The sequence below is a fragment of the Methylobacterium longum genome, assembly GCF_022179385.1.
GTDB lineage: Bacteria > Pseudomonadota > Alphaproteobacteria > Rhizobiales > Beijerinckiaceae > Methylobacterium > Methylobacterium longum.
In genome coordinates, this window is the sequence record NZ_BPQS01000002.1 from 277,647 (window position 1) to 330,595 (window position 52,949).

The following is a 52,949-nucleotide window of genomic DNA, read 5'->3' on the forward strand; positions in this document are numbered from 1 at the left end:
GGGCGGGATTTTCATCGCCGAGCACGGATCCTGGAATCGCACCGAGCCGGTGGGCGCCCGGGTGATGTTCGCCAAGCTCGGGGCCGACGGGAAGATCGAGTCGGTGAAGCCGTTCGCGGAGGGCTGGCTCACCGGCGACGGCGAGTATCTCGGCCGTCCGGTGGACGTGGCGGTGATGCTCGACGGCTCGCTGCTGGTCTCCGACGATTCCGCCGGGGCGATCTACCGGATCTCTTACGAGAAGTAGTTTTTGTGACGGGGCGCCTCTCCAAAAGAGGGGCGCCCGGGTTGCGGACAGGCCCGACGCGCCTCCTCTCCCGTGCGGGAGGGGGAGCCCGCGTCCCCGACTCGGCCCGTCCGAATGCGCGTAACCTGGACCCCATCCCGAGCCCGCCCGATGATTCGCCCGCTCCTCCTCCTCGCCGCCATTCTCGTCCCGTTCTCGGCCCGGGCCGGCGACGCGGGCGCAGGCCGGAAGCGCGCGAGCGCCTGCCAGACCTGCCACGGGATGGACGGACTCTCGAAGCTGCCGGAGGCGCCGAACCTCGCCGGGCAGGTGGAGCCTTACCTCGTCAAGGCGCTCACCGAGTACCGCGACGGCAAGCGGCAGAACGAGATCATGAACGTGGTCGCGAAGGAGCTGTCGGACGCCGATATCGCCAATCTGGCGGCTTATTACTCAGGGATCCAGATCGACGTGCTGCCGCCCGGATAGCCCCCGCGCCTCTCCCGCCCCGAGGGGGGGGAGGGGCCGCGTCATGATCGGACTGCCGATCCCGGTCGCCTCGCCTCAATCGTCCATCTTCAGGGCGGCGATGAACGCCTCCTGGGGGATCTCGACGCGCCCGAACTGGCGCATCTTTTTCTTGCCTTCCTTCTGCTTGTCCAGAAGCTTGCGCTTGCGCGAGATGTCGCCGCCGTAGCACTTGGCGGTGACGTCCTTGGACAGGGCCTTGATCGTCTCGCGGGCGATGATCTTGCCGCCGATCGCCGCCTGGACCGGAATCTGGAACAGGTGGCGGGGGATCAGGTCCTTCAGCTTCTCGCACATGGCCCGGCCACGGGATTCGGCGCGGGTGCGGTGGACCAGCATCGACAGGGCGTCCACCGGCTCCGCATTGACCAGCAGCGACATCTTCACGAGGTCGCCCTCGCGGTAGTCGGAGACGTGGTAGTCGAACGAGGCGTAGCCCTTCGAGATCGACTTCAGCCGGTCGTAAAAGTCGAACACCACCTCGTTGAGCGGCAGGTCGTAGACCACCATGGCGCGCTTGCCGACGTAGTTGAGGTCGATCTGGACCCCGCGGCGGTCCTGGCAGAGCTTGAGCACGCCGCCGAGATACTCGTCCGGCGTCAGGATCGTGGCGCGGATCCAGGGCTCCTCGATCGTCTCGATCTTCATCACGTCCGGCATGTCGGCCGGGTTGTGCAGCTCCTTGACGGTGCCGTCGCGCATCTGCAGCCGGTAGACGACGGAGGGCGCCGTCGAGATCAGGTCGAGGTTGAATTCCCGCTCCAGCCGCTCCTGGATGATCTCCAGGTGCAGCAGACCGAGGAAGCCGCAGCGGAAGCCGAAGCCGAGCGCCGCCGAACTCTCCATCTCGTAGGAGAACGAGGCGTCGTTGAGCCGGAGACGGCCCATGGCCGAGCGCAGGTTCTCGAATTCGGCCGCGTCCACCGGGAACAGGCCGCAGAACACCACCGCCTGAACCTCCTTGAAGCCCGGCAGCATCTCGGTGGTCTGGCGCTTGTCCTCGGTGATGGTGTCGCCGACGCGGGTGTCGGCGACCTCCTTGATCGAGCCGGTGAAGAAGCCGACCTCGCCCGGGCCCAGCGCGTCGATATCGGCCATCTTCGGGCGGAACACGCCGATCCGGTCCACGCCGTAGACCGCGTCGGCGCCCATCATGCGGATGGTCATGCCCTTCTTGAGGGTGCCGTCGATGACGCGCACCAGCACGACGACGCCGAGATACGCGTCGTACCAGCTGTCCACCAGCAGGGCCTTGAGCGGCGCGTCGCGGTTGCCTTTCGGCGCCGGCAGGCGCGTGACGATCGCCTCCAGCACGGCCTCGATGTTGAGCCCGGTCTTGGCCGAGATCGGCACGGCCTGAGAGGCGTCGAGACCGATCACCTCCTCGATCTGCTCCTTCACCCGGTCGGGCTCGGCGGCCGGCAGGTCGACCTTGTTGAGGACCGGGACGATCTCGTGGTTGGCGTCGAGGGCCTGATAGACGTTGGCGAGCGTCTGCGCCTCGACCCCCTGGGAGGCGTCGACCACCAGCAGCGAGCCCTCGCAGGCGGCGAGCGAGCGGGACACCTCGTACGCGAAGTCGACGTGGCCGGGCGTGTCCATCAGGTTCAGGACGTAGTCGCGACCGTCCTGCGCCTTGTATTCCAGGCGCACGGTCTGCGCCTTGATGGTGATGCCGCGCTCCTTCTCGATATCCATCGAGTCGAGCATCTGCTCGCTCATGTCGCGCAGCGCGACGGTGCCGGTGGCCTGGATCAGCCGGTCCGCCAGGGTCGATTTGCCGTGGTCGATATGCGCGACGATCGAGAAGTTGCGGATGGATTCGATCGGGGCTGTCATCGGCATTCCGTTCGGGCACGCGCCGGCGCACGCCGTCTGACGTCGGGGCGTGTTCGGATGGATCGGCTTCCGCGCGAGATAGCAGTGCGGCGGCAAGGCGCCAAGCGCGGCCTAAGCGCCCGCGCGGCGGCGCCGCCGGGTCGAAGATCCCGCAGCGTCGGCCGGGGGCTGCGAATCAGGGCCTGGGATCCGGACCGCCGGGGGCGGTCACGACGACGGGGGCCGGACCATGCCGACCCCCGTGCCGGGGACGTGACGATCGCCGGATCCGGCCCGTCCGCTCAGCGACCGCGGTCGCGAATCAGGCGCTCGATCTCGGCTTCGCCGTGGGAGCGCGCCTTCGCCTCGGTCGGATGCTTCCGGTCCGAGCGCTGGTGCAGCTTCCCGTGCTTGCGGATGCTCCACTGGAACAGGGAGCCGCTTTCGCCAACCGGTTCCACGTCGAGGCTGAAGGGATAGGTGTCTGTCTGGGTATCGCTCATGCCGCCGATATGGGGCATTCAGCGACCTTTCGCCATGCCCCCGCGTGAAGTCCTTGCGCCCTCACGCCTCTGTGCCGGTCGCACGCGCCCGCGCGGCCATGGAAACGAGGCTCTTGCGCAGGCCCCCCATGTCGGCGACGCGCTCGGGATAGGTGACCCGCGCCGTTCGGTCGCCCGCCATCAGGTCCATGCCCTCCGGATCGAGGCCGGTGAGGCGCCACGGCAGGCCCGCTTCGGCGCCGGAGCCGGCGGCGTAGAGGGCGAGCGCGTCGGCGTGGTCGGCGTTCATGTGCTCGACGGCGCCGCGCTCGCCCGCCACCAGAGCCTCGGCGTCGGAGAGGTCGAGGAGCAGCTGGTCGCGCGTCAGCGTCGCGGCCTTCGCGAAGCCGCCATTGAGATGGCCGGCTTCGGGATCGAGGGCGAAGAACCCGAAATCCGGGAAGTCGGCGTAGAGCTTGGCCTTGGGATGGCGGGCCAGGAAGCGCTCCCGGGCCCGAATCTCCTGGGTCTGGACGGCGCGGCCGACCACGGTGAGCCGGGGATGGGCCAGGGGATCGCCCTTGCCGCCCTGCGAGAACAGCAACGAGCAGCGCGGACTGGCCAGCAGGTTGCGGGTATGGGCCGAGAGCCGCGACAGCAGCATCAGCGGCGTCCCATCCGAGTCGGTCGCCATCGTCACGAGGGAGGCGAAGGGGGTCCCGTCCGGGTCGAGGGTCGCCAACGCCCCGGAGCGGACGCCGCGCAGCAGGGCGCGCGCCAGCCCGATGGCGTCGAAGGGGGCCGCCTCGGCGGGCAGCGGTCGGGCCGGGCCGCGGGGTCCGTTCTCGCTCGTCTCGCCCATGCCGTCGCGCCCCTTCGGATCACCGCCGCCTTCCAGCCGCACGTTACCGGCGCGGCGGCCGGCGCGCGAGGCGTCCGGCCCGCGTCAGATCGGCCGCCGCGGCCCTGCGTTACGGCCAAGCTATGACCGCCGCTCGCTTTTTCCAATCGGCCGTACTAAAGCACCTGTCCCTTTGCGCGCGCCGGGCTGCGCCGAAACCGCCCGGTTCGCGCGTTCGTCTGCCCCTCGGGGGCCGGGATGCGGCGCGGCCTGTGCGTAGAGCCGGGACCGCGCCTGAACCCGTTCAGTCAGGGACCGCGCATGCCGACCATCGCCCTCGTCGACGACGACCGGAACATTCTCACCTCTGTGTCGATCGCGCTGGAGACCGAAGGCTACCGCATCCAGACCTACACGGACGGCGCCTCCGCCCTGGACGGTCTGCGCCACTCCCCGCCGGATCTCGCGATCTTCGACATCAAGATGCCGCGGATGGACGGGATGGAGCTTCTCCGACGCCTGCGGCAGAAATCCGACCTTCCCGTGATCTTTCTCACGTCGAAGGACGAGGAGATCGACGAGCTGTTCGGCCTCAAGATGGGCGCCGACGACTTCATCCATAAGCCGTTCTCGCAGCGCCTCCTGGTGGAGCGCGTGAAGGCGGTGCTGCGCCGATTCGCCAAGGAGGCGCCCGGCGCCACCCCGCGCGGGGCCGAGGAGATCGCGGCCCGGTCCCTGGAGCGCGGCGCGCTGATGATGGATCCCGAGCGTCACACCTGCACGTGGAAGGGCGAACCCGTGACCCTGACGGTCACCGAGTTCCTGATCCTTCAGGCCCTCGCCCAGCGCCCCGGTGTCGTGAAGAGCCGCAACGCCCTCATGGACGCCGCCTACGACGATCAGGTCTACGTCGATGACCGGACCATCGACAGCCACATCAAGCGCCTGCGCAAGAAGTTCAAGGTGACCGACCAGAGCTTCGACATGATCGAGACGCTCTACGGGGTCGGCTACCGGTTCAAGGAGGCGTGATTTTCGGTATCCGCCGCGTGACCGCGCGTACACCCGCCCAGGCCGACGATGCGCCGCCGCGCACCGCCCTGGGGCAGACCCTGTCGCGACCGCTGGAATGGCCCCGCAGCCTCTGGGAGGCGATCGGCCAGCGCGCCTCGTCGAGCTTGACGCGCCGCATCGTCGTCCTGAACCTCGTCGGGCTGATCGCGCTGCTGGTCGGGTTTCTGTACCTCAACCAGTTCCGCCAGGGCCTGATCCAGGCCCGGACGCAGAGCCTCGCGATCCAGGGCGAGATCATCGCCGGCGCGATCGCGGCCTCCGCGTCGGTGGACACCGACACGATCCGGATCGACCCCGACAAGCTGCTCCAGCAGCAGGCCGGCGAGGCGGCGGAGGAGGAATCGCAGCCGCTCGCCTTCTCGCTCAACCCCGAGAAGGTGGCGCCGCTGCTCTCGCGCCTCGTCACGCCCACCGGAAACCGCGCCCGCGTCTACGATCAGGAGGGCGGCCTCCTGTTCGACACGCGGACCCTGTTCAAACGCGGCGACGCCGGCCGGGCCGATCCGCTGGAGCCGCGGCCGCACAAGCCCGGGATGCTCGAATCCGCCTTCGAGACGGTGCAGACCAAGCTCGTCGGCCTGTTCCGCGCCCGGAGCGCGCAGACGGAGGAGACCGGGCCGGTGAACGGCCACTCCCTCCGCGAGGTCCAGGCGGCGCTCGGGGGCAACCGGGCGAGCCTCGTGCGCCGGAACAAGCTGGGCGAGACCACCGTCTCGGTGGCGGTGCCGATCCACCGGGCCGGCTCCGTCCGCGGCGCCCTGCTGATCTCCACGCAGGGCGATGCCATCGACCGGGTGATCGCCTCGGAGCGGTTCGGCCTGCTACAGGTCTTCCTCGTGGCCTCGGCCGTGATGGTGGTGCTGTCGTTCCTGCTGGCGGGCGCCATCGCGGGCCCGGTGCGCCGTCTGGCGGAGGCTGCCGAGAAGGTCCGGATGGGCATCAAGACCCGCGAGGAGATTCCCGACTTCACCGAGCGCACCGACGAGATCGGCCACCTCTCGGGGGCGCTCCGCGACATGACCCAGGCGCTCTACCGGCGCATCGACGCCATCGAGAGCTTCGCGGCCGACGTGAGCCACGAGCTGAAGAATCCGCTGACGTCCCTGCGCAGCGCCGTCGAGACGCTGCCCCTCGCCAAGAGCGACGATTCGCGCGGACGCCTGATGGCGATCATCCAGCACGACGTGAAGCGCCTCGACCGGCTGATCAGCGACATCGCCGACGCCTCGCGCCTCGACGCCGAGCTGGCGCGCGCCGAGGCACGGCGGGTCGACCTGCGGCGGCTGCTCACCACGGTGGTGTCGGTGGCCAACGAGCGGCGGCGCCCGAAGGATTGCCTGATCCACCTCGACGTCGAGACCACGGCATCGGAGCAGGACGCGCCGTTCACGATCATCGGTCACGACAGCCGCCTGGGGCAGGTGGTCAACAACCTCCTCGACAACGCCCGCTCGTTCTCGCCGTCCGACGCGAAGGTCCGGGTGGTCCTGCGCCGGGTCCGCGGCGAGGTCGAGTTGATCTGCGAGGACGAGGGGCCCGGTATCCCCGAGCACGCCGTGGAGCGGATCTTCGAGCGCTTCTACACGGACCGGCCCGAGCAGGGATTCGGTCAGAATTCCGGGCTCGGCCTGTCGATCTCCCGGCAGATCGTGCAGGCCCATCGCGGCACGATCCGCGCCGAGAACCGACCCGGCACCCCCGACGAGGACGGCGAGCCCACCGTGCGCGGTGCCCGCTTCATCGTCCGACTGCCGGCCGCCCCGCGCCAGCTCAACGCCTGATGATCACGGTCCACGCGGCCTGCTGCGTGGTGGGCGGCGCGGGCGTCCTGATCCGCGGGCCGTCCGGCGCCGGCAAGTCGAGCCTCGCCCTGTTCCTCGCCGCGGCGCAGGACGGCGCCTTCGTGGCGGACGACCGCGTGATCTGCGCGGTGGAGGCGGGGCGGCTCGTGGCCCGTCCCCACGCCGCGCTCGCCGGCCACGTCGAGGTGCGGGGACAGGGGATCCTGCCGGTCGCCAGCCTCGGCGTCGCGGTGCAGGACAGGGCGATCCTGCACCTCGCCGTCGACCTCGTCGACGCGGCACCGCGGATGCCGGACGCGCCGGGCGACGCGGACCTGCTCGGGATCGCCCTACCGCGCTTCGTCCTGGACGCCGGCGTGCGTGCCGCCGGCCTCGCGCCGCTCCTGATTCGTGCGGCGCTGCGGCAGAAGCGGCCGTGACTTCGCAGCCGCACACGAAGCCCAAGTCGCGCAACAATGGTATCACCCCATGGCGCGCAGGAAGCAGCCGTGGCATGATTGCAGGAATGTCCGGGCAAAATAGTCGCGTTCGCCTTGTGGGGGGCTGTGCGATGCACAACATGGCGACACACACACGACGTTGGAACACGTGTCCATGATTGGCATGGTGCTCGTCACCCACGGGCTGCTTGCGACCGAGTTCAAGGCCGCACTGGAGCACGTGGTCGGCCCGCAGGATCAGATCGAGACGATCACGATCGGGCCGGAGGACGATATGGAGCTGCGGCGGCGGGACATCATGTCCGCAGTCTGTCGCGTCAACACCGGTGAGGGCGTGGTGGTGCTGACCGACATGTTCGGTGGCACGCCCTCGAATCTTGCGCTCTCCTGCATGAACGGCGGGTCGGTGGAAGTGGTGGCCGGCATCAACCTGCCGATGCTGATCAAGCTCGCCAGCGTCCGGGACGAGGAGAAGCTCGGCGACGCCGTGCTCCACGCCCAGGAGGCGGGGCGCAAGTACATTAACGTCGCCTCGCGGGTCCTGGCCGGCAAGTAGCAGCCGTCAGGCTTCCAAGGGCACCGGCCCCGCCCGCCGCGAGCCCACAGTGATCCCCACGGATGCCGTGATCACGAGGCCGATGGCGAGCCATTGGACAGCGCTGATTCGCTCACCCAGCAATAGCAGGCCGGCGCAGGCCGCCACCGCCGGTTCCACGCTCATCAATACGCCGAAACTCTTCCGGTCCAGCCGGCGGAGCGCGACCATCTCGAGCGAGTAGGGCAGGGCGCTGGACATCAGCGCCACCGCGAGGCCTGAGACCAGGATGCCGGGCGCCAGCAGCGCCGGTCCGGCCTCCGCCACGCCGAAGGGTGCCACCACCACGGCGGCGGTGAGCATGCCGAGGGAGACCGCCTGACCCCCATCCATCCGGCCGGCGCGCTGGCCGAACAGGATGTAGAGCGCCCAGGCCAGGGCTGCGCCGAGATCGAGCAGGATCCCGATCGGATCGAGCCCTTCCGTGGTTGCAATCGGCAGGAGCAGCGTCAGTCCCGCCACGGCCACGCCGATCCACATGAAATCGGATCGGCGCCGCGACGCGATCAGTGCGACCGCGAGCGGCCCGACGAACTCGATCGCCACCGCGGGGCCGAGGGGCAGCCGCGCCAGGGCGAGGTAGAAGAGCAGGTTCATCAGCCCGAGGGCCGTGCCGTACAGGGCGATCCAGCCCGCCTCGCGGGCCGGCAGGCTGCGCCGCCACGGCCGCCAGACCACGATGAGGATCAGCGCCGAGAAGCCGACGCGCAGCGCGGAGGTCCCGGCGGCGCCGGCCGCCGGGAACAGGCTCTTGGCGAAGGTCGCGCCGCATTGCAGCGACACCATGCCGGTGACGAGGGCCGCCACCGAGAGGACGGTATCGCCGAGGCCGAACCTGTTGCCTGCCACGCCGCGGTACTTTCAGGAATGCGGTCCGATGGGATGGCGTTGGGGGGCCGGCGCCCCGCACGTCCCCCGGTCAAATGGGAACCCTGTCGCGGAGCCGAGAATCCCTGACCGCCGACGTGCGTAGGGCCCTTCGGGGGCAGTCATGGCATCCCGGCTCACCGGCGGCGCCCGGTAAACGCGGCCTCGACGACGGGGCTCCCCGCCGGGCGGCGCGCCGCCCCATCGTCAGAGGATGAACCGGCTCAGATCCGCGTTGGCCGCGAGATCCTCGACCCGCTCCCGCACGTAGGCCGCGTCGATCGGCACGGTCTCGCCGGAACGGTCGGTGGCCGTGAAGGAGATCTCGTCGATCACCCGCTCCAGCACCGTCTGGAGCCGGCGGGCGCCGATGTTCTCCACCGAGGAGTTCACCTCCACGGCGACGCGGGCGAGGGCATCCACGGCGTCGTCGGTGAAGGTCAGGGTCACGCCCTCCGTCTCCATCAACGCCACGGTCTGCTTGATCAGGCTGGCCTCGGTGGCGGTGAGGATCTGCTTGAAGTCGTCGACCGTCAGCGGTTGCAGCTCCACGCGAATCGGCAGCCGTCCCTGCAACTCCGGCAGGAGGTCGGCCGGCTTCGAGACGTGGAAGGCGCCCGACGCGATGAACAGGATATGGTCGGTCTTCACCGGCCCGTGCTTGGTGGCGACGGTGGTGCCCTCGATCAAGGGCAGCAGGTCACGCTGGACGCCCTCGCGGGACACGTCGCCGGAAGAGCGACCCTCGCGGGCGCAGATCTTGTCGATCTCGTCGAGGAACACGATGCCGTTGTTCTCGACCTCGCGGATCGCTTCGCGCATCAGTGCCTCGTCATCCACGAGCTTGTCGGATTCCTCGGCCATCAGGGGCTTGTAGGCGTCCCGCACAAGGACCCGGCGCGGCTTGCCGCGCTGGCCACCCAGCGCCTTGCCGAGCATGTCGCCGATATTGATCGCGCCCATGGAGGCGCCGGGCATCCCGGGGATCTCGAACATGGGAAGGCCTGAAGGGGCGCTGGAGGTCAGCTCCAACTCGACCTCCTTGTCGTCGAGTTCGCTGTTGCGGAGCTTGCGCCGGAAGCTGTCGCGGGTCGCCTGACTCGCGGTCGGCCCGACCAGGGCGTCGAGGATCCGGTTCTCGGCCGCCGCCTCGGCCTTGGCCTTCACGCCCTCGCGCTTCTGCTGCCGGGTCAGGCCGATGGCCACCTCGACGAGGTCGCGGACGATCTGCTCCACGTCGCGGCCGACGTAGCCGACCTCGGTGAACTTGGTGGCCTCGATCTTCAGGAACGGCGCGTTGGCGAGGCGCGCGAGGCGCCGGGCGATCTCGGTCTTGCCGCACCCGGTCGGCCCGATCATCAGGATGTTCTTGGGCGCCACCTCCTCGCGCAGCGGCCCGGTGAGCTGCTGGCGGCGCCAGCGGTTGCGGAGCGCGATCGCCACGGCGCGCTTGGCGTCATGCTGCCCGACGATGAAGCGATCGAGTTCGGACACGATCTCGCGCGGAGAGAATGTCGTCACCGCTGTGCCATCCCTGTTCCCCGGCCCGGAGCAAGGGCCTGGGCCGGGAATGGGGTCACGCGCCGCGCCGCGCAAGGGGCGCGGGCGTATCGCCGCCCTCAGGATGATCCGCAGCGACGGAGGCGGCCCGGCATCCAAACTCGCCACTCACCCTGAGACGCCACGCCGGATCGTCCCGGACTGGCGGCCGTCAATGGGGCGACGGAAGGGCCGCGGCGGCGTCCTTGTCGTGCCGGCCGAAGCGCTCGACCAGCGTCGTGCTCGCCGCGTTCAGCCCCACGACCTCGACATCGCGACCGCGGGACCGCGCCTTCATCACCACCCGGTCGAGGGCCGCGACGGCCGAGATGTCCCAGAAATGCGCCGCATGGACGTCGATCACGAGGCGCTCCACCGGCTCCAGCAGGTCGATCGCCTCCGAGAAGGTGCCGGCCGAGGCGAAGAACACCTGCCCGACGACGCGGTACGTGCGGGTTCTGCCGTCGGGCGACAGATCGGACGTGATCCGGTTCAGCCGCGAGACCTTCCCGGCGAAGAAGACGCCGGAGAGCAGCACGCCCACCAGCACGCCGATGGCGAGGTCCTTCGTGGCCACCACCACCAGCACGGTCGCCAGCATCACCGCCGAGGAGGGCAGCGGGTTGGTCCGCAGGCGCAGCAGAGAGCGCCAGGAGAACGTGTTCACCGAGACCATGATCATGACGGCGGTGAGCGCCGCCACCGGCACCACGGCGAGCAGATCCTGGAGTGCCACGAGCAGCAGCAGCAGGAAGGCCCCGGCCACCAGGGTCGAGAGCCGGCCGCGGGCGCCGGACGACACGTTGATCACCGACTGGCCGATCATCGCGCAGCCGCCCATGCCGCCGAACACCGCCGAGGCCATGTTGGCGACGCCCTGGCCCATGCACTCGCGGTTCTTGTCGCTTCCGGTGTCGGTCAAGTCGTCGACGATCTGCGCGGTGAGCAGGCTCTCCAGCAGGCCGACCGCCGCCAGCGTCGCCGCGTAGGGCAGCAGGATCCGCAGGGTGTCGAGGGTCAGGGGCACGTCCGGCAGGGCGAAGCTCGGCAGCGCCGACGGTAGGGCGCCGAGATGCGCCACCGTGCGCACGTCGAGGTGGAACACGGCGGTGACCGTGGTGAGCACCGCGATCGCCACCAGCGGCGAGGGTACCGCGCGGGTGATCCGCGGGAACCCGTAGATGATCGCGAGCCCGAGGGCGATCAGCCCGTAGGTGGCGGGCGTGACCCCGGTGAGTTCGGGCATCTGCGCCAGGAAGATCAGGATCGCCAGCGCGTTGACGAAGCCGGTCATCACCGATTGCGAGACGAACCGCATCAGCCGGCCGAGCCGGAGGAGACCGGCCAGGATCTGGATGATGCCCATCAGGATCGTGGCGGCGAAGAGGTACTGCACGCCGTGGGCGCGCACGAGGTCGACCATCACCACCGCGGTGGCGGCCGTGGCGGCCGAGATCATGGCCGGCCGCCCGCCCGCGAACGCGATGGTGCAGGCGATCACCACGGAGGCGTAGAGGCCGACCTTGGGATCGACCCCGGCGATCACCGAGAAGCCGATGGCCTCGGGGATCAGCGCGAGGGCGACGACGATCCCCGACAGGGTGTCGCCGCGGATGTTGGACGTCCACGAGCTGAGGAGCCCGGCGGGTCCGGAGAGTTTGCGTTGCATGGAAAATCCGCACGAGAGGCGGGTCCGCGCGGGGCGGACCGGAAGGCGTCTCGGATGCGTGGTCCGGCGGATCGGCGGCCGGAAGAGCCACCCGGGCTTTCACCGGGTCCTTGCGAATGCGCCGACCCTAGGGTCAGCCGCGCCGCATTGCAACATCGCCGCCGGGCGTCAGACGAGCCTCGACCCGTTGACCCGGCCGGCGCGCGATGCGGTTCTCGTCGACCCGAGGGCCGCGCAGTCCGGTTGCCCGAACCGCGAGGCCCTGAGACCGGGCGCTCAGGCGGCGCGCACCCGGGCCACGAAGCCCGAGACCTCGCCGCCCAGCCCGTTCGAGCGGCGCGCGATGTCGGCGGCGGCGTTCAGGACCTCGGCGGCGCTGGCGCCGGTCTCCCGGGCAGCGCCGAGGACCGCCGCCATCGTGTCGGTCACGGCCCGGGTGCCGCTCGCCGCCTCGGAGACGCTGCGGGCGATCTCCTGCGTGGCGAGCTGCTGCTCCTCCACGGCGGCGGCAACCCCCAGGGCGATGCCGTGGACCTGCTCGATCGTGCCGCCGATCTCCTCGATGGCGGCGACCGCCTCGTGAGTCGCGGCGCGCATGGCGGCGATCTGGCCGCCGATCTCCTCGGTGGCCTTCGCGGTCTGCGTGGCGAGGTCCTTCACCTCGGTGGCGACGACCGCGAAGCCCCGGCCGGCCTCGCCGGCCCGGGCGGCCTCGATCGTGGCGTTGAGCGCCAGGAGATTGGTCTGGCCCGCGATGGTGGAGATCAGCGAGACGACCTGCCCGATCCCGTCCGCGGTGCGCGCCAGGGTCTGCACGCTGCTGCGGGTGCGCCGGGCCGCCTCGACGGCGCTCTGGGCGGCCGTGGAGGTCTGCGTGACCTGCACGCCGATCTCGCTGGCGGTGGCGGCCAGCTCCTCGGTGGCGGCCGCCACGGCCTCGACGTTGTGCGACGTGGTCTCGGCGGCACGGGTGACGGCCTGCGACTGGGCGCCGGTATGCTCGGCGTTGCCGGCCATCGCGGCGGCGGCCCGCTCCAGCCCGGCGGCGGCGCCGGCGAGGTGATCGACGAGGCTGCCGATGCTGCCCTGGAACTGGTCGGCGAGCCCGCTCATCTCGACCCGCTTCAAGGACCGGGCCTCGGCATCCGTGCGCTGATGCTCGGCGCGCTCGCTCTCGGCGCCCCGCATGGTCTCGCCGAGGACCGCCATGCTGGCCCAGATGGCCCCGATCTCGTCGCGGCCGGGCTTGACGGCGGACGGCGTGTGATCGCCCCGCGCCAGGCGCTGGATCGCGTCCGCGACCGCCCGCAGGGGCCGGGCGATCTGGCGCTGCCCCACGAGGAGACCGAGGGCGGTGCAGATCAGCGTGCCGGCCAGGGCGAGGCCGAGGAGAAGCAGCGTGCGGGTCTCGACCAGCGCCCGCGACTCGGACTGCACCGTGGCCATCTCCGTCCTGCCCGCGTTCACCAGCGCATCGATGCTGCTCTGGAAGACCTTGCGGTTGCTGCGGTTGGCGTCGTTGAAGCCGAGATCCGCCGCCGCGCGCGGCCCGACCGTCTCACCGGCATCGGCCAGCGCGCTGCGCAGGGTCCGGAACGCGTCGGCATTGTGCGCCATCGCGTCGAACAGGGGGCGCTCGGCGGCGGTCACGGTGGGCGACCAGGCGGCGCGCAGGGCGTCCATCTCGGCCAGGCTCTTCCGGATCCCGGCGGCGTATTTCGCCGCCTCGGCGCGGTCGGCCGAGGCGTAGACGCCGCGCGAATCCATCGTGACCTCGACCGCGAGGCGGTTGAAGTTCGCGGCGTTGAGCGCCCGGGCCGAGGCGTCCCCGACCGTGGCCAGGGCGTGGTCGAAGCTCTTCAGCGTCGCCACGCTGAGGCCGGCCACCACGAGCGTCGTCAGGCTGCAGGCGCCGACGAAGCCCAGCACTTTTCCGCCGATATTCATGAGAATTTTACCGTCCAGGCATGACCGAATGCAAAATGACGGTAAATCTTCAATAGGCACTTAACCGAAGTCGGTGGCCCGAATAGTGGTGGCTGCCAACGAATCCGGTGCCCGGTCGCGTGGCGCGTGGCGCGACGGGCCCCGGCGAGGGCCCCGTCGACGCAGCGGCGCCGCGGGCAGGGCCGGGAATCCGGACCGGCCGGCGGGTCGCCCCCTGCGCCGAAGCCGGCTCAATGTCCGGCCGCCCGCGGCCGGCGAGCCCTCAGCTGGCGTCGAGCGATTCCATCACGAGGTTGCCGTTCGTGTAGACGCAGATCTCGGCCGCGATCGTCATGGCACGGCGGACGATCGCCTCCGCGTCGAGGTCGCCGTCCTCCAGGGCCCGCGCGGCCGCCAGGGCGTAGTTCCCGCCGGAGCCGATCGCCATGACGCCGCTCTCGGGCTCGAGCACGTCCCCCGATCCCGACAGGAGCAGGCTCACGTCGCGGTCGGCGACCAGCATCATGGCCTCCAGGCGGCGGAGGTAGCGGTCGGTCCGCCAGTCCTTGGTAAGTTCCACGCACGCCCGGGTCAGCTGGCCGGGATACTGCTCCAGCTTCGCTTCCAGCCGCTCGAACAGGGTGAAGGCGTCGGCCGTGGCGCCCGCGAAGCCGCCGATCACAGCGCCCTTGGCGAGGCGGCGGACCTTGCGGGCGTTGCCCTTCACGATCGTCTGGCCGAGGCTGACCTGACCGTCGCCGCCCAGCACGACCCGGCCGCCCTTGCGGACCATCAGGATCGTGGTCGCGTGCATCTGGGGCACCGCGCCCCGGTCGTCGTACCTGAATGCGTCCTGGCTCAAGTGTCGGCTCCGCTCTCGATGGCGCCGAGATGGGGAGTTTCACCGCCGGAATCCACCTCCGCTGTGCATCGGGGGGTGGGCGGAGCGGGCCGCGTTACTCCGCGACGGCCTCGGCGGTCTGCACCGGGCCGGCATCCTGCAGGATCGACTGCGCCGCGGCCTCGGCCAGGAGCGCGTAGCCCCGGTCGGCCATGTGCAGGCCGTCGGCGGCGAAGAGCTGCTTCGTGGTCAGCTTCCCCTCGCGCACCCAACCGTGCATCAGGTCGGCGCGGCGGATGACCGGAACGTCGAGCTCGTCACCGATGCTGCGCACCGCTTCGAGGAAGCGCGACGCGCCCGGCGTGGCCTCGAGCTTCGGGCACCATTGCGGCTCCATCAGCACCACGTCGATGCCGGCCTCGCGAATCCGCCGGATCGCCGCGACGGTGGCGTCGCGAAAATGGTCGATCGACACGCCGCGCAGGGGATCGTTGCTCCCGGTCTGCCAGATGACGAGCTGCGGCTCGGCCGCGATGACGTCGCGGTCCAGGCGCACCAGCATGTCGTCGACGTGCTCGCCGCCGATGCCGCGGTTGATGACCGCCACGTCCATCCCGCGCAGCTTCTTGCGCAGGTCGGACTGGAGGCGGGCCGGGTAGGCGTTCGCCGGGCTCGACGCGCCGACACCCTCCGTGGAGGACGACCCGAAAGCCACGATCTTCAGGGGCGCACCGATGGCGATCTGGCGCGCGACGTGCGGAAGATCCGGACTCTCGCGGAAGTCGATGCCGATCAGGTCCAGGGAATCGGGCAGGAGGTCCGCGTAGGCGAGGACCGCCGTGGGCAGTACCAGCAGGCCGCAGATCACACCGAGACGATGCAGCGCCCTGCGGATGGGATGGGCGGTGCTCACAGAGTTCGTCGACTGGGACACGCGACCGTTGGCTCCGGCTCTCGTAGGAGACGGATACAATTTGACACACGTCGTGGGAAGGAGCGGTTCCGCTCGTCGCTTTAAAGCTAACTGAATTCGTAACACAAAATTAACAGGCCGGAATTCGGTCCCGTCGGTCCGTTCCCGGATCGGCACGATCAATGCGTCCATCGTCGGGCGGATCTCCGATGGGCGGCGGGGAGCGCGGTCCGGCGTCGCGGGTGTCACCCGCGCGTGCCGCGGGCCTCGGCGAGCCGACCCGGGATCGACAGCTTGCGTATCGCGATCCTCACGCACGCGACCGGGCCCCGCGGCGGCGGCGTCCATGCCTTGAGCCTCGGGGAAGCCCTCTGCGCCCTGGGCCATGAGGCCGTCGTCCATGCGCCCGATCCGACCGGCTCTGGCTTCTTCCGCAACGCGGCCTGTCCGGTGGTCTCGGTGGCGGCCAAGCCGGTCGCCGGACCAGCGTCCGCGCGGGCCGGCGCGCGGATCGCGGACTACCTCGCTCATTTCGCGACACCGGCCGCCTGCGACTTCGATGTCTTCCACGCCCAGTGCAGTATCAGCGGCAACGCCCTGGCCACGCTCGCGCGGCGCCGGCTGATCCCAGGGTTCGTCCGCACCGTCCACAGTGTCACGACGGTCGCGGATCCGACGCTGGCGCGGTGGCAGGACCGGGCCATCATCGACGCCGCACGCCTGCTGACCTTGAGCCAGATCGGAGCCCTCCACCTCGCGGCCGAGTACGGCGTGGCGGCGGAGGTGGTCGGCAACGGCGTCGACGGTGCCGCCTTCAACCCCGAACCCGACTCAGGCGAGGCCGCGCTGTCTCGGCGCCTCGGGCTGAGCTCGGGCCCTATCTTCCTCAGCGTCGGCGGTTTCGAGCCGCGCAAGAACACCCTCGCGATCATCGAGGCCTTCGCGATCCTCCGACGGGACATGCCGCACGCGCAGCTCGTGTTGGCCGGCGCGGACGCATCGGGCGACCAAGCGGGCGGACAAGCGGGCTACCATGCCGGGTACCACGCGCGCTGCTGCGCCGCGCTTGAACGCGAGGGGCTCGAGGTCGGACCCGGCCGGCCGGTGATCCGCACGGGGTCAATCGCGCAGGCGGACATGCCGGGCCTCTACAGGCTGGCGGACACGCTCGTCTCGCCGTCCCTTGCGGAGAGCTTCGGCCTCTGCGTGCTGGAATCCGTGGCGTGCGGGACACCGGTCGTCGTCCCGGCCCGAGCGCCATTCAGCGAATACCTTCCGCCCGACGCGGCCCTCTGGGTGGATCCCGGAGACACCGGCGCCATCGCGGCGGCGATGCGGGCGAGCCTCGAACCCGCGCGCCGGGCGCGTTTGCGCAATCGCGCCCCGGACCTCCTCAGGGCTCACGGGTGGTCGGCCTGTGCGGCGCGCCACCTCCCGGTCTACGCGGCGCTCGCGCCGGAGCCGTCCCCTGCCGTCCCCTTCGCCACGGGGGCCGCGGCCTGGAACGTCCTGTGGGTGCCACCCGACGCCTGAGCGCAGCGAAACCCCGTCCGCATCCTCATCGCGGTCGGAGGCGAGGTGTCCGGCTTCGTTCGTCTCGATGGGCCGACCCATCCGCCGCCGCTTCCGAGGGGCGGCTGCCGCCGGCGCATCGTGACGTGTCCGGCCGCGGTCGGGTCGGACACCGGGCGGAGCGTCGTGGTGGCGGGCGCCATCGCGGAACTGAAGGCGGCGTTGGGCGGGTTATCGGCCTGTCTCACGAGGTGAACAGGCGGACCCGATGGTGAGCCGGATCGTTGCAGCGCTCCTCCTGACGGCCGCGCCCGCCGCGGCGCAGACCCGGCCGTCGAGCACGACCATGACCTGCCAGCAGACGGTGCGCCTGATCCAGGCCAGCGGCGCGATCGTGCTGGGCACCGGCGGCATGACCTACGATCGGTTCGTCCGAGACCGATCGTTCTGCGAACCCACGGAGGTGGCCAAGCGCGCCTTCCGGCCGACCCGGGACAACCCGCGCTGCCTGATCGGCTACACCTGCTACGAGCCCGGCTTCGACGACTGGCCGGGTCAGGGTTTCTGAGCCGCGCCCGGCTCCAGTTCGACGATCACCCGGCGGTCTCCCGCCCGGCGGGTGAAGCCGGTGGCGTCGAGGTGCTCCAGAAGTGGAATCGAGAACTTACGGGAGATGCCCAGCGTCGCGCCGGCCTCGCGGGCGAGGAAGCCCGCCTCCGGCGTCCCGGCGTTGGGAAACGCCTCGGTCAGGCGCGTGCGGGCGCTCGCCACCGCCTCGCGGTGGAACAGCACCGCGCGGCGCTGCACCCGGTCGATGGCGCGGATCACCGTTCCGGCACCCACGAGGTAGGTGAGCGCCTCGCGTCGGCGCACGTCCCTCCCCACCGCCTCGGACTCATCGGGGGGGTTCAGGCCGGCCCGGCGGAACATCTGCTCCAGCCGGCGGGCGGCCTCGCTCTCGTTGCGGGCCGGATCGAAATCGGCGCGCCGCCACAGGTTTCCGGCCTGTGCCACCGTCCCGGACGCCACCAGGTCGCGCAGGACCGTGGCGACGAGCGTCTCCGAGAGCGCCAGGGCGCGGGTCAAGCGCTCGACCGCGATCCCGTGCTCCATCGGATGGTCGCGGTGGTGCTGCGCGAGGGCCGACAGCGCGGCGGTGCGCAAAGCCTCGAAGGCCGCCGCCCCGACGAAGCGGTCGCCGATCTCCCGCGCGCCCGATTCGGCAAGCAGCCGCCGCACGCGGTCCGGCGCCGTGCCGGCGAGGCGGGTGAGATTCTGCAGTGTCGCGCCGACCGCGCCAACCTCCCCGAGGCGGACGGCGAGCGCAACGGCCGGTCCCCCCGCCGCCAGGGCGGCGAGGTCGGCCGTGACGCGCGGATCCCGCCGCCGGCGCCGTCTGCTCGCCGGATCGAGGATCCGCCCGCCCGCCACCGTGACGGAGGGCGAATCGAGCCGCAGGACGAACGGCTCCCGGGCGGGAACCGCCACGGCTTCGGCGAGGTGCAGCTGCGCCTGGGTCTCGGCCCCGGGTTCCAGCGCGTCGCGGTCGAGCAGCCGCAGCCGCGCCGCGACCTCGGTGGTGCCGAACAGGAGGCGGCAGGCCGTGCCGCCGGCCAGGGGTTCCTCGGCGCTGGCCGCCGCCGCGAGGGCGACGTCGACCCACTGGCTCGGCGCGAGAAGACCCGGCATCGACAGCGCCTGACCGCGTCCGATCTCGTCGAGGCCGACACCCCGCAGGGCGACGGCGGTGCGGCGACCCGGCTCGGCGCGCTCCACCGGGCGGCCGTGGATCTGCAGGCCGCGCACCACGGCGGTCCGGCCGCCGGGGACGATCTCCACCGGGTCGCCGACGGCCAGTGCCCCGCGCCGCAGCGTGCCGGTTACCACGGTGCCGAAGCCCGCGCGGGAGAAGACGCGATCGACCGGCAGGTAGGGGAAGCCGTCGTCGGTCCCGGCCTCCGCGTCGTCGAGCAGCCCGGCGAGGGCTGCGCCCAGCACGGGCAGGCCGGCGCCCGTCACCGTCGAGGTGGCGATCACCGGACCCGCCTGAATCCCGGCCCTCGACGCCGCGGCGGCGATCTCGGCGGCCCGCGCGGCGATGACCTCGGGCGTGGCCAAGTCGGCCTTGGTCAGGACCAGGACGCCGCGGCGCACCCCGATGAGCCGCGCGATCTCGAGATGCTCGACGGTCTGGGGCTTGATGCCTTCGTGCGCGTCGACCGCCAGCATCACGGCCCGCATGCCGGTGGCCCCGGAAATCATGGCGCGGACGAACCGCTCGTGCCCCGGAAGATCGACGAGGTCGATCTCGCCCTCACCGGCGGCCAGCAGTGCGAAACCCGGAACGATGGAGACCCCGCGGGCGCGCTCCTCCTTCAGCCTGTCCGTCTCGACGCCGGTCAGCGCGCGGACCAGCGCGGTCTTGCCATGATCGACATGCCCGATCACGCCGACGAGAAGTGTCTTCAAGGCAGTCACCGACCGGACCATCTCCGAAGCCGCCCTCCACACCGGGCGCACCACTTTAAGATAGGAGGAATCGGCCACGTCGGCTCGGCGTCGAGCCGGGCGCTGCCGGCCGGTCGCGGCTGGGACGGACGCGGCAGATCAATTGTGGACAATTATTCTTGCCACGCCCGACCGATTTGGGAAAGCGTGATTTTCACGCAGTGCAACATGCGCCGGAATCGCATCGTCACGCACCAGATGCAGGCTCGGATGCAGCCGCGGCCCGCTTGACGGCGGGGAAAGGTCCGATGTCTCTCGACATCGAAGGTCGAACGCTCCGGGCGGATCGCTGCCGCAGGATGGTTCGATGCAACCGGACGTACCTCCCCCCGTCGTTGGACGAGGCGGGACACGACGAGGAGAACATGAGCGACATCGATAGTCACGCCGGCTCGGAGCCCCGCGAGATCGAGCTGAAGCTCGATTGCTCGGGTCCGGACCTGACGGTGCTCGCGTCCCATCCGCGGCTGCAGGGCAGCGCTTTTCCCGAGCCGGACCTTCTCGTAACCACCTACTACGACACGCCCGGCCGCGACCTGAGAGCTGCGGGCCTGACGCTGCGGGTCCGCGCGAAGGCCGGCCGCCACATCCAGACCGTGAAGGCCGGTGTCGGGGATGTGGGGCTGTTCGACCGGGCCGAGTGGGAGACCGAGATTGGCGGCGAGACGCCTGAAGCGTCCGCCTGGGCCGGCACGGCGGCGGAGCCTGTCCTGCGCGACGCCGAGGCGGCGCCGGAGCGCCTGTTCTCCACGATCGTGATGCGCCGGGAGGTTCCGCTGGAGCAGGGCGCATCGCGCATCCTGGTCACCCTGGACGAGGGCCGCGTCGAGAGCCCAGTGGGCGATGCGCCGCTCTGCGGAATCGAGCTGGAGCTGCAGACGGGCGACCCGGCCGACCTGTTCCTGGTGGCGCAATCGCTGGCCGAGACCGTCCCCCTGCGCCTGAGCGTCAACGCCAAGAGTGCCGTCGGCTTCGCGCTGGTCGACGGCTCCGGCCCGGCTGTGGTGAAGGCCGAGCCCTTGGACCTGCCCGAGGAGGCCAGCGCCGGCGAGGTCTTTCGCCGGGTGGCGCTGGCCTGCCTCCGCCACATGCGCCTGAACGAAACGGCGTTCCTCGACGGCGGGCGGCCGCCGGAGGCCCTGCACCAGATCCGGGTGGCGCTGCGCCGGCTGCGTTCCGCGCTCTCGCTGTTCGCACCGATGCTTGAGGGCGATCAACGCGCCGATGGCTTCAACGACGAGATCAAGCGCGTCACGGAACCCTTCGGTCACGCTCGGAACCTCGACGTGTTCCTGGGCCAGACCCTGCCGTCCTTGGCCAAGGAGCGCCCGGATGAGCCCGGTCTCGACGGCCTGCGGGAGCGGGCCGAGGCGGAGCGCGAGCGCGCCTACGACGCGGTCTTGGCGACGCTGGAAAGCCCGCAGTGGCGCGGCCTGATCATCGACTTCGCCGGCTGGATCGAGGTCGGTGCCTGGAGAGCACAACCGGCCGCCGCCGAGGACGGGCGCGCCTTCGCGGCCCGCGTGCTTGACCGGGCACGGCTGCGGCTGAAGAAGCGCGGCCGCGGCCTCAAGCGCCTCGACGCCCATACCCGACACCGGGCCCGGATCGCCGCTAAGAAGCTTCGCTACGGCGCGGAGTTCTTCTCGGGCCTGTACCGGAAGAAGAAGGCGCGGCGGCGTCAGGACAAATTCGGCGCTGCCCTGTCGGATCTGCAGGACCATCTCGGCAGCCTCAACGACCTTGAGACGGCCCGGGCGATGACCGAGAGCCTCTCGGGTCCGCCGATGCCCGGCGTCGAAGATCCCGGCGTACAGGACCTGCTGACGGCCGCCGCCGAGGCCCGGGCCGAGCTTCTCGACGTCAAGCCATTCTGGCGCTGACGCTTTTTGCGCCACCGCCCCTTCGGAACCCGACTGGGGCGGCGGCGTTCGCCGGGAGATCCGCGTGATCGGTCGGACAGGGAGCGCGGATGGCCCACGCCTACAGGTTCGGGATCGAGGAGGAGTTCTTCCTCGCCGACGCCCGGTCCCGGGGGACGCCCCGCGCCCGGCTCCGCGCCTTCCACGCGGCCGTGAAGGCCCGCGTTGACGAGGCCGAACGGGAGCAGCTGCAATGCCAGGTTGAGATAGCCTCGCCGCCGACCGACGACGTCGCTGCCGCACGGGCGCATCTCGCGCATCTGCGCTGCATCCTGGCCGAAATCGGGGCCGAACGCGGAATCCTGATCTTCGCATCCGGCACGCATCCGACCGCCCGGTGGCGCGATCAGCGCCCCACCGACAAGGCGCGCTACCACGGCATCATGGCCGACCTCCGGATGCTCGGCCGACGCAACCTCGTCTGCGGCCTCCACGTGCACGTGGAAGTGCCCGATTCCGAAGCCCGGATCGGACTGATGGGCCGGCTGCTGCCGTTCCTGCCGATCCTGCTCGCCCTGTCGACCTCCTCGCCCTTCTGGCAGGGCCAGCAGACCGGGATGGCCGGGTACCGGATGCGCGCCTACGCCGAACTGCCCCGGACCGGCGTTCCGGAGCTGTTCGCCGACGCGGCCGACTACGCCCGCTACGTCGACGTGATGACCAAAGCGGGTGCCATCACGGATGCCAGCTATCTTTGGTGGCATCTGCGCGCCTCCGTGAAATATCCGACCCTCGAATTGCGGGTTGCCGACAGCTGCACGCGCCTCGACGACGCGGTCTGCATCGCCGCCTTGTTCCGATGCCTCGTGCGCCGGGTCGTCCGGGATCGCGGGCTCAACAGCGGGATGACGGCGGCGTCCCGAGGCTTCGTGATGGAGAACCTGTGGCGGGCCGAGCGCGACGGCATCAGGGCGACGCTCATCGATGAGGCGCGCGCCTGCGCGGTGCCGATGGCCGAAGGTCTTGAGGATCTGCTCGCCACCATCGCGGAGGATGCCGAGGCGCTGAACTGTGCCGAGACGTGCGCGCACGCGCGACGCAACGTCGCCGATGGAACGAGCGCCGACCGGCAGATGGCAGCCTTCGCGGCCGCGCGCAGGTCCGGTGCCGGCGAGCGGGCCGCGCTGTCGACGGTGGTGGACCACTTGGCTGCGGAAACCGCCGCCGGTCCGAAGCTCGAGCCTGGGGGGCGCCCGAACGTCGGTCCGACGGCGTAGCGACGGAAACGGATCCGGCCGAGGGGGGAAAGCAGAGCCCGCATTCCGTCGGCCGTGCTGAGTGGCACGGTCGTCGGAAGCGTTCGCACGGCCACGTTTCCGAAGAATGTCTGATTGCAGCACCCGTATTCGTGATGTTGTTCGACCGGTTGCGGATCGATCAGTGATCGCGGGGGCCGCGCGCCGGATCGCCCCCCGCTTGCGCCCGCCCCGTATGCGCCCGCCCCGCTTCCCTCGACGCGCCCGTCTGCTATCCCTCACGCATCCCACCGCCAGTCTCGATCCCTCGGCATGAGCCTCCTGCGCGATCTCTTCGGCCATGTCGGCCGCACCGTGACGGCCTACGCGGGCGACAAGGCGCTCATGCTGGCGGCCGTCTCGGCCGCGTCCAACGTGATCGTGGCCGACGGCGAGGTCGCCGGCCAGGAATTCGACGTGGCCCTGCAGGGGCTGCGCGCCGATCCGGTGCTGATGAAGGGCTACGATGCCCTGATGCTGGAGACGGAGCTGTACGCGGGCATCGCCCGCGCGCGCACCCGCCTGGGCCGGGCCGAGAACCTGCGCCACGTTGCGGCGGTCGCGACGCGGCCGGCGCATCAGCGCGAGAACGTCTTCCTGATCGCCGCGGATGTCGCGGACCAGGACGGGATCAGCAACATCGAGGCCAGCGCGCTCGGCGCGATCGCCGCGGCGCTGGGGGTGGATGGCGTCGGGCTGCTGCGCGCCAATCCGATCCGGCGCCTCCTGGAGTGACGAACCGGGGACGGACCGGCGTCGCGAGCCCGTCGGCATCAACGTTGCTATCGGCGGTCTTACTGCCGACGGTGTTCTTCAACCCGCGGTATCCAGCGACCGCCCAACCGTCCCACGGCGTCGCGCCGTCAAAGGAACCGGCATGGCCGAGATGAACCTGAGCAAGACCCACAACCTGCGCTCCGACGGCTCGCGGCTGTGGTCCACCATCGTGGAGACCGCCGCCTTCGGTGGCACGCCCGCCGGTGGCATCAACCGGCTGACGCTCTCGCCCGAAGATGGGCACGTGCGCGACTGGTTCCGGGACGCCTGCGCGGCGGCGGGGCTCACGGTGACGGTCGACGCGCTCGGCACCCAATACGCCCTGCGGCCCGGCCGTGACATGAGCCGCAAGCCGATCGCGTTCGGCTCGCACCTCGACACGCAGCCGACCGGGGGCAAGTTCGACGGTGTCCTCGGCGTGCTGGCCGGGCTGGAGGTGATCCGCAGCCTGAACGACGCGGGCATCGAGACCGAAGCGCCACTTCTGGTCGTCAACTGGACCAACGAGGAAGGCTCGCGCTTCGCCCCCGCCATGATGGCGTCGGCCGCCTATGCCGGGGACTTCACCACCGACGATATTCTGGCCAAGCGCGATGCCGCCGGCATCACCGTGGCGGACGCCCTCGACGCGATCGGCTACCGCGGCAGCGAGCCCGTGGGCGCGCAGGCTATCGGGGCCTTCGTCGAACTGCACATCGAGCAGGGACCGGTCTTGGAAGCCGAGGGCAAGACGATCGGCGTGGTCGAGGGCGGCCAGGGCATCATGTGGTTCGACGGCGTCATAACGGGCTTCGAGAGCCATGCCGGCACGACACCCATGCCGCGCCGCCGCGACGCGCTGCTGGCCCTGTCGGAATTCGCCCTGGCCGCCGAGACGATCGCCCTCGCGCACGCGCCCTCCGCGGTCGCCACGATCGGCGAAGCCGCGATCCTCGCGCCGTCACGCAACGTCGTGCCGGGGCGGGTCGCCTTCACCCTCGACGTGCGCGACCCGCGAGCCACCACCCTCGACGCTATGGAGTCGGCTCTCCGGGACGCCGCCGCCGACATTTCCGGCCGGCGCCGCCTGGAGATCGCGCTCACGCGGATCTGGCGCAAGGAACCGGTGCCGTTCGATCCCGCCATCGTGGCGGCGATCGATGCGGCGGCCGAGAGCCTCGGGCACAGCCGGCGTCGGATCATCTCGGGTGCCGGCCACGATGCCTGCAATCTTGCCGCGAAGGTGCCGGCAGCCATGATCTTCGTGCCCTGCAAGGACGGCATCAGCCACAACGAGTCGGAATCGGCCACGCAGGCCGACTGCGCAGCCGGCGCCGACGTGCTGCTGCAGACGGTCCTGCGCCTCGCCAACGCGCCCGCGCCGACCGAAGCGTAGCCGTCGCGGACGCGTCGGACTCGCGAGCCGGCTGAGGGAGGGACCGCAAGCCGTCTCCGTCGAGCGGAGCCGTATCTTTGGCGATGCGGCGCGCGCTTCGAGCCGCGCCGCCGTTACGGATGGTCTTCGGCAAGCCTCGAATCCGGCTCCGCTTTCCGGGCCGGGGCCTGGCGGTGCGGAACGGATCAGGTCACGGAACTTGCGCGACGCCCCCCCCCGCACGGAACGGATACGAATGCTGCCTCGTCGTGACGCCGGATCGCTTGCGGAACGCGTGGTCCGCGCATGGCCCCGGAGGTGTACGGCGCTACAAAATCCCTTATGGACCGCTCCATGAGCGCGCGATCCTATCGCGATGCCAAAGGCCGGCCCCTCGTGGTGGTGACCGGCCTCGGCATCGTTTCCTCCCTCGGGCAGGGACAGGCCGAGACCTGGGCGGCTATGATCGCGGGCCGCTCCGGCATCCACGTCATCGATCGGTTCTCCACGGACGGACTGCGCACGCGCATTGCCGGGACGGTGGATTTCCTCGACACCGAGCCGACGATCGCGCCGCTCCTGTCGGAGCGCTTTGCCACCGTGGCCGCCGAGGAGGCCGTCGCGCAGGCCAGGATCGGCGCCGTCGGGGATTTCCCGGGCGCGCTGTTCATCGCGGTCCCCCCCGTCGAGATGGAATGGCCGCAGCGGCAGGCCCTGGCCGAGGCCGCGGGCGGCGACGGGCCGGTCGATTATGCCGGACTGCTCCGGGCGGCGGGGACGCGCCGGTTCGATTCGTGGCACGACCTCTTCATCTTCGGCACCGTCGCGGATCGGATCGCCGATCGCTTCGGCACCAAGGGCTCTCCGATCTCGCTCTCGACGGCCTGCTCGTCCGGGGCCACCGCGATCCAGCTGGGTGTCGAGGCGATCCGACGCGGAGAGACCGCGGCGGCGTTGTGCATCGGCACCGACGGATCGGTGAATCCGGAATCGCTGATCCGCTTCTCGCTGCTCTCGGCGCTCTCAACCCGCAACGACGACCCGGCGGCGGCGTCGAAGCCGTTCTCGAAGGACCGGGACGGCTTCGTCATGGGCGAGGGGGCAGCTGCCCTGGTCCTGGAAGATGCCGGCGCCGCCGCCGCCCGAGGGGCGACGATCCTCGGATACGTCCTCGGATGCGGCGAGAAGGGTGACGGCTTCCACCGCACCCGATCCAGCCCGGACGGGGCGCCGATCATCGCGGCGATCCGGTCGAGCCTGGAGGATGCGGGCCTCCAAGCCGGCGCCATCGATAGCGTCAACGCCCATGGCACCTCGACGCCGGAGAACGACAAGATGGAGGCCCTCGGCCTGGCCGCCGTGTTCGGCGACCGCACGACCGCCCTGCCGGTGACGTCCAACAAGTCCATGATCGGCCATACCCTGACAGCCGCCGGCGCCATCGAGGCGGCGGTGTCGCTGCTGACCATCCGTCACGGCCGCATCCCCCCGACCATCAACCATCGGGTGCCGGACCCGACGATCGCCCTCGACGTGGTGGAGACCGCCCGCGACCTTCCGGTGCGGACGGTCCTGTCGAACTCCTTCGGCTTCGGCGGCCAGAACACCTGCCTGGTCCTCGGCGCGGAGCCCGCGTGAGCGCCGGTTCGTCGCCCCGCCGCATCCTCGTCACGGGGGGCGCCACCGGAATCGGTGCGGCGATCGTCCGCACCCTCGTGGCCGCCGGATACGATGTCGACTTCACCTACCGGGCGTCGGCCGAGGCCGCGCAGTCACTGCTGGTGGACCTGCGCGCGGCGCATCCGGAGCGCACCCTCGCGGCCCATCCGATCGACCTCGCCGACAAGGTAGCCCTGGACGGGTTCTGCGAGGTCGCGGAGGCGGCTGGCTATTACGGCCTCATCCATAACGCGGGACAACCCTGCGACGCCCTGGCGGCCATGCTCGACCAAGAGCGGGCCGAGGCGGCCATGCAGGTCAACTTCTTCTCGCTGACCCGTCTCGCCAAGGCGCTGGTGCGCGAGATGGTCCGGACGCGCACCGGCCGGATCGTGGCGATCGGGTCGGTCGCGGCCCTGCGGGGCAATGCCGGCAATGCCGCCTACGCGGCGACGAAGGGCGCGCTGATCGCCTATTGCCGGACGCTCGCGGTGGAATCGGCCAAGCGCGGCGTGACCGTCAACGTGATCGCGCCCGGCTTCGTCGACACCGCCATGATGGCGCGTTACGCCGGTCACCGGGACGGCATGGAGCGGCAGATTCCCGCCGGCCGGTTTGCCCGCCCCGAGGACGTCGCCGCGCTCACCGCCTTCCTGATGGGCGAGGGGGCCTCCTACATTACCGGAACCGTACTGCCCGTGGACGGCGGCCTGACCGCCATGATGGGCGTGCACCGGACCTGACGGCGATGCCCTCGAACCGGACGATCCCGCCGATGCGCGCCAGCCTCGCCCTTTCCGCCGTCTGCCTCGCGGCGCTCCTCGTCCCGGAGCAGGTCCGGGCCGAGCCGGAGCGCTACCGGATCTCGGGCCTGCCGCCCGGCGAGCCTTTGAGCATCCGCGCGGAACCTGACCCCGCGGCCGAGCAGATCGGTGAGATCCGCTCCCGGGCCCTGGTGTTCGGATGCACCAACGACACGCCGAGCCGCACGACCTGGTGCCGGGTCAAGGCCGGCCGGGTCCTGGGCTGGGCGCGGCGACGGTACCTCGCACCGGATTGAGTGGAGCATCGATGCAAGCCCTCCAGCTGTTCGGCGACCGCGACCTGCGCCTCACGGAGATCGAGCCTCCGCCCGCACCCGGCCCCGGCGAGATCCGGATCCGCATCCGCGCCGTCGGCCTCAATTTCATCGACGTCTGGGGCTTCCGCGGCATGGCCTTCGCCAAGCGGAAGTTGCCCCTCATCGTGGGGGCGGAAGCCGCAGGCGTCGTCGAAACCTTGGGGGAAGGCGTTGCCGGCCTCGCCGTCGGTGATCCGGTCGTGCCTTACGGGGCGATGACCTGCGGTCGGTGCCGGGCCTGCCGCGAGGGTCGCGACAACCTCTGCGAGGACGTCTCGGGCGTAATGGGCTTTCACCTCGACGGCTTCGCCCGCGAACTCGTGACGCTGCCGGCGCGCCTCGTCGTCAGGGTGCCGGAGGGGGTCCACGCCACCGATGCGGCCTGCGCGGGCATCGCCTTCGGGACCGTCCAGCACATGCTGTTCGACAATGCCCGCCTGGAGCCCGGCGAGAGCGTGCTGGTCCATGCCGGCGGCTCCGGGATCGGCACCGCGGCGATCCGCATGGCCAAGGCGATCGGCTGCACCGTCTACGCCACCGTCGGCGACGACGAGAAAGGCCGCAAGGCCGCCGAACTCGGCGCCGACCACGTCATCAACTACCGCACCGAACGGTTCGAGGGCGAGGTGCGGCGGCTGACGAAGCGCAAGGGTGTCGACGTGGTCTTCGAGCATGTCGGCGCCGACACCTGGAACGGCTCCCTGCTGTGCCTCAAGCGCGGCGGTCGCCTCGTCACCTGCGGATCGACCTCCGGCGTCTCGGCGACCATGAACCTGATGCAGCTGTTCCAGCAGCAATACCGCATCACCGGCTCCTTCGGTTGCTCCCTCGCCAATATCGGCCAATCCCTCGACAAGATGGCCGCCGGCATTCGGCCCGTGGTCGATACCGTCTACCCGCTGGCCGATTTCGCAGAGGGACTGGAGCGCCTCGAGTCGCGCCGCGTCTTCGGCAAGATCCTGGTCAGCCTGTAGGCGGCCGGCGCTTCGGACGGGACCCGTTTTGCGGCGCACATTTCGCGCCGCGGGAAACATGGCTTAAGCTTCGCCTTGCGGGTGCATCGGGGGGGCCGCCCGTACTGACCCGGGAAACGATTGTGCTGCGTCTCGCCCTCCTCCTGAAACGGTCGTACCCACGCCTTGCGGGGTTCGCCATGATCCCGCTGATCCGGGCGCTGGTCTGGCTCGCGCGTGCCCTGGGTCCGGCGCGGTCCACGGCACTCGGCGCCGCGATCCTGCGCGCGATCGGGCCGCTCCTGCCCGCGCACCGCACCGCGCTGGCAAATCTGCGGGCCGCCTTCCCCGACATGCCGGAGGCGGAGCGGCGGAAGATCGCCCTCGAAGCCTGGGACAATCTCGGGCGGACGGGCGCCGAATACGCCCATCTCGACAGCCTGTTCGACTACGATCCCGAAGCCACCGGGCCGTTGCGGACGGACATTTCCGGCATCGAGCACTTCGTCGCCCTGCGCGACGACGGCCAGCCGGGGCTGATCTTCTCGGCCCATCTGGCGAACTGGGAGCTTCCGGCGATCTGCGCGGCCCGCTTCGGGTTGGACGCGACGGCCGTGTTCCGGCCGCCGAACAACCCGGCGGCCGCACGCCTCCTGCAGGAGGTCCGCCGACGGTCCATGGGCGGCCTCGCGGCGTCGAAGCCGGGCGCCGTCTTCGCCATGCGCGACGTGGTGGAGAACGGCGGCCACCTCGGCCAGTTGATCGACCAGCACTTCACCCGCGGCGTCGTGGTGGAGTTCCTCGGTCGCCCCTGCTTGGCCAACCCGCTCCTCGCCAAGCTCGCCCGGCACTACGAATGTCCCGTTCACGGGGTCCGCGTCGTGCGCCTGCCGGAAGGCCGTTTCCGGCTCGACCTGACGCCGCCGCTCGATCTGCCGCGGACCGCCGATGGGACCATCGACGTGACCGGCGCCATGCAGGCCATGACGACCGTCGTCGAGGGCTGGGTGCGCGAGAACCCGGGCCAGTGGCTCTGGATGCATCGCCGGTGGCGCCCGGACATGCTGCCCAAGCCCCGGTCGCCGTCCGCGGGATCTCAACCCGTGGTGGAAAGCTCTCAAGCCAACGTGATTTCACAGACGGCGTCCCAGACGCTCTGATGGCGCGATGACGCCCCGGCACCACGCCCGATTCCGGGAACGCCGCGCGCTCTGCGCAGCCTTGCTGCTCTGGAGCTTCCTGACCGGTTCGGCGGCACGGGCCGAACCGGTTCGCGCCGTCGTGGAATTGTTCACCAGCCAGGGATGCGGCGCCTGCCGCACCGCCGAGCCGGTGCTGCGGGAGCTCGCCCGGCAGCCCGGAGTGATCGCCCTGACCCTGCCGGTGACCTACTGGGATTATCTCGGCTGGAAGGACACCCTGGCGTCGCGCCCGCTCACCGACCGTCAGCGCGCCTACGCGCGCGGCCGCGGTGCCCGCCAGGTCTTCACCCCGCAGATCGTGGTCGACGGCAGCGGCTTCGCGGTGGGGTCGGACAAGTCCGCCCTCGATCGCCTCCTCCGAGAGGCTGCGCAGCACGGCGGCCTGCCGGTTCCCGTGCGCAGCGAACGGCGGGGCGACCGGATCCTGGTCGAGATCGGGGCGATGCCGGAGGCCCGGGGCGATCTGCGCGGCGACGTCTGGCTGATCCCGATCCTGCGCAGCCGGTCGATCGCGATCCAGGCCGGTGAGAATGGCGGACGGACGGCGACCTACGTCAACGTGGTGCGCGGCATGCAGCGCCTGGGGACCTGGACCGGACAGGCCCTGCGCTTCGACGTGCCCGGGATCCAGACGGAGACCGGCGATGCGGATAGCTGGGTCGTGCTGCTCCAGGGCACGGCTGACGGCCGGCCCGGGCGCATCTTCGGAGCGGCCAAGGGACCGGGACTCTAGCGTCCGGTTTCCCGGCCATTCGGGCTACGTGAGGGTGATCGGGTCGATCGGCCGGCGGCCCTCCGTCTCGCGGCGCGCGTTCGATTCGCGGGCCAGCTCCGCCAGCCGCGCGTCCAGGCGCTCGGACGCACGGCCGACGAGCGCGATGGCCGCGTCGATCGCGCCGCTGACCAACGCGGCGCCGCCAACGACGCCTGTGACGACGGCACGCTCGACGGCACGTCCGACTCGATGAACAATCCGCATGGGTTGGGGCTCGTGAAGAAGCGGCGCTCGCTGCGCCATCGGCCGGGCAGTTAGGGCCGCTCCGCCGCGGCTGGATGGGGCTGAAAGCGGCACCGTCCTGAGCGCCTCGCGTGGAACCTTCCGAAATCCAGGGGCGCGAGGCCGATCGGCCGGATGCACGCGCCGCCTGCGGGCCGAACTTCAGGGAGCGCCGGCTCGTTGCATCCTCGGCCGTCCCGCGTCCCGCGGGGACGAACCTCAGCGAGGGCCGGTCATGCGGCGGCGCCATCTCCTGTCCGGGCTCGTCTCCGGGATGCTCGCCGCCCTGTCGCCGACCGGCCGGCGTGCGCGGGCCGCCGATCCGACCGTCGACGTCCTGCTGGTTCTCGCGGCCGACGTGTCCCTGAGCATCACCGAGGCCCGCTTCGATCTCGAACGCCGGGGCTACGCCGAGGCGTTCAGCGATCCGCGCGTCCTGCGTGCCATCGCGGAAGGTCCGCAGGGGCGCATCGGCGTCGCGCTGTTCGATTGGGCCAGTCCCGGGGAGCAGCGGATCGCGGTCGACTGGATGGTCATCGCCAACGGGGTGGACGCGGGCGTGTTCGCGGCCAGACTGGCCGCCGCACCGCGTCCGTTCTACGGCCGCACGGCCATCGGTTCGGCCATCGGCTTCGCCACGGCCCTGCTGGCGCGGGCGCCGTTCCAGGGGGATCGCCGGGTCATCGACATCTCCGGTGACGGCACCGGCAACGCGGGCGGTCCGATCGCTGCGGCCCGCGAGGCCGCGGTGGCGGCGGGCGCCACGATCAACGGCATCGTCATCCTCACCGATCCCGAGGGTATGCCGGGCTTCCTGAGAGACCACACCAACCCGGCAGGGGGACTGGCAGCGTACTACCGGACCGTGGTGATCGGCGGGGCGGGTGCCTTCGTGATGAGTGCGGCGAGCTTCGAGGCCTTCGGACGTGCCCTGATCGCCAAGCTGGTGCGCGAGATCTCCTGATTGCCCGTTCGAGAATCCAGAGGAGGGTTCCGCCGATGCGCCTTGCCGTGCTCCAGTTCACGCACGAGACCGTGACGTTCCTGCCCAACGACACGACCCGCGAGGACTTCACCTATCCGGGCTCGCCGGCCTCCGGGCCGGATCTCCTCGCGACCGACCCGAAGGGCTATATGGGCGGATTCGTGCAGGTGGCGGGCGAGCATCGGGGCGTCGAGCTCGTGGGCATTGCGTCTCCGCTCTGGCCGCGCACCGGCACCGCCTCGGGCTGGATCACCGCGGACGCCTACGCACACTTCGTCCACGCCATGCTGGCGGAGTTGCGGGAGCAGGGGCCCGTCGACGGCGTCTACATGGCGCTTCACGGCGCGATGGCCGTGCGCGGCGTGCCCCGCCCGGAGGCCGACCTCGCCCGGCAGGTCCGCGAAGCCGTCGGCCAGCAGGCGGTGATCGCCGCGACCTTCGACCTCCACGGCAACGAGGATGCCGCCTTCCTCGATCACGCCGACATGTCCTTCGCGGTGAAGTACTTCCCTCACTACGACGGCCATCTTCAGGGACAGCGAGCCGCCCGCATGCTGATCCGGGCCGTGCGCGGCGACTACCGGCCGGCGCATCGGACTCTCAAGGTCCCGATCCTCTCACCCACCGTCGCGCAATGGACCGGCGCACCGCCGTGGTCCGACCTCGTTCAGCGGGCGCTCGTGTGGGAGGCCCGCGAGCCGGACCTGTTCGTCAACGTCTTCTTCGGTTTCCCATGGGGTGACGCACCGGACGGCGGCATGACCGTCCAGACGACGACGAATGGCGATCCGGGCCTCGCCGCCCGGGCGGCGCAGGACATCGCCGCCTTCGCGTGGCGCAACCGCAAGGCCTTGGTGGCCGCGGCCGAGATCCACACCATCGCGGACGGGGTGCGGCTGGCCCGGGAGGCGGTCGCCGATGGCGCGACCCCGATCGTCCTGGCCGATCACAGCGACCGGTCCGGGCAGGCCACGTGGCTGCTGCGCGAAATCCTGGCGCAAGGGCTCGGTCGCTGCCTCGTGGCGACCATCGCGTCGGCGGAGACGATCGCGGCCCTCGTCGCCCGCGGCGCCGGACCCGACGACCCCTTCGACGCGGCGGTCGGGGGCGGCGCCGACCCGTCCGCCGGGGACGCCATCCGGGTCACCGGCACCGTGCTGCGCGTGGTCGCGGCGCCGGCCCCCGGCGTGGCGGGAAGCGGCGGCAGCGGTGGCCACTGGGTCAGCGTCCGGCTGGCGGCGGGTAACGTTCTGGTGCTCAGCCCGCAGCTCGCCCAGGTGGTCGAGCCCGCCGAGTTGTGGGGTCTCGGCCTCGACCCGGCCGATTACGACGTGGTGGCGATCAAGTCGCGGGTGCATTTCCGCCGCGGCTTCGACGACAGCGGCTACGCGCGCACCATCCTGCTGGTCGAACCGCCGGAGCCGTTCCTGGGCACCACGCGGCTCGATCGATTGCCGTACGCCCATATGCGGGCCGCCGACTTCTACCCCTACGGGAACCCGCCGGCTCCGGACGGATCCGTCGCGTGATCGCCGGACCGGCCCAGAGACGACAGCTTCCGCCGGGCGTCACCCCCGGTCCTCGCGCACCGACGCCCGGGGCGCTAGGCTTGGGTCGCACGCGCCCGGCGAGGCGCGGCCCAGGGAGGATGCGGAATGCGGATCTCAGCCGACCGGCTGTCCGACTATGTGCGGGATATCTTCATGCGGGAGGGGTGCGACGAGGCGGAGGCCGAGCGGATCGGCCGTTTCCTCGTGGCCGCCAACCTCACCGGTCACGATAGTCACGGGGTCGTCCGGGTCACCCGCTACGTGGAGTGGCTGCGTACCGGCGAGGTCGAGGCGGGACGCACGCCCGAAATCGTCACCGATGCGCCGTCCTTCGCGCTCCTCGACGCGCAGTACGGCTTCGGACAGACCGCCGGCCCCTTCGCGACGGATCTCGGCATCGCCAAGGCGAAAGAGAACGGCGTGGCCGTCGTGGCGCTCCGGCATGCCGGGCATCTCGGCCGCATCGGCGAATGGGCCGAACGTGCGGCGGCAGCCGGCCTCGTTTCGGTTCACTTCGTCAACGTGGCGGGCAGTCTGCTCGTGGCACCGTTCGGCTCCGTCGAGCGCCGCTTCTCCACCGCGCCGTTCGCCGCCGGTTTCCCGGTGCCCGGCGCGGAGCCGATCATCCTCGACTTCGCGACCTCGGCGGTGGCCGAGGGCAAGGTGCTGGTGGCGTCCCGGGGCGGCAAGCCCCTGCCGGAGGGTGCGTTGATCGAGCCCGATGGCCGGCTCAGCGCGGATCCGGCGACCCTGTTCGGCCCGCTCGAGGGCGTGGAACGCGACAATCAGCGCGGTACGGGCGCGATCCGGGCCTTCGGCGAGCACAAGGGCTCGGGTCTCGCGCTGATGTGCGAGCTTCTGGCCGGTGCACTCACCGGCTCCGGCACGGCCGGCCCCGGCCAGCGGCGAATCTGCAACGGCATGCTGTCGGTCTACGTGCGGCCGGAGGCCCTCGGCACCGAGGACGTCCTGGCGGCGGAGGCGCGGACCTACCTCGAGTTCTTCAAGGGTGCCCGGCCGATGCCGGGCGCCGAGGTTCTGCTGCCCGGCGAGCCGGAGCGCCGCATGCGGGCGGAGCGCCTCGCCGAGGGCGTACCGCTGCCCGAGCCCGTGTGGGAGACGCTGCTGGCAGCGGGCCGGCCGCACGGGCTCGATGGCGACAGCTACCGCACCTGAGCGGAGGCCGCCCGGTTCCAAGCCCCGGCGCCGTCATCGTTCGGATCGCGAGCGGCACCGCGCTCACGGATCGCAAGGAGAACTCGATGTCTAGCTACCCCGTCATCGCCCTGCGGCCCGAAGACGGCGTCGTCGTGGCCCGCGGCGCCATCGAGCCCGGCACGCCGGTGAGGGCCGGCGTGATGGCGGCCGAGCGGATCCCGGCCGGCCACAAGGTCGCGGTGCGTCCGCACCGCAGCGGCGAGCCGGTGACCAAGTACGGCCAGATCATCGGCTTCGCCAAGCACGATATCGGCGCCGGGCAGCACGTCCACGTCCACAATCTCGCCATGGGCGAATTCGCGCGCGACTACGCCTTCGGGATCGACGCGCGGCCGACCCGACTCGTCACGCCGGCAGCGACGTTTCAGGGCATTCGCCGTCCCGACGGGCGGGTCGCGACGCGCAACTACGTCGGCATCCTCACATCGGTGAATTGCAGCGCGCACGTCGCCGACCTGATCGCCGACGCGTTCCGGCGCCATCCGATTCTTGGTCTCGACCCGCTCGCCGCCTATCCGAACGTCGACGGCGTGGTGGCGCTGACCCACAAGACGGGTTGCGGCATGGCCATGGGTGAGCCCCTCCGGCTGCTGCGCCGGACGCTCGCGGGCTACGCCCGACACGTGAACTTCTCGCACATCGTCATGATCGGGCTCGGCTGCGAGGTGAACCAGATCGGCGCCTTCCTGCAGGAGCAGGGGCTGGCGGACCGGATCCGGAGCATGAACATCCAGAGCCTCGGCGGGACGCGCAAGACCGTGGAGGCCGGGATCGAGTTCGTGAAGGGCATCCTGGACGAGGCCAATGTCGTCCATCGGGAACCGGTGCCCGCGAGCGAGCTGATCGTCGCCCTGCAGTGCGGCGGCTCCGACGGCTACTCGGGCGTTTCGGCCAACCCGGCGCTGGGGATCGCCAGCGACCTCGTCGTGCAGAACGGCGGTACCGTCATCCTGTCGGAGACCACCGAGACCTACGGCGCCGAGCACCTGTTCACCCGCCGGGCCGTGAGTCCGGCTGTCGGCCAGAAGCTCGTCGACCTGATGCACTGGTGGGAGGAGTACACCCGGAAGGAAGGCTCCGAGATCGACGCCAACCCGTCGCCGGGCAACAAGGCCGGCGGCCTGACCACGATCCTGGAGAAGTCGCTCGGCGCCATGGCAAAGGCCGGCAGCACCAACCTCGTGGACGTGCTGCGCTACGCCGATCCCGTCACCGCCAAGGGCTTCGTCTTCATGGACACGCCCGGCTACGATCCGGTCTCGGCGACCGGGCAGGTGGCCGGCGGCGCGAACCTCGTCTGCTTCACCACGGGCCGCGGCAGCGTGTTCGGCTGCAAGCCGACCCCGTCGATCAAGATCGCCACCAACTCGGCGATGTATCGACGGCTTGATGAGGACATGGATATCAATTGCGGCACGATCCTCGACGGCGAGGAGACTGTCGAGGAGGCCGGACGGCGGATCTTCGCGCGGATTCTGCAGGTCGCGGGCGGGGAGCGGACGAAGAGCGAGCAGTTCGATTTCGGCTCCTCGGAATTCGCCCCCTGGCAGATCGGCGCCACCGTGTGATCGGCCCGCGGCGCCCTTCCCCGCGCGTGCTCCGTCTCCGGGGCGCGGGCGGCGGGCTCGAATGCCAGCCTCGGCCGCGCGGCGCCGGGATTACGACAGCGGACGCACCCCTCACAGATCCGTCCGCGCCACGTGCGGGAAGCCCAGGATGAAGTCCGGGCCGAAGGCGGTGACCGGAGTGTGGAAGCCCGGGACCACGTCCCCCGCGGCGACGCGCCGGGCGGTCTCGAGGGCCGTCCAGACCGTCAGCGTGTAACCCTCGGCAGTCACCATGCGGCTCGCCACCCGGCGGCCGGCGCCGTCCCAGGCTTCCGCCAGGAAGGTGCTGCGCGCCCTCTCTCGCGCGGCCGCGGACGGGCCGGCGGGCAGCCGGTCGATGCCCCGGTTGATCAGGCGCTGGGCGGTTCCGCCGGCGATGATCCTTCGGAGGCCGGCCGGCAGGCCTGCGGCGGCCGCCATGGCGGGGAAGGCCTCGAAGTAGACCTCGATGTTGGGGACGCGCGTCGAGTACCACGCGCTCGACACGTCCCCCCAGCCGAGGCCCACGGTGCGTCGCGGGCCGGTGCCGAAATCGGCGGTCGCGCGGGGCGGACTCGGCAATTCGACGATGCGTCCGTCCCGGCGCACCCGCGTGCCCCAGGCGATGCCCTCCACCATGGTGCGCGCCGTACCGCGGCTGAATCCGCCGAATCCCCCGATGGAGATGCGCAGGTGCGTCGCGCCGGGCAGCCGCCCGGCGACGTGGGCGGCGAGGCAGTCGCTCGGCACCACGTCGAAGCCGGCCGCGGGCAGGAGGACGATGCCGGCCGCCTTCGCCGCCGCATCCTGCCTCGCCAGGGCCTCCAGCACGGAGATCTCGCCGGTGATGTCGACGTAATGCACGCCCGCGGCCAGGCAGGCGTCCGCCATCGGCCGCGCCGTCTTCGAGAAGGGGCCGGCCGCGTGGATCACCACCGCCACCCCGGTGAACGCGGCGCGCAGGCCTGCGCCATCGTCGAGCCGCGCGACCCGCATCTCCAGGCCGAGCCGGGCCGCGAGGGGCCGCAGCGTGTCCGGATCGCGCCCGGCCAGGATTGGGGTCAGGCCCTGTCCGACGGCATGAGCGGCCAGAAGCTGCCCGGTATAGCCGGTGGCGCCGTAGATCAGGATCGCGGTCATCCGGGGGTTCTGGCACCGGTGGCGCGGGTGTCAACGCGTGCCGCGCGAGGCTTCGGCCGCCCGGGTATCGGGCGTGGACGCGTCGAAGCCCTATCGGGCGCCGGCCGTCCGGGCTCGCGCCGATCCGGCGGTGATCCCGGCGGCCAGACCGCGCCGGGTGGAAACGCGCGCCGCTGCGAGGGTGGTTCCGGAACGGCTGCGGCAGCCGGCCGAATCGCCGTCACCGACAGCGTATCCTGCAGCCGAGACGGCGGGCTGAACGTTGTCCCGTTTTGGGGGAGCGATCCATGCATGCATCCCGCGCCCGCGACGATGCGACCGATCCGTTCGCTGCCTTCTCGGCCGCGCTGACCGACCTGCCGCCCCTGCGTGCCGCCGTCGTCGCGGCCTGCCGCCGCGCCGAGCCGGACTGCGTCGCTGCGCTCCTCGACCTCGCGCGGCTGACCACCGCGGGCGCGGAGCGCGTCGCCGGCCACGCGCGGCAACTCATCGAGACTCTGCGGCGACGCCGGCCGCGCGGCGGCGTCGAGGGCGTGATCCACGAATACACCCTCTCAAGCCAGGAGGGCGTGGCGCTGATGTGCCTCGCCGAGGCGCTGCTGCGCATCCCCGACGCCGCGACGCGGGACGCGCTGATCCGCGACAAGATCGCGGGTGGCGATTGGCGCGCCCATCTCGGTCACAGCCCGTCCCCCTTCGTCAACGCGGCGACCTGGGGCCTGGTCGTCACCGGCAGGCTGACGGCGACCCGGGACGAGGCTGGATTGTCGGCCGCGCTCACCCGGCTGATCGCCCGCGGCGGCGAGCCGGTGATCCGCGGCGGCGTCGATCTCGCCATGCGGATGATGGGCGAGCAGTTCGTGGCGGGGCGGACGATCGCGGAGGCCCTGCGACACGCCGCACGGCTGGAGGCCAAGGGCTTCACCTACTCGTACGACATGCTCGGCGAGGCGGCGGTGACCGCGGCGGATGCCGAGCGCTACCGGCGCGCCTACGCGGATGCGATCCGGGCGATCGGGGTGGCTTCGGCCGGGCGCGGCGCACTCCGCGGACCCGGAATCTCGATCAAGCTGTCGGCGCTCCATCCCCGCTACGCCCGGTCGCAACGCGCCCGCATCCTGGCGGAACTTCCTCCTCGGGTGCGGGACCTCGCCGCCCCGGCGAGGCGCTCCGGCATCGGCCTCAACATCGACGCCGAGGAAGCCGATCGGCTCGACCTGTCGCTCGACATCCTGGAGATGCTCGCGTTCGACCCGGACTTGGCCGGCTGGGACGGCCTCGGCTTCGTCGTGCAGGCGTACGGAAAGCGTTGCCCCTTCGTGATCGACGTGCTGATCGACCTCGCCCGGCGCAGCCGTCGCCGGCTGATGGTGCGCTTGGTCAAGGGTGCCTACTGGGACAGCGAGATCAAGCGCGCGCAGGTGGATGGGCTGGCGGATTTCCCGGTCTTCACCCGCAAGGTGCACACCGACCTGTCGTACCTCGCCTGCGCCCGCAAGCTCCTCGCGGCCCCCGACGCCGTGTTCCCGCAATTCGCCACGCACAACGCCCAGACGCTCGCCAGCATCGTGGAGATGGCAGGCCCCGATTTCCGGCCCGGCCAGTACGAGTTCCAATGCCTCCACGGGATGGGCGAGCCGCTCTACGAGGCCGTGGTCTCCGGTGAGACGATGGGGCGGCCGTGCCGCATCTACGCGCCGGTGGGCACGCACGAGACCCTCCTCGCCTACCTCGTTCGGCGGTTGCTGGAGAACGGGGCCAACAGCTCCTTCGTGAACCGCGTCGCCGACGAGGCCGTCGCGGTCGAGGCGCTGATCGCCGATCCCGTCGCCCGCGTGGAGGCGTCCGAGCATCCGGGTGCCCCGCACGAGCGGATCGCACCGCCGCGCGCGCTGTACGGGACTGCGCGCGCCAACGCGGCCGGCCTCGACCTCGCCGACGAGGCGGCACTCGCCCGCTTGGCGGAGGGGCTGGCGGTGAGCGGGCGGACCGTGTGGCGGTCCGTGCCGTCCGGGTGCGACGCGGGCTCTGCCGGCACCCCTGTCCGCAACCCGGCCGATCATCGGGATCTGGTGGGGCTCTGGCGATCGTCGGCGTCGGCCGAGATTGAGCGGGCCCTGGCGCTGGCCGCCGGCATGACCCCGGCCTGGGCTGCAACTCCGCCGGTCCGGCGGGCCTCCGGCCTGCGCCGCGCCGCCGACGCCTTCGAGGCGCGGATGCCGGTGCTGATCGGGCTGATCGTCCGCGAGGCCGGGAAGTCCTACGCCGCCGCGGTCGCCGAGATCCGCGAGGCCGTCGACTTCCTGCGCTACTACGCCGCCGAAGCCGAACGGACGCTCGACGGCGGCCCCGATCCGGTTGGGCCCGTCGCCTGCATCTCCCCCTGGAACTTCCCGCTGGCGATCTTCGTCGGACAGGTCGCAGCCGCCCTGGTCGCAGGCAACCCGGTCGTGGCCAAGCCGGCCGAGGAAACGCCCCTCGTCGCCGCCGAGGCGGTCCGCATCCTCCATGCGGCGGGCGTCCCGGCGGACGTCCTCCATCTCCTGCCTGGACCCGGTTCGGTCGGACGCGCCCTGGTCGACGACGCGCGCGTCCAGGCCGTGATGTTCACCGGCTCCACGGCGGTGGCCAAGGGGATCCAGCGCCAGCTGGCCGAGCGCCTGAACCGCCACGCCGAACCCATCCCCCTCATCGCGGAGACCGGCGGACAGAACGCCATGATCGTCGACTCCTCGGCGCTGCCCGAACAGGTGGTGGCCGATGTGATCGCCTCGGCGTTCGATTCCGCCGGCCAGCGCTGCTCGGCCCTGCGCATCCTGTGCCTGCAGGATGAGATCGCCGATCGGACCCTGACGATGCTGAAAGGCGCCCTGAGCGAACTCGAATGCGGCGATCCGCGCCGGCTCTCCGTGGATGTCGGGCCCATCATCACAGCCGAGGCGGCCGATCGGATCACCCGTCACATCGCAGCGATGCGCGCCCGCGGTTTTGCCGTTCACGAGCTGAGCCTGTCATCGAGGAACGGAGGCGGCACGTTCGTGAGGCCGACCCTCATCGAGATCGACCGCGTCGCCGACGTCGAGGCGGAAGTGTTCGGCCCGGTGCTGCACGTCCTGCGCTACGATCGCGCCGACTTGGACCGGATCCTGGCGGAGATCGACGATACCGGCTTCGGGCTGACCTTCGGGTTGCATAGCCGGATCGACGAGACGATCGCCCGGGTCCTCGCTCGCGTTCGGGCCGGCAACCGATACGTGAATCGCAACGTGATCGGCGCGGTGGTCGGGGTCCAGCCGTTCGGCGGATCCGGCCTGTCGGGCACGGGGCCGAAGGCCGGCGGGCCCCTCTACCTCTCGCGGCTCGTCCGGCGACCGCCGGTTGGGGCTTGCGGCGCGCTGGCGGCGGACGGTGCAGCGATCCGCCCGTACCTGGATTGGTTGCAGGCGACCGGGCGCAGCCGTGTTGCCGAACATCTCGCGGCGGTCTCATATCCCGGCTTCGCGGTGACCACCCTGCGGGGCCCGGTCGGGGAGCGTAACGCCTACGCGTTGCGGCCCCGCGGCCGCGTCGTGGCCATCGCCAGCACCGAGACCGGGCTGCTCCTGCAACTCGGAGCGATTATCGGCAGCGGCAACCGCGCTTTGGTCGTCGCGCCGGACCGGAGCTGGCCCATCCTCCGGGACATCCCCGACGCGCTCGGGACCCTCGTCGATCGGACTGCGACGCTCGGCGATGTCTCCGACGTGAACGCGGTCCTGTACGAGGGCGACGCGGCCGGCCTGATGGCCGTGAACCGGCTGGTCGCGGCCCGTCCCGGCGCGATCCTGCCGGTACAGGGCCGCACGCCGGAGGCGCTGGCTGGCGGCGACTGCTACGCCGCGATAGGCCTCGTCGAGGAGGTCTCGACCACGATCAACACCGCCGCCGCCGGGGGCAATGCCAGCCTGATGAGCGTGGGCTGATCCGAGCGGGACCGATCACGCCGAACGGCGGAGATTCCAGAACAGCGGCAGGCCGGTCAGCATGCCGTCGAGGTCGCGTCGGTACGCCGTCGGCTGGAAATACTGGCCGCATGGGATGTAGGCGCCCACCTGCAGGGCGCGCGCCTGGATCTGCGCGGCCAAAGCCTTCTGGGACGCGAGGTCGGGCGCCGCGAACCACGCGGTGCGCAAATCCTCCAGCGGCGCATCGGTCAGCCAGCTCGGCACGCCGGCACGGCCGTTGCCGCGCGTCACCAGATGGTAGGCCGGGGAGAGGTGGTCGAGGCCGCCTGAGAAGATCCCGAACATCGACCAGCCGCCCTGGTCCAGCGGCTTCGGGCTGAGGATCCGCTGGTTGACCGTCCCCCAATCGGTGGCCACCACATCGATGTTCATCTCGAGCTTCCGGCAGAGATCGGCCATGACTTCGCAGATCGCGTTGATCCGCGGCACGTCGGTGCCCGAGAGCAGGACGACTCGCTCGCCCTTGTAGCCCGCCGCAGCCAGGGCCTGTTTGGCCGAGGAGAGGTCACGCGCGCCGGCGAACACACCCATGCCGGCCTCGGAGGCCATGGGTCCGCCTGGGGTGAAGACACCCGCCGGGCCCCGCCGGATGGCAGGATCGCTGCCGGCGACCGCTTCCATCATCTCGCCCTGATCGATGGCGGAGAGCAGCGCGTGGCTGATCGCCGGGTTGTCGAAGGGGGGCAGCGTGTGATTCAGGCGGATCTGCCCGATCAGTCCCGCGGTCTCCACCAGCTCGACGCGCACCGCCCGCTGCCCCATCAGATCGGGCACGAGGTCCACCAAGGGCTGCTCCCACCAGTCGATCTCGCCCGAGCGCAGGGCGCCCGCGGCCGTGGCGCCGTCCGGGATCGTGCGCCACTCCACGCGATCGAAATGCGCGATCCGCGGTCCCGCCGTGAAGCTCGCGGTGCCGCCCTCGCGTGGGCGGTAGGACTCGAACCGGCGGTAGACGTTCAGCGAGCCCGGTACTCGCTCGTCGGGGACGTAGCGGTACGGCCCGCTGCCCACGATCTCGGGCACCGCCTGCGTGGCCGGCGTCGCGCTCAGCCGCTCGGGCATGATCACCGGGATGTAGGAGGTCGGTTTTGCCAGCGCATCCGGCAGGAGCGGGAAGGGCTGTTTCAAACGGAATTCCACGACAGCGTCGGAAGGCGCGGACAACGCGTCCACGGTCGCGAACAGGGCACCGCCAAACGCGTCCCGTTGGGACCATCGACGGAGGCTCGCCACCACGTCGCGGGCGAGGACCGGCGTGCCGTCGTGGAAGCGCAGGCCGTCGCGGAGCGTCAGGCGCCAGGTGAGGCCGTCCGCGGTGACCTCGTGGCCGGCCACCATCTGCGGCTGCGCCCGGTACGCGGCGTCGAGGCTGTAGAGCGTGTCGAACACCATCAGCGCGTGCGTGCGCGTGACGTAGTTCGTGGTGATAATCGGGTCGAGCAGGGCCAAGTCGGCGTACGGCACGAAGCGCAGCGTCGTCGCGGAGGCAGCCCTGACCAGGGCGGGGCGCGCCAGGGTTCCAGCCACCAGGGCCCCGGCACCGCGCAGCAGGGTGCGTCGCTTCATCGGTCCATCCCAATCGCGTCTGCGAACTCCGTACCGTGCGGTACGGCTCGCAACGTCTGCAAGGGATAAGCCAGGATCGTGGGCCCTGCGACGGGGCCTTCACGTGGACTGCCCCCTCGGCCTGGTGCCGAGCGGGTCCGCCGTCATGGCGCGGGCCGCCAGCCCGCCGTCCGAAGGTGCTGCCGCCTAAGCGGCGCGGGACCAGCGGATATCGCCCAGGCTTTCGCGGAAGGCGAAGCGGGCCAAGTGGTCGGAGACCACGTTCTCGAGCCGGGTGAGGTTGACCGGATCGGTGCTGTCGATGCGCATCACCAGCGCGTCCGGCTCGGCGTCGAACGTGCAGACGCGGTCCTCGCCGAACGGCACGGTGCCGTGCATCGGGGTCGCCTCGACCTTGAACTTGTGGCTCCAGTGGCGGCAGAGCTGCTGCAGGTAGCGGCTCGCTTCCGTGGTCTGCACGCGGGCCTGTGAGGTAGGCATTCCGTCGGTCTCCAGAGGATCAGAAACAGTCTGTCGTGGACGGGTCGTCGTTATATCTCGCATCTGCGAGATAGGAAGGTCTCACAGCAAATGCCATGCCTGACGCTGACGAACTCGCCTCCGCCGTCACCGATAAGGGTCGGTTCGAAGCGTTAGCAGACGCTTAACGCTCGGCGCAGCCGTCGCGGAACGCGGCTGCGCGTGGCTGTCGTGCACCCGTCAGCGCGCCGAATTATGGCGCGCCGCACAAATTCCGTTAGGCCGGTGGTGGGGTCTCGCCCGCGGTCGGGCCGAGCACCTTGCCGGGATTCAACAGCGCCTTCGGGTCGAGGGCCGCCTTGAGCCGGCGCATGAGGTCGAGCCCGACGGGATCGCCGTAGCGCACGAGTTCGTCGCGCTTGATCAGCCCGACGCCGTGCTCGGCCGCGATCGAGCCGCCGAGGGCGTGGACGATGTCGTGGACGATGCGGTTGAACCGGCCCCACTGCGCCAGGAACTCCGCGGCTGGCATGTCTTCGGGCTGCGTCAGGTTGAAGTGGATGTTGCCGTCCCCGAAATGCCCGAAGCCGCAGGGCCGGAGACCGGGCATCGCCGCCACGCAGGCGGCCCCGGCCCGTTCGAGGAAATCGGGCAGGCGCGACAGCGGCACCGAGACGTCGTGCTTGATCGAGGCGCCCTCCCGCGTCTGCGCCTCTGGAACGCCCTCGCGCAGGCGCCAGAGCGCGTCGTCCTGCGCGCCGCTCGCGCCGAGCGCGGCATCGGCGATCAGCCCCTCCTCGATCGCTTGGCCCAGGGCCGCCTCCAGGGCGGCGCGCGCGTCCGCGTCCGGCCTCGCCGACGCGACCTCGATCAGCGCGTAGGCGCTGTGAGCCTCGGCCAGCGGACGGACCGTGCCGGGAACGTGTCGCAGCACGATGTCCAGGGCGAAGGGCGGCAGGTACTCGAAGGCCGTCAGGTCCCGGTCCAGGCGGGTCCGGAGGAACACGAACAGAGCGAGGGCGGCCCGGGCCGAATCCAGGCCGACGAAGGCGACGGCACTGGATCGGGTCTTCGGAAACAGCTTCAGCACCGCCGCCGTCACGATGCCCAGCGTGCCCTCGGACCCGATAAAGAGCTGCTTCAGGTCGTAGCCGGCATTGTCCTTGCGCAGTGCCTTGAGCCCGTTCCAGACCCGTCCATCCGCCAGGACCACTTCGAGCCCGAGGACGAGGTCGCGGGCATTGCCGTAGGCCAGGACGGCGATGCCGCCTGCGTTGGTGCTGATGCCGCCGCCGATCCGCGCCGAGCCGCGCGACGCGTAGGAGAGGGGGAACAGCATCCCGGCCGCATCGGCCGCCGCCTGCACCTCCTGGAGAATCATCCCGGCCTCGACCGTGATCGTGGCGTCCACGGGGTCGACCGAGCGCAGCCGGGTCATCCTCTCCAGGGACAGGACCATGCCGCCCTGCGGCACCCCGGCTCCGGTGAGGCCGGTATTGCCGCCGAGGGGGACGATTGCGATCCCGGCCTGCGTGCAGGCGCGGACCGCGAAGCCGACCTCTTCGGTGGTCCCCGGTCGCAGCACGGCGAGCGCGGCGCCCGTGTACAACTTCCGGCTCTCCACGAGGTAGGGGGCCATGTCGGCCGGGTCGGTCACCACATGCCGTGGGCCGAGGCTGTCGCGGAGGGCGGCGAGCAGGGTGTCGAGTGAAGCCGGGATCGGGGTCATCGGTAAAATTTTGTAGGCCAGAGCGCGACGGTGGCAAGCGCCGGGATGGCGCGGGGCGACGCGCACCTTACAACGGTCTCGTAGAGGCCGGGGGACCCCCCGCCCGGCCCGTCGGACGATCCACCGCAGAGGCAGAGATGCTCTCCGTCATCCAGAACCCGCCCCGCATCGCGCTCCCGATCGTCGGCAGCAGCGATTTCTTTCCCGTCCGCCGCGTCTACTGCGTCGGCCGGAACTACGCCGCCCACGCCCGCGAGATGGGCGCGGATCCGGATCGTGATCCCCCGTTCTTCTTCATGAAACCCGCCGACGCGCTCCAGATGGTCGGCGCGGAGCCGACACCCCACGCCTATCCGCCCAAGACCCGGAATTACCACTTCGAGGTCGAGATGGTGGCAGCCCTCGCGGGCGGCGGCAGCGACATCCCGGTCGAGGGCGCCCTCGACCACGTCTACGGCTACGCGGTCGGGCTCGACATGACCCGCCGCGATGTTCAGGACGAGGCCAAGAAGATGTCGCGGCCCTGGGACACCGCGAAGGCCGCCGACGGCTCGGGACCGATCGGTGCGCTGCATCCGGCCTCCCTGGTGGGGCACCCGGCCCGGGGTTCGATCACGCTCTCGGTCGACGGCGAGACGCGCCAGAAAGGCGACCTCGCCGACATGATCTGGTCGGTGGCCGAGCAGATCGCCTACCTGTCGGGCTACTTCGCGCTGCAACCCGGCGACCTGATCTTCACCGGGACCCCGTCCGGCGTCGGCCCTGTCGAGCGCGGCCAGCGCATGGTGGCGGAAATCGCGGGGCTCGGGGCGATCACCCTCGACGTCGCCTGATCCGGCGCGCATCGGCATGCTTCTCGACCGGCCGCTGTTTCGGCGCCTGTTCCACCTCGGGGCGCTCGCGTCCCGGGGCATGACGCTCGGCGTGCGCGGCATCGCCATCGATCCGCAGGGTCGCGTGGCGCTGGTGCGCCACACCTATGTCGGCGGCTGGCACCTGCCCGGAGGCGGCGTCGAGCGGGGCGAGACCGCGCACGACGCCATGGTCCGCGAAATCCGCGAGGAGACGGGTATCGTCCCTCAGGGGCCGCTGCGCCTCCAAGGGCTCTACCGGAACGTCGTCGCCGCACCGCGCGACCACGTCGCGCTGTTCGTGGTCTCAAGCTTCACGATCCCCAAGCCCAAGCAGCCGGACCGGGAAATCGCCGCGTGCGCGTTCTTCCCGGCCGACGCCTTGCCGGAGGGAACCACCCGCGGGACGCGCGCCCGGCTGGATGAGGTCCGTCTCGGCCGCCCCTCGGATCCGAATTGGTGAAACGTCGCGACGGGCGAAAGAGACGCTTGCAACGCCCGGCGGAATGGTGTTTAGAGAGCGCCGCCGGGGGCCGCCGGCACGAAAGTCCGGGCGGCGCGGCACTAGTGAGCGGGTGTAGCTCAGGGGTAGAGCACAACCTTGCCAAGGTTGGGGTCGAGGGTTCGAATCCCTTCGCCCGCTCCAGTTTTTCCAACCATACGAACGACAAAGGCCGCGCATCCGCGGCCTTTGTCGTTTCTGGCGGGACACGGATGTCGCGGGGGGCGACGATCCGGGATGTGGTGCCCCGGCAGCAGGTGCTCGCCCCAGCGGGATCGTCGTCGGCTCCCGTGAGCGACCGCAGAATCGCGCTCGGAAGGTCCGGTTCAGCCGCGACAGGCCGGACGCATACCGGTTCCGGCTGCCCGCACATCCAGCCGCATCAATCCACCGTGTACAGGGCGACCAATCCGATCCCGGCAATCCCGAGTTGGCGAGCGCTGGCCCGCGACAGATCGATCGCGTAGCTGCGCCGAGCCTTCGTGCGCTCATTCGTCCGGTCGGTGATGCGGACGACCACCGACCTGCCGTTGCGCTTGTTGACGACCTTGATCTTGGTTCCGAACGGCAAGCTGTGATGGGCCGCGGTCAGCCGGTTCGGATCGTATGTCTCGCCATTCGCGGTCCGGCCGGGATGTTGGTACCAGCTGGCCCGACCAGTTCCGATCAACCGGTTGGTCGCGACGGGTGCCTCTCGTGGTGGCGCGGCGCGCAGATCCGCCACCGTGGCCGTCGTCTCCGGCTCGTGCGCCGTTGATTGCGTCTGCCCCGCCCGGCCCGCGGATATGCCGTCCCGCGCCGAGATCGCATCGACCCCTCGGCCGAAGCGTCCCATCAGGCCGGCCAGCCGCCGGCTTGGCAGATCGTCCGAAACAGGCAGCACGGCCTCCGCGGATCCGACGTCGAGCGATGGTTCGGTTGAAGCCGTATCCGGAAATGCAGATGGAAGCGGCGGAAGTCTCGACGTGAACTGTCTGTACGTGAAGACCGGTGCTTCGCGTTTCAGAGGAGCCGGATCATCCTGCGCGTCGATGCTGTGGGACTCGAATGCCCGGGCGTTTTCTGTCGAGGAGAGAAGCACGGAGACGACGGAGGTGACGAGCAGAGTGCGAGCCAGCCACTGCCGATCTCGGTCGGCCTGCCTGATCATAGGATCCATCCGTGATCGCCCGATTTCATCGGATGCATAAATCACGTGCCGACATTCAGTTCCTGACAACTGATAAAGGCATCATAAAAAGCGGCGTGAATTCTATATTTGCGACCAGAACCGGACCTCACTGTTCTCGCCGGGCGGTGTCGGGGGGGGCGCATCGCGTACGAGAATCCCGCGAGGGACCGAAGCGGTACGGCCGCATGTCGCGCGCGACGGAAAATTGCAGGCTCCGTCATCGCAGCGGCGAGCCTAGGTCGGCGCCAAGCCCCCTTGAACTTCGCGGTGCCTCGACCGTTACGAGGCCACAGCTTTGACATGGACAATGCGATGACCCGGACCAAACTGGCGCTCAGCGGCATCGTGGGACTGCTCCTGGCCGGCCCGGCTGCCGCTCAGGTGGTCACGGGAGGCGCGGGCAACACCGGCGTGGCTCCGCCGCCCGGAACCGGCGGCGTCGGCCAAGGCGCCCGCGATCTCGGCCCCAGCCCGATCACCCGGGGCAACGAGGCAAACCCGAGCAACTCGTCGGTACCCGGCACAACGCCGGACGTGAATATCGGCGGCACCCCGACCGGCGGACCGCCCGGCACGGGCGGCTCATCGGGCGGACCGTCGCTGACGGGGCGGTAGGCCGGTCGCCGCTGCCGTCTTCGCCGGGATGGGTGCGCACGTCCGGCAGCCGGTCCGATCCGGCCGGATCCACGCCTCGATCGGCATCGGACTTACCAGACGGACCTCATCCTTCGCGTTCTGAAGGCTCATGGCTCGGGCGTCGCGCCGGATCGGAGATGCGGGATCGTCCCGCCCGCCGGTGCGTCCGGCGCGCCACGACGAACACCGTCGCGATCCAACTCGCCTCCAGGATGCAGACCATCACGACGGTGTCCGACAGGACTTCACCGAGCGGCTGCCCCCTCAACGCGCCTGCGACGCCCGCCGCCACCGCAACCAGCGTCACGATCGGGACGAGCAGGTACCACGTCAGCAGCACGCCGCAGGCAACTCCGAGCAGCGCAATCAGCACATATCCCATGGGTCACACCGTTTTGCGCCAACTGCTTTAACGCGAATAAGAGCTTCTAAGCTACAACGATAAGCTGCGCCAAACGATGCTGAGCAAGTCGCGACAAAAGCGTCATTTCGTAGCCGCAACGCGTTGGAAAAATTTTGTATGCGGATCCAATCAACCCGCATCATGATCAGTATGACTTGAATTTAATTGTAAGATAGTACGCGACGAGGCTGAATATCAGCGCCCAGAGAATTCCGATCCCGCCGAGTAGGAGCAACCGGCGAACCGACATAGACACATTTCGGAACGCCTCATCCTTCTCGCTTCCATGACGTGGGAAGCGCAGGTTGAGCAATCTGCGGATCGGATCGAGCGCGCGCCACATCGTCTGTATCACGACGGAAGAAGTCTCCCTCGTATCTTCAACGGCCGCGTCGAAGATCGGTCGCACTACGCAGATCGATGGGAATTCACGATGCAAACAGCCTAGAAAGCTGCCCGGATGGGGCATGGCGACTGAGACGCGCCGCTGGCGCGTACGGTTGCAGGGCCAATTCGCCGACGGGCGCGCTGCGCGGATCCGAAGGTCCGGCCCCGGTGAGATCGGCTCCAGAGCTGGCCGGGGGCATCGACGATGCGCGGTCGGTGGCTTCGCGCATCATCGTGGAGCCTTTCGACTTCGTTCGGCCCGTGACCTCAGGCGGCGATGACGCCGCGGGGCCGGCGCCGCATCGTCGTTGGATCCCGGGTCGCGCCGGTCCGGGACCTGCACGGGCTCGCAGACCGGACCAGGGAGAATCCCGTCCGCCTCATGGGTGATGGACTGCGCGACGGTCGGGAAGGCTCACGCACCGGGGATCCGGCGTCGAGCATCCGCGGCGACCGCGACCGCCGCGGGTTTAGATCTTCGCAACTGACCACGGCGGGAGGGCGCTCGACGACGATCGAGCCGTACGTGGCATGCATGGACGACGCCGCCGGCGAGTATGCGCCCGACGCTGTGGTCGGTGACGACGATTCCGACGTCCTGCGGTTTCTTTCCCTGGCAGGCGATACCATCCACGGTGCCGGCGGAGTTAGCTTACCGCATCCCGGACGCGCCCGGAGGAACAATGCCAGCGCCCGCACCGCCGCCCAACGTCCGCCGCATCCTCGTCGTCGAGGACGAGTATCTCATCGCTGTCGAGATGAAGCGATGGTTGCAGGCAGCGGGATTTGACGTCGTCGGACCGGTGCCGAGCATGACTCAGGCTCTGGACCTGATCGAGAACCACGAGCTCGACGCCGCGGTGCTCGACGTCAACCTCGGCAATGGTGAGACGGCTCACCCCGTGGCCGACAGGCTCCGCACGCTCGGCGTGCCCTACCTGTTCGCCACGGGCGACGTGCGCGCGACCGGCGCCGCCGCCGAGCAGCACGGTCCCCGGCTGGAGAAGCCGTTCATCGCGCGCGACCTCGTGCAGGCGCTGTGCAAGCTGCTCCCTTGAGGGGAGCACGCGAAGCCGGTCCCGGCCGGCCGCGTAGGGATTCATCGGGCAGAAGGCGAGTGCGCCCGCTCGACCGTCGGACTTCGCTCTGGCTCGGAAGGGTGCTCCTGCCGGCGTTCAATCTGCGCGGGACACGTCGTGCTGCCTCCGAAGTTCCTCACAGAGTCAAACTCGCACGCGCTCGCCGTGAAAGGCCGACAACGCGTCAGGCGTGTTCGGCCAAGATCGAAGGGTACACGGGTTTCAAGCGACGGCGTTGCGATCGATGCGATCACTCCGAAGCCGGGACAAGCAGGTCCTCGCCACGGTCCGCGCGTGGGACGAGGACTCACCTCGGAAGGCTGCCGAGGCCTGTCCTGAACCGTCCCGGCGAGGGACGCCGTCACAACTTTGGCGTGTGACCCGCGATCGATCAGAATACGATCAAGTGCCGCCGATGCAGGAGGCGACTTCGCCGCCAGGGGCAGACCATGGCATCGGCGGTTGGATCTCGGGCCAGGCGCGCAGCCGATCCACCGGCAGGATGACATGTCCGGTCTCCCGGTGGCCGCGTTGCCGACGGCGACACCGCGTCTGGTGAGCGGTCTCGCGCAAGCGCTGGCGGTGTCCGAGGCACCAGAACCAACCGCGTTCGCTCGTTTGCGCACGGATCAACGGGTTGGGATGGATCGCTCCCGAAGCAGTCCAATCAGTGCTTCGTTCCCCCTGATCGCGTCCTCCAAGTCGCACGGGCAGACCGCACGGGCAGACCGCACGTGAAGGCCGCGCGTGCATCCCGTCGCGGGGTTCGTCGGCCCCGCCGGCATCCCGTCGCCGCCACCCCGAAAAGTGAGTTGCGCGGCAGTGCCGCTCATCGTGGATACCGGGGATCCCCGCGCTTACGTACCCCTCATCACTCGACTTACGGTTGTAATTTCGGCATGCTTCTCGTCTTTGGAGTGAGGGCCATGCTGAAGGATATGGTGCGTAGCGCCGGGCGACGGGCCGGCGTCGACATCTTTCGCGCCAGCACGGAGCCGTTTCGCTGGAGCCATACGGTCCACGACTACTATCCGATCGTACCCACTGCACGCTGGAGCCCCGGCACCCTCCCGCACGGGCGGCTCAGCGCCGTTCTGGCGCAGCAGACGGCGGCCTACGAAAGCTTCCTCGACGTGCTGGAAGCCCAGGCCGATCTGCTCCACGCGGTTCCGCACGCGGCCAGCGCCGACGATCCGTGCATGCCGCACTGGAACAATACGTGGTTCACGGCACTCGATGCCGCCGCGCTCATGGCGATGCTCGCCTGGAAGCGTCCGGCCCATTACCTCGAGATCGGCTCCGGGACCTCGACCTGTTTCACGCGCTACACCGTCGAGGCGCTCAAACTGCCGACGCGGCTTACGTCGATCGACCCCATGCCGCGCCTCCATATCGACCGGATCTGCGACGCGATCGTGCGCAAGCCGCTGGAAGCCTGCGACCTGAAGGTTTTCGACGAGCTGCGGGCGGGCGATATCCTGTTCTTCGACGGATCGCACCGCGTCTTCACCAACTCCGATGTGGCGGTGTTCTTCTTCGAAGTGCTGCCGCGCCTCCGGCCCGGTGTGATGGTGCACATCCATGACATCTTCATACCGGACGATTACCCGGTTGCCTGGAACCACCGGCTGTACAACGAGCAGTATCTGCTCGCGGCAATGCTGTTGTGCGGCCAGCCCCCGTTCCGGGTAAGCCTGCCGGTCACTTACGTCTGCAGGGACGCGGACCTGGGCGCCCGGGTACAGCGCATCTTCGCCGCCCGCGGCTCCCGCCCCGCCATACCGTTCCTCTATCCCAACGATGCCCGCGCGCCCGGCGCTTCGTTCTGGCTGGAAATGACCGGTCCTGCGGACGGATCGTCCGCGATCGCGGGATCCTGACGGGCGAAAAAGGCCGTGGCTTGGCCCGCGAACGAACCGGAACAGGCGGCGCGTCCAAGCCTCCCCTTCCGCTCCGTTGCGCCCAGGGTTGACCGTGTCGACGACACGGCCCTCCGTACTTCGCATCGTCGACACAAATCAGAATCCACAGCCCTCTGTTCGGCGGAGGACTGAACATTCTGGCGGGTATTCTAAAGATCAATGTAGGATCAGGTTCTTCACGTCTTGCTGCGCCTGCCATGTTCCAGCATCGTCCGGCAGAAAGGGGGAGACAATCCGATGCTGCCGCATGGTCTGGCGCCGCACAAGAATGTGCGGATCCAGACGGTCATCTGGGGCGTGCAGCCGCGCAACACATCGTGAGGACGACACCATTGTCGCCGGACTTTATCAGCGATCCGGAACAGCTAACGCGCTGACGATATTTGTTCTTCCCCGCCAGACCGACCGACGGTGCGAGGGCGCACCGTTCCGCATAGGCGCATTGTCGAGACACCGTCATCCCGCTATGTTGCGAACGCAGCCTAGGATTGTTCTGTGGTGCACAGCACAATCGCATGTTATCACGATCGGCGACTCTCACTGGGGGAGACGAGCCTTCTCGGCAGGAAGCGTCACTCGACATGACGATGGCCAACAGTCCGAAGCTCACGACGGATGCGGACCGCACGATCGGTGGTCTTGTGGCGAGCCTACGCAAGGCACAGGGGCTGAGCCAGACCGCCCTGGGTCACGCGCTGGGCGTGAGCTTTCAGCAGGTGCAGAAGTACGAGAAGGGGCGCAACCGGATCGGCGCGGGGCGTCTCCAGGCGATTGCCGACGTTCTGCACGTGCCGGTGGAGACGTTTTTCGTGGCACCGTCGTCGGGGGGTGACGAGGAGCCGGGGGCGCGGACGTTCCTCGAGGATCCGCAGGTGATGGAGCTGGTGTTGGCGTTCACCGGCATCGACGACGCGACCACCCGCGCCAGCGTGCTCTCCATCGTCAAGATGGCCGCCACGCT

Annotated in this window: 46 protein-coding genes, 1 tRNA gene and 1 other annotated feature (1 of these 48 only partly in view); of the genes, 30 read left to right on the forward strand and 17 right to left on the reverse strand. The window is 70.3% G+C overall.

From position 1 onward, the window contains the following. Both MFF58_RS03155 and MFF58_RS03160 read left to right on the forward strand, forming a co-directional pair. Positions 1–247, forward strand: partial view of a PQQ-dependent sugar dehydrogenase gene (locus MFF58_RS03155; protein WP_238285252.1) — the 3' portion only. It extends 1,022 nt beyond the left edge of the window; 247 of the gene's 1,269 nt are visible here — the last part of the coding sequence; its start codon lies off the left edge, out of view; the stop codon is at positions 245–247. Positions 248–397: 150 nt separating this feature from the next. Continuing rightward, the gene (locus MFF58_RS03160) at positions 398–715 is read left to right on the forward strand and encodes a c-type cytochrome (protein ID WP_238285253.1); all 318 of its coding nucleotides are present in this window, start codon (positions 398–400) and stop codon (positions 713–715) included. A 75-nt stretch (positions 716–790) separates the two neighbouring features. On the opposite strand, the gene lepA is transcribed toward MFF58_RS03160, so the two are convergent. From lepA to MFF58_RS03175, 3 genes are all read right to left on the reverse strand, one after another. Continuing rightward, entirely contained in the window at positions 791–2,593 is a 1,803-nt protein-coding gene (gene lepA / locus MFF58_RS03165) for a translation elongation factor 4 (RefSeq protein ID WP_238285258.1), read from the reverse strand. A 281-nt stretch (positions 2,594–2,874) separates the two neighbouring features. Then, positions 2,875–3,093: a hypothetical protein gene (locus MFF58_RS03170; RefSeq protein WP_238285260.1), complete on the reverse strand. Its 219-nt coding sequence runs from the start codon at positions 3,091–3,093 to the stop codon at positions 2,875–2,877. Positions 3,094–3,136: 43 nt separating this feature from the next. Beyond that, a complete protein-coding gene (locus MFF58_RS03175; RefSeq protein WP_238285261.1) occupies positions 3,137–3,916 on the reverse strand; it encodes a HugZ family pyridoxamine 5'-phosphate oxidase in 780 nt (259 codons plus the stop codon). A gap of 300 nt (positions 3,917–4,216) precedes the next feature. Between MFF58_RS03175 and MFF58_RS03180 the strand changes: the two genes are divergently transcribed. From MFF58_RS03180 to MFF58_RS03195, 4 genes are all read left to right on the forward strand, one after another. Beyond that, positions 4,217–4,927: a response regulator transcription factor gene (locus tag MFF58_RS03180; RefSeq protein ID WP_238285262.1), complete on the forward strand. Its 711-nt coding sequence runs from the start codon at positions 4,217–4,219 to the stop codon at positions 4,925–4,927. 68 nt (positions 4,928–4,995) lie between these two features. Next, a complete protein-coding gene (locus MFF58_RS03185) occupies positions 4,996–6,750 on the forward strand; it encodes a sensor histidine kinase (protein WP_238285336.1) in 1,755 nt (584 codons plus the stop codon). Beyond that, positions 6,750–7,190, forward strand: coding sequence for an HPr kinase/phosphorylase (locus tag MFF58_RS03190; RefSeq protein WP_238285264.1), 441 nt, complete (start codon positions 6,750–6,752; stop codon positions 7,188–7,190). Before MFF58_RS03185 ends, MFF58_RS03190 begins: the two co-directional genes overlap by 1 nt. Before the next feature lie 175 nt (positions 7,191–7,365). Next, positions 7,366–7,767, forward strand: coding sequence for a PTS sugar transporter subunit IIA (locus MFF58_RS03195; protein WP_043351658.1), 402 nt, complete (start codon positions 7,366–7,368; stop codon positions 7,765–7,767). A 6-nt stretch (positions 7,768–7,773) separates the two neighbouring features. Here the strand turns inward: MFF58_RS03195 and MFF58_RS03200 are convergent, their stop codons facing one another. The 6 genes from MFF58_RS03200 to MFF58_RS03225 all read right to left on the reverse strand — a co-directional run bounded on the left by MFF58_RS03200 (position 7,774) and on the right by MFF58_RS03225 (position 15,582). Further along, complete coding sequence (locus MFF58_RS03200) at positions 7,774–8,655, reverse strand: EamA family transporter (protein ID WP_238285265.1); 882 nt, start codon at positions 8,653–8,655, stop codon at positions 7,774–7,776. A 225-nt stretch (positions 8,656–8,880) separates the two neighbouring features. Next, a complete protein-coding gene (hslU, locus tag MFF58_RS03205; protein WP_238285267.1) occupies positions 8,881–10,194 on the reverse strand; it encodes an ATP-dependent protease ATPase subunit HslU in 1,314 nt (437 codons plus the stop codon). Positions 10,195–10,384: 190 nt separating this feature from the next. Beyond that, complete coding sequence (locus tag MFF58_RS03210; protein WP_238285269.1) at positions 10,385–11,881, reverse strand: SulP family inorganic anion transporter; 1,497 nt, start codon at positions 11,879–11,881, stop codon at positions 10,385–10,387. A 57-nt stretch (positions 11,882–11,938) separates the two neighbouring features. Further along, positions 11,939–11,994: a sequence feature (sul1 is cis-regulatory element that is thought to sense ions involved in sulfur or methionine metabolism; They are found in Alphaproteobacteria), on the reverse strand. A 163-nt stretch (positions 11,995–12,157) separates the two neighbouring features. After that, complete coding sequence (locus tag MFF58_RS03215) at positions 12,158–13,828, reverse strand: methyl-accepting chemotaxis protein (protein WP_238285272.1); 1,671 nt, start codon at positions 13,826–13,828, stop codon at positions 12,158–12,160. 262 nt (positions 13,829–14,090) lie between these two features. Next, a complete protein-coding gene (gene hslV, locus MFF58_RS03220) occupies positions 14,091–14,621 on the reverse strand; it encodes an ATP-dependent protease subunit HslV (protein WP_238285338.1) in 531 nt (176 codons plus the stop codon). Positions 14,622–14,763: 142 nt separating this feature from the next. Further along, positions 14,764–15,582 carry an SGNH/GDSL hydrolase family protein gene (locus MFF58_RS03225; RefSeq protein ID WP_373323261.1) on the reverse strand — a complete coding sequence of 273 codons (819 nt, stop codon included), beginning with the start codon at positions 15,580–15,582 and terminating at the stop codon, positions 14,764–14,766. Positions 15,583–15,846: 264 nt separating this feature from the next. On the opposite strand from MFF58_RS03225, the gene MFF58_RS03230 reads away from it, so the two are divergent. Both MFF58_RS03230 and MFF58_RS03235 read left to right on the forward strand, forming a co-directional pair. After that, positions 15,847–17,094 carry an MSMEG_0565 family glycosyltransferase gene (locus tag MFF58_RS03230; RefSeq protein ID WP_238285340.1) on the forward strand — a complete coding sequence of 416 codons (1,248 nt, stop codon included), beginning with the start codon at positions 15,847–15,849 and terminating at the stop codon, positions 17,092–17,094. 247 nt (positions 17,095–17,341) lie between these two features. After that, complete coding sequence (locus MFF58_RS03235) at positions 17,342–17,641, forward strand: hypothetical protein (RefSeq protein ID WP_238285273.1); 300 nt, start codon at positions 17,342–17,344, stop codon at positions 17,639–17,641. Here the strand turns inward: MFF58_RS03235 and selB are convergent. Continuing rightward, positions 17,629–19,563, reverse strand: a complete 1,935-nt coding sequence (selB, locus tag MFF58_RS03240) for a selenocysteine-specific translation elongation factor (protein WP_238285274.1) — start codon at positions 19,561–19,563, stop codon at positions 17,629–17,631. The two genes, MFF58_RS03235 and selB, sit on opposite strands and share 13 nt — an antisense overlap. Before the next feature lie 383 nt (positions 19,564–19,946). On the opposite strand from selB, the gene MFF58_RS03245 reads away from it, so the two are divergent. The 10 genes from MFF58_RS03245 (at position 19,947) to MFF58_RS03290 (ending at position 30,536) form a co-directional block, all read left to right on the forward strand. Continuing rightward, positions 19,947–21,464, forward strand: a complete 1,518-nt coding sequence (locus MFF58_RS03245) for a CYTH and CHAD domain-containing protein (RefSeq protein WP_238285275.1) — start codon at positions 19,947–19,949, stop codon at positions 21,462–21,464. Positions 21,465–21,553: 89 nt separating this feature from the next. Further along, positions 21,554–22,720, forward strand: a complete 1,167-nt coding sequence (locus tag MFF58_RS03250) for a carboxylate-amine ligase (RefSeq protein WP_238285276.1) — start codon at positions 21,554–21,556, stop codon at positions 22,718–22,720. A 291-nt stretch (positions 22,721–23,011) separates the two neighbouring features. Further along, the gene (locus tag MFF58_RS03255; protein WP_238285277.1) at positions 23,012–23,473 is read left to right on the forward strand and encodes a tellurite resistance TerB family protein; all 462 of its coding nucleotides are present in this window, start codon (positions 23,012–23,014) and stop codon (positions 23,471–23,473) included. A 142-nt stretch (positions 23,474–23,615) separates the two neighbouring features. Continuing rightward, positions 23,616–24,890 carry a Zn-dependent hydrolase gene (locus MFF58_RS03260; RefSeq protein ID WP_373323264.1) on the forward strand — a complete coding sequence of 425 codons (1,275 nt, stop codon included), beginning with the start codon at positions 23,616–23,618 and terminating at the stop codon, positions 24,888–24,890. Positions 24,891–25,223: 333 nt separating this feature from the next. After that, positions 25,224–26,507, forward strand: coding sequence for a beta-ketoacyl-ACP synthase (locus tag MFF58_RS03265; RefSeq protein WP_238285278.1), 1,284 nt, complete (start codon positions 25,224–25,226; stop codon positions 26,505–26,507). After that, positions 26,504–27,271, forward strand: a complete 768-nt coding sequence (locus MFF58_RS03270; RefSeq protein WP_238285279.1) for an SDR family NAD(P)-dependent oxidoreductase — start codon at positions 26,504–26,506, stop codon at positions 27,269–27,271. The genes MFF58_RS03265 and MFF58_RS03270 overlap by 4 nt, the downstream gene beginning before the upstream one ends. Before the next feature lie 5 nt (positions 27,272–27,276). Further along, positions 27,277–27,588, forward strand: coding sequence for an SH3 domain-containing protein (locus tag MFF58_RS03275; RefSeq protein WP_238285280.1), 312 nt, complete (start codon positions 27,277–27,279; stop codon positions 27,586–27,588). Between the two features lie 11 nt (positions 27,589–27,599). Next, positions 27,600–28,622 (forward strand): zinc-binding dehydrogenase, encoded by a 1,023-nt coding sequence (locus MFF58_RS03280; RefSeq protein WP_238285282.1) that lies wholly within the window; start codon positions 27,600–27,602, stop codon positions 28,620–28,622. Positions 28,623–28,744: 122 nt separating this feature from the next. Further along, positions 28,745–29,761, forward strand: coding sequence for a lipid A biosynthesis lauroyl acyltransferase (locus tag MFF58_RS03285; RefSeq protein WP_238285286.1), 1,017 nt, complete (start codon positions 28,745–28,747; stop codon positions 29,759–29,761). 7 nt (positions 29,762–29,768) lie between these two features. Beyond that, positions 29,769–30,536, forward strand: a complete 768-nt coding sequence (locus MFF58_RS03290; RefSeq protein ID WP_238285287.1) for a DUF1223 domain-containing protein — start codon at positions 29,769–29,771, stop codon at positions 30,534–30,536. Between the two features lie 24 nt (positions 30,537–30,560). Here the strand turns inward: MFF58_RS03290 and MFF58_RS03295 are convergent, their stop codons facing one another. Next, on the reverse strand, positions 30,561–30,782 hold the full coding sequence (locus tag MFF58_RS03295; protein WP_238285288.1) for a hypothetical protein: 222 nt from the start codon (positions 30,780–30,782) through the stop codon (positions 30,561–30,563). A 253-nt stretch (positions 30,783–31,035) separates the two neighbouring features. On the opposite strand from MFF58_RS03295, the gene MFF58_RS03300 reads away from it, so the two are divergent. The 4 genes from MFF58_RS03300 to MFF58_RS03315 all read left to right on the forward strand — a co-directional run bounded on the left by MFF58_RS03300 (position 31,036) and on the right by MFF58_RS03315 (position 36,121). Beyond that, positions 31,036–31,764 carry a DUF1194 domain-containing protein gene (locus tag MFF58_RS03300; RefSeq protein WP_238285292.1) on the forward strand — a complete coding sequence of 243 codons (729 nt, stop codon included), beginning with the start codon at positions 31,036–31,038 and terminating at the stop codon, positions 31,762–31,764. A 35-nt stretch (positions 31,765–31,799) separates the two neighbouring features. Beyond that, a complete protein-coding gene (locus MFF58_RS03305; RefSeq protein WP_238285293.1) occupies positions 31,800–33,314 on the forward strand; it encodes a M81 family metallopeptidase in 1,515 nt (504 codons plus the stop codon). A 126-nt stretch (positions 33,315–33,440) separates the two neighbouring features. Continuing rightward, positions 33,441–34,511: a malate/lactate/ureidoglycolate dehydrogenase gene (locus tag MFF58_RS03310; RefSeq protein ID WP_238285294.1), complete on the forward strand. Its 1,071-nt coding sequence runs from the start codon at positions 33,441–33,443 to the stop codon at positions 34,509–34,511. A gap of 86 nt (positions 34,512–34,597) precedes the next feature. Next, complete coding sequence (locus tag MFF58_RS03315; RefSeq protein ID WP_238285295.1) at positions 34,598–36,121, forward strand: UxaA family hydrolase; 1,524 nt, start codon at positions 34,598–34,600, stop codon at positions 36,119–36,121. Between the two features lie 111 nt (positions 36,122–36,232). On the opposite strand, the gene MFF58_RS03320 is transcribed toward MFF58_RS03315, so the two are convergent. After that, complete coding sequence (locus MFF58_RS03320) at positions 36,233–37,279, reverse strand: saccharopine dehydrogenase family protein (protein WP_238285297.1); 1,047 nt, start codon at positions 37,277–37,279, stop codon at positions 36,233–36,235. Between the two features lie 287 nt (positions 37,280–37,566). Here MFF58_RS03320 and putA point away from each other — a divergent pair, with 287 nt between their 5' ends. Beyond that, positions 37,567–41,241, forward strand: a complete 3,675-nt coding sequence (gene putA / locus MFF58_RS03325) for a trifunctional transcriptional regulator/proline dehydrogenase/L-glutamate gamma-semialdehyde dehydrogenase (RefSeq protein ID WP_238285299.1) — start codon at positions 37,567–37,569, stop codon at positions 41,239–41,241. 15 nt (positions 41,242–41,256) lie between these two features. Here the strand turns inward: putA and MFF58_RS03330 are convergent, their stop codons facing one another. The 3 genes from MFF58_RS03330 to MFF58_RS03340 form a co-directional block, all read right to left on the reverse strand. Next, positions 41,257–42,849 (reverse strand): ABC transporter substrate-binding protein, encoded by a 1,593-nt coding sequence (locus tag MFF58_RS03330; protein WP_238285300.1) that lies wholly within the window; start codon positions 42,847–42,849, stop codon positions 41,257–41,259. A gap of 186 nt (positions 42,850–43,035) precedes the next feature. Then, positions 43,036–43,329, reverse strand: coding sequence for a DUF2218 domain-containing protein (locus MFF58_RS03335; protein ID WP_238285302.1), 294 nt, complete (start codon positions 43,327–43,329; stop codon positions 43,036–43,038). A 256-nt stretch (positions 43,330–43,585) separates the two neighbouring features. Further along, on the reverse strand, positions 43,586–45,037 hold the full coding sequence (locus MFF58_RS03340) for an FAD-binding oxidoreductase (protein WP_238285304.1): 1,452 nt from the start codon (positions 45,035–45,037) through the stop codon (positions 43,586–43,588). Between the two features lie 137 nt (positions 45,038–45,174). On the opposite strand from MFF58_RS03340, the gene MFF58_RS03345 reads away from it, so the two are divergent. From MFF58_RS03345 to MFF58_RS03355, 3 genes are all read left to right on the forward strand, one after another. After that, positions 45,175–45,870 (forward strand): fumarylacetoacetate hydrolase family protein, encoded by a 696-nt coding sequence (locus MFF58_RS03345; RefSeq protein ID WP_238285306.1) that lies wholly within the window; start codon positions 45,175–45,177, stop codon positions 45,868–45,870. Positions 45,871–45,886: 16 nt separating this feature from the next. Continuing rightward, positions 45,887–46,351 carry an NUDIX domain-containing protein gene (locus MFF58_RS03350; protein WP_238285307.1) on the forward strand — a complete coding sequence of 155 codons (465 nt, stop codon included), beginning with the start codon at positions 45,887–45,889 and terminating at the stop codon, positions 46,349–46,351. A 108-nt stretch (positions 46,352–46,459) separates the two neighbouring features. Then, a tRNA-Gly gene (locus MFF58_RS03355) sits at positions 46,460–46,534 on the forward strand. A gap of 238 nt (positions 46,535–46,772) precedes the next feature. Here MFF58_RS03355 and MFF58_RS03360 read toward each other — a convergent pair. Further along, complete coding sequence (locus MFF58_RS03360; protein WP_238285308.1) at positions 46,773–47,540, reverse strand: septal ring lytic transglycosylase RlpA family protein; 768 nt, start codon at positions 47,538–47,540, stop codon at positions 46,773–46,775. 333 nt (positions 47,541–47,873) lie between these two features. On the opposite strand from MFF58_RS03360, the gene MFF58_RS03365 reads away from it, so the two are divergent. Beyond that, positions 47,874–48,176 (forward strand): hypothetical protein, encoded by a 303-nt coding sequence (locus tag MFF58_RS03365; RefSeq protein ID WP_238285309.1) that lies wholly within the window; start codon positions 47,874–47,876, stop codon positions 48,174–48,176. A gap of 106 nt (positions 48,177–48,282) precedes the next feature. On the opposite strand, the gene MFF58_RS03370 is transcribed toward MFF58_RS03365, so the two are convergent. Continuing rightward, positions 48,283–48,579, reverse strand: coding sequence for a hypothetical protein (locus MFF58_RS03370; RefSeq protein ID WP_238285310.1), 297 nt, complete (start codon positions 48,577–48,579; stop codon positions 48,283–48,285). Between the two features lie 965 nt (positions 48,580–49,544). On the opposite strand from MFF58_RS03370, the gene MFF58_RS03375 reads away from it, so the two are divergent. The 3 genes from MFF58_RS03375 to MFF58_RS03385 form a co-directional block, all read left to right on the forward strand. Then, positions 49,545–50,045: a response regulator gene (locus tag MFF58_RS03375; protein ID WP_308445411.1), complete on the forward strand. Its 501-nt coding sequence runs from the start codon at positions 49,545–49,547 to the stop codon at positions 50,043–50,045. A 947-nt stretch (positions 50,046–50,992) separates the two neighbouring features. Further along, the gene (locus MFF58_RS03380; RefSeq protein WP_238285311.1) at positions 50,993–51,946 is read left to right on the forward strand and encodes a class I SAM-dependent methyltransferase; all 954 of its coding nucleotides are present in this window, start codon (positions 50,993–50,995) and stop codon (positions 51,944–51,946) included. Positions 51,947–52,569: 623 nt separating this feature from the next. Then, on the forward strand, positions 52,570–52,949 hold a 380-nt coding region (locus tag MFF58_RS03385; RefSeq protein ID WP_238285312.1), incomplete at its 3' end, for a helix-turn-helix domain-containing protein.

Excerpts from the sequence above, each read along its gene's own strand:
- MFF58_RS03160 (WP_238285253.1), top strand. The coding sequence starts at position 398 with ATGATTCGCCCGCTCCTCCTCCTCGCCGCCATTCTCGTCCCGTTCTCG.
- lepA (WP_238285258.1), bottom strand. The coding sequence starts at position 2,593 with ATGACAGCCCCGATCGAATCCATCCGCAACTTCTCGATCGTCGCGCAT.
- MFF58_RS03170 (WP_238285260.1), bottom strand. The coding sequence starts at position 3,093 with ATGCCCCATATCGGCGGCATGAGCGATACCCAGACAGACACCTATCCC.
- MFF58_RS03175 (WP_238285261.1), bottom strand. The coding sequence starts at position 3,916 with ATGGGCGAGACGAGCGAGAACGGACCCCGCGGCCCGGCCCGACCGCTG.
- MFF58_RS03180 (WP_238285262.1), top strand. The coding sequence starts at position 4,217 with ATGCCGACCATCGCCCTCGTCGACGACGACCGGAACATTCTCACCTCT.
- MFF58_RS03190 (WP_238285264.1), top strand. The coding sequence starts at position 6,750 with ATGATCACGGTCCACGCGGCCTGCTGCGTGGTGGGCGGCGCGGGCGTC.
- MFF58_RS03195 (WP_043351658.1), top strand. The coding sequence starts at position 7,366 with ATGATTGGCATGGTGCTCGTCACCCACGGGCTGCTTGCGACCGAGTTC.
- MFF58_RS03210 (WP_238285269.1), bottom strand. The coding sequence starts at position 11,881 with ATGCAACGCAAACTCTCCGGACCCGCCGGGCTCCTCAGCTCGTGGACG.
- MFF58_RS03215 (WP_238285272.1), bottom strand. The coding sequence starts at position 13,828 with ATGAATATCGGCGGAAAAGTGCTGGGCTTCGTCGGCGCCTGCAGCCTG.
- hslV (WP_238285338.1), bottom strand. The coding sequence starts at position 14,621 with ATGCACGCGACCACGATCCTGATGGTCCGCAAGGGCGGCCGGGTCGTG.
- MFF58_RS03235 (WP_238285273.1), top strand. The coding sequence starts at position 17,342 with ATGGTGAGCCGGATCGTTGCAGCGCTCCTCCTGACGGCCGCGCCCGCC.
- selB (WP_238285274.1), bottom strand. The coding sequence starts at position 19,563 with ATGGTCCGGTCGGTGACTGCCTTGAAGACACTTCTCGTCGGCGTGATC.
- MFF58_RS03245 (WP_238285275.1), top strand. The coding sequence starts at position 19,947 with ATGAGCGACATCGATAGTCACGCCGGCTCGGAGCCCCGCGAGATCGAG.
- MFF58_RS03250 (WP_238285276.1), top strand. The coding sequence starts at position 21,554 with ATGGCCCACGCCTACAGGTTCGGGATCGAGGAGGAGTTCTTCCTCGCC.
- MFF58_RS03255 (WP_238285277.1), top strand. The coding sequence starts at position 23,012 with ATGAGCCTCCTGCGCGATCTCTTCGGCCATGTCGGCCGCACCGTGACG.
- MFF58_RS03260 (WP_373323264.1), top strand. The coding sequence starts at position 23,616 with ATGGCCGAGATGAACCTGAGCAAGACCCACAACCTGCGCTCCGACGGC.
- MFF58_RS03265 (WP_238285278.1), top strand. The coding sequence starts at position 25,224 with ATGAGCGCGCGATCCTATCGCGATGCCAAAGGCCGGCCCCTCGTGGTG.
- MFF58_RS03275 (WP_238285280.1), top strand. The coding sequence starts at position 27,277 with ATGCCCTCGAACCGGACGATCCCGCCGATGCGCGCCAGCCTCGCCCTT.
- MFF58_RS03280 (WP_238285282.1), top strand. The coding sequence starts at position 27,600 with ATGCAAGCCCTCCAGCTGTTCGGCGACCGCGACCTGCGCCTCACGGAG.
- MFF58_RS03290 (WP_238285287.1), top strand. The coding sequence starts at position 29,769 with ATGACGCCCCGGCACCACGCCCGATTCCGGGAACGCCGCGCGCTCTGC.
- MFF58_RS03295 (WP_238285288.1), bottom strand. The coding sequence starts at position 30,782 with ATGCGGATTGTTCATCGAGTCGGACGTGCCGTCGAGCGTGCCGTCGTC.
- MFF58_RS03300 (WP_238285292.1), top strand. The coding sequence starts at position 31,036 with ATGCGGCGGCGCCATCTCCTGTCCGGGCTCGTCTCCGGGATGCTCGCC.
- MFF58_RS03305 (WP_238285293.1), top strand. The coding sequence starts at position 31,800 with ATGCGCCTTGCCGTGCTCCAGTTCACGCACGAGACCGTGACGTTCCTG.
- MFF58_RS03310 (WP_238285294.1), top strand. The coding sequence starts at position 33,441 with ATGCGGATCTCAGCCGACCGGCTGTCCGACTATGTGCGGGATATCTTC.
- MFF58_RS03315 (WP_238285295.1), top strand. The coding sequence starts at position 34,598 with ATGTCTAGCTACCCCGTCATCGCCCTGCGGCCCGAAGACGGCGTCGTC.
- MFF58_RS03320 (WP_238285297.1), bottom strand. The coding sequence starts at position 37,279 with ATGACCGCGATCCTGATCTACGGCGCCACCGGCTATACCGGGCAGCTT.
- putA (WP_238285299.1), top strand. The coding sequence starts at position 37,567 with ATGCATGCATCCCGCGCCCGCGACGATGCGACCGATCCGTTCGCTGCC.
- MFF58_RS03330 (WP_238285300.1), bottom strand. The coding sequence starts at position 42,849 with ATGAAGCGACGCACCCTGCTGCGCGGTGCCGGGGCCCTGGTGGCTGGA.
- MFF58_RS03335 (WP_238285302.1), bottom strand. The coding sequence starts at position 43,329 with ATGCCTACCTCACAGGCCCGCGTGCAGACCACGGAAGCGAGCCGCTAC.
- MFF58_RS03340 (WP_238285304.1), bottom strand. The coding sequence starts at position 45,037 with ATGACCCCGATCCCGGCTTCACTCGACACCCTGCTCGCCGCCCTCCGC.
- MFF58_RS03345 (WP_238285306.1), top strand. The coding sequence starts at position 45,175 with ATGCTCTCCGTCATCCAGAACCCGCCCCGCATCGCGCTCCCGATCGTC.
- MFF58_RS03350 (WP_238285307.1), top strand. The coding sequence starts at position 45,887 with ATGCTTCTCGACCGGCCGCTGTTTCGGCGCCTGTTCCACCTCGGGGCG.
- MFF58_RS03360 (WP_238285308.1), bottom strand. The coding sequence starts at position 47,540 with ATGATCAGGCAGGCCGACCGAGATCGGCAGTGGCTGGCTCGCACTCTG.
- MFF58_RS03365 (WP_238285309.1), top strand. The coding sequence starts at position 47,874 with ATGACCCGGACCAAACTGGCGCTCAGCGGCATCGTGGGACTGCTCCTG.
- MFF58_RS03370 (WP_238285310.1), bottom strand. The coding sequence starts at position 48,579 with ATGGGATATGTGCTGATTGCGCTGCTCGGAGTTGCCTGCGGCGTGCTG.
- MFF58_RS03375 (WP_308445411.1), top strand. The coding sequence starts at position 49,545 with ATGCGCCCGACGCTGTGGTCGGTGACGACGATTCCGACGTCCTGCGGT.
- MFF58_RS03380 (WP_238285311.1), top strand. The coding sequence starts at position 50,993 with ATGCTGAAGGATATGGTGCGTAGCGCCGGGCGACGGGCCGGCGTCGAC.